The organism is Clostridium aceticum, from assembly GCF_001042715.1.
GTDB lineage: Bacteria > Bacillota > Clostridia > Peptostreptococcales > Natronincolaceae > Andreesenella > Andreesenella acetica.
Genome location: NZ_CP009687.1, coordinates 1,843,659 through 1,901,329, shown reverse-complemented (window position 1 = coordinate 1,901,329; position 57,671 = coordinate 1,843,659). Strand labels below are relative to the sequence as shown.

The window sequence follows — 57,671 nt, the reverse complement described above, 5'->3', positions numbered from 1 at the left end:
ATCATAGTCGATGAAGGTGATGCAAATTAAAATACTGAACAATAAAAGATAAAAAATCAAATCAATGTTCAAGTGGTACTTATAAAGTAGTAAGACAAAAACAATACCGGTCAGGAACTCTACCATGGGATATCGTAGGGAAATTTTATGACTACAATACCTGCAGCTTCCCTTTAATATCAAGTAACTGAAAATAGGAATTAAATCCGTAGGCTTCAAAGGTTTATGGCAGTTTGAGCAGTGGGATGAAGGATAAACAATGGATTGATTTTCAGGTATTCTATAGATACATACATTTAAAAAGGAGCCAATGACTATTCCCACCAAAAAAATAATGCTATATATGTACAAATAAATCCAACCTTTCAATTATAGTATCTATTTCAAGAACAAATAGTAGTGCTATGAATAGCCTTATCTTTCCCGCCTGATATCGCCATCCACCTGTGGTATGCTAATTGAGTTCTTTCCAATCTCTTACCTCCCAACCAGAGTTAACTGGCTCCAAAATATGGGGAGGATAATGATAAAACATACGTGGGTCATGAACATATTGTTTTCCATAGCCACTAGAGCCCTGTCTTACTGCATAACGTTCATACTGAGTGATATTTCCCCATAAATAAATCATATTTTTCCCTGGTGTCCGGGTATATTCTTCAAATCCAAAACCTTGATTTAGAGCAAATACTGTAGCATGGATATGTATGTTGGTAGGAGCCACATCATATCTTCTATCATCATGATTATACCTTTCCCATCTTCCAGGATTCCAAGTTTGCCACAAAAAACCACTCCACCATCCATTTCTCCACCGCCACTGATACCTCCAATAATGACCATTTCCATCAGATCCATCCCTTGGCCACCCATAGTGCATAATATATATGTAGTTATTTGCAATCAATCCTAACATATCTTTTCCTTTGCCTGAAATCGTCACATTCCCTGTCGTAGGATTTAAAGTAAATGCAGTATTTTGATAGTAAATTCCACCGTTAGCAGGAAAGGAAGGTGGAGATGGAGGGCTCACACTTTGATTATAATAATATATCCCGTCAGAATTCCAATCATGGTCATCATACCATTCAGTGGGATTACTATGAGTAATATAAATATTATTTTTAGCAGCAATCGTCAGTTCTCCAGATAAAGTACCTGCAATAAATAAATTTCCTGTGCGGGGTTCCCATTTGCTTCCTATAGGTCGCCCTTGACTATCTTCCGCACCATCAATGTAGATCACGCCATTTGGTGGGATATCGATTACCTTCTCAATATATCCAGTGTTATTATTAGGATAACTTGCTGGTTGATAGTCGTCTGGATTTGGATATTTCACTCGAATTTTATCACCTTCTAAATGAATGCAAGTTCTTCCCATAAACACTGTACCATCTAATTCAGCCCACGCCTTTAATTCAGAGTTGGTTTTTTGCATTACCAGTTCATCAACTTGTTGGGGGGGACCTCGATGAAACTTTGGATTAGCACCACTTTGCTGTTGATAACCAATGGTATATGTTACGGTGTTAAAAAATTCTGGCCCTGGATTACTCATGGTTTTTAGGATGCCATTTGTATGGACAGGACCATATAACTTATCCGATCCACCAAAGTAGATATTGGTTCCCTCCTCTTGACTGACATATACCTGATGAACAAATTGCTTTTTTTGCAGTTGTACCTGTATAGTACGTTTTGTTTCAGAGGAATCTTTTGACCAGCCTGTTGATATAATAGTAACATAACGATCCTGATCAGAAGGCCAAGTAACATCAAGCTGATAATAGCCATTTTCATAAGGAATTGGAACCCCTAGCATATCCTGACTTTCTTGTGTTAAGTAAAAATTTACATGATCATTCAATTTCCATAAATATGCACTATACCCAGCCTCTGCATATTGAAGAGCTTTCTCCTGAGCAATAAGACCTCCTTTGGTCTTGGTTTGTGTGTTGACCAATGATCCAGTTAAAACACCTTGGTTGTTTACCAATCTTAAAATTGATAAAGAAAAAATAACTAAAACAAGAAAAATAATCATAGTTAAAGGTAAAATGAACCCTTTATTACTTCTTAGTATTTTCATAACAAACCCTTCCTCCTTCCAAATAAATCCCTCAGTTTATCAGTCAGCTTCTACCCGACTTCTTGACATTAAAAACTTCTGGATTTCAAGATTCCCACCTCGCACTGTTGAATCATCAATAACAAATCTTATATTCAGCTTTCTTCTATGGTCAGGAGGGCTATAGTCATGTTCAGGTTCAGTAACTTTCTCTTTACGCTCTTTATCATGAATGGCAGGGTTAAAAGGATCTGGATCATAAGGCATAGGAAAAACATCATTGTTGATAATGTTCCTTATCAATACCTTTTCATTACTATAATTACCTGAATAGCTATAGGGATATTGACTTCCTTGTGGAAGACGATAGCTTCTTTTTAATTCACCAGATTCTATCTTGTATCGAATCTGTTCAGGTTTTCCATCCCCAGTGATATCTGTATGTACAATTAATTCATGACCATCAATACGTACAACTGAGTTTTGTGTATCATTGGGCTTTCTTGCCTGTCTAACGTCTCTTTCAATCTGGGCAATGACTGGTTGTATTTCTACAGATACGAGACTACTTTCGCTTACACTTTCATAGGTGAAGATGCCGAAAAACAACATGTTATAGGCAGCTACCAAAATCACTGTAATAAGTGCTGTTGCCAATATCACTTCAAGTAAAGTAAATCCCGCTATTTTTTGTTTTTCTTTTGATATTGGTTCCTTGTAGTTTAGAAGCATCCCATCACCTCACAAATTTCTTGAGTAGTGTTAGTAGTTTAGTCCTATTAACACCCTAAATCATAAAATACAAATTGAACATACGTTTATGGTTGATATTTTTTCACTATATCTATTTCTTTACTTTCTTTAATCATTAGGAAGCCATATGATTTGCTATTGGACACATCTATTGTCCCATCACTTAGTGTATAACCCCATAAAGGTACTCCAAAACTAGATTTTACAGTTTTATCAAAGTCATCACTTTCAGGATTTGGTATGTTAATATACAACTGATTCGACGAAATCTCATTAATAAAAGAATAGAAACCGTTAGAATCGCTAGTATTAAATTCAGTATCCAAAATAGTAATAATCAGTTTGTTATGATTACCTTCTATAGAATAATCCACTCTTCTAGGATCTGATTCCTGTCTGTTAATATAATGGTTCTTTATATAACCTAAATCATCCCAGTTTTCTAGATCCGCTAAACTTTCGTTTCTAAATATAGTTACTTGATTATCTTCAAGATTGTATTCCCAAACATTTCCTTCCAAACCCTCTTCATCGCTAAATTGGAGTCGAATTGAATCAGTTGTACTTAATGCATCAGTAAAAGATAACTCCATCTTAATGTATGGTAATTCATGTCTTTCCACTTCATTACCAGCATCATCTTCTTCAATAATTATTATGTCACCACGCTTTACTTTTTCAGACTCAATTAAACTACTTACACTTTTATCTACATACTTAAAGCCCATATGTAGAAGTACATCCTTTGTTACTACATTATTTGTAGGTGCATTGAAAGAAAATTTTTGCTGCAATTCCTGCCAAAACCCATCTTCTTTTGTTGCTAAATAATAACTATTAAGTGGGCTGCCAGTAGGACTAATGAGTTCATACTCGTATTGCCAATGAGGCCATAGCTCTACGATCTTTTCCTTCAATTTCTCCAAGGAAGTTGTCAACCCTACTCTTCTCGGTGGCGTTGGAGCTGGATTTGGCTCACGAATACCATCAGCTTCGGTACCATAGGGATTCAGCCAAATTAAGATGTTGGGTACTGTATTATTTAAAAATTGAAGGTATCCAGGAAAATCTACACAAAATGAAACATCACTTGGAACACCTACTGCCTTACGACTATAAATCCAACGTTGGTCATTATAGTTAGATAGATCTTCTACATTGTGGGGCCTCACCATCATCTTTGCGGGATAATCCCAAGATAATGGTTTGATAAAATAATTACCAACACCTTGAGGCAAATTAGGAAAAACAGCCCTACCGTTAACATCAGTAAATGCCAAATTACCCGCATCCCCTGTCATCTCAATAAGCGCTCGATGTACTCCAGCTCCTGGAGCATCTCCTAAGGATACATACACTCTAATCCCTGGGGTAGTAGGACTCCCCTGTCCCTCAAAGGTGAACATGGTTCCTAGAAGCGAATATTCACTCTCTGCTTTTGTAAAGGGATTATAGGCATATACAACAACATCAACTTTTTTTCGAGCATCGTCCACCTGACGCCCTGTTATGCTAACATCATCTTCCCAAGATATTCTGGTCCTAACACGATATTCAACCCCATCCACTACATAGGGATCAGTATTGGGTTTATTTTGAAACAAGTTTTCATTAACAATTCCACTAGGGGTGTAGCCCCCCACCAATCCAAGGTCATCATCATAATCCAAGGTTCTTAGCCATTCTAACTGGTTACTGGCGATTTGTGCGGCTGACATGGTAGTACGATGAAAAACACTGCTTTTTATTCCGAAAACAAAGATTGGCAAAATCATAACTGCAATCATTCCCAACAAAGCTAAAGAAACGATTATTTCAACCAGTGTAAAGCCTTTTTTATTACAAAAATATTGGTTTTTACCCATAATTGATATCTCCTCGTTTAATCACTTCAATTTATATAATAATTTTAACCCAAATCTAACTGCAAGAAATTTACTGGGTATAATTTTGTGATCATAGTCAGTAAAGTAATGATAGTTAACATAGTGTGAGCTCTATGTTGATATACAGGAAATAGTTACACTGTACTTTTTAGCAGTAATATCTTCTAATCATTCTATCGTTGGATACCTATAAAAATCTTTTGACGCTAATACCTTTTAATATCTAAAAAAACATCTCAGTACATTTCACTAAATCTAATTTTTAAAATATGGAGGAAATATATTTCCTCCATATTTTATTTGTCATTCATAGTTTCTAAAAAACTACCAGTACTGTTTCCCTGATTACCTCCAGGGACTATTGATTCATAAAGTAAATTAAGTATTTGGTAGGGAAGTCTATGATTATTTATTGACTTCCTACTTTAAGTAAGTCAAGTAAATATACTTTGTTGCTAACATTTTTGCTCAAAAGAACCATCCCTTGGTTACCTATAAATAAGTTAATAAATTAAGTGCCTTAATAAATTAAGTGCCTGGCTCCATTCCTTCTGTTTTAAACTGTGGAAGTTTACTCTACTCAAGAGAATACTTCCTAAGTGTATTCAACCACAGGAACCATCCCTTGGTTGTTCTTCAAGCTTTAATTAGCATATTTACCAGCTGGTGTTGGATATACTACATCTGCTGCTGTACCATTATGTATTGAGAATGTACTGCCTGAAGGAACAATAACAAAAGCAGTTCCTGCTAATTTAGGAGTGGGTAAAGTAGAACCACCAAAATATCGTGTTTGTAAAATAGTACCTAATTCAGCAACAGAAACTGCAGCTCCAGCAGTCTTAGTTACTCCATCAGCAGCAGCAGTTAGAGCAGATGCTGCGGTAATATCACCTCCAGAAATACCAATTTTTCCTTCTGCAATTGCGACTTCAATATTATTTGCTATTAGCCTACCATTATTGATATCAGCATTAATTTTTGCAGTTTCTTGAAAACCTGATAATCTTGGAACAGCAATTGCAGCAATAATACCTAAAATCGCAATAACAACAATCAATTCAATTAGAGTGAAGCCTTTCCTATTTCTAATCTTCTTACCAAAAAATTGTAACATTTTTCTTCCTCCCTTTAATATAATATTATTCAATTTTTTTACTTAGCCAATCGTCTTCATCATATCAAACATCGGCAACATCATAGCAATAACAATAAAGCCAATAATCACCGCCATGACAACAATCATCAGCGGCTCCAGCATGGAGACCATTTGTTGTATGGCTGCCTCCAGTTCCTGATCGTAGAAGTCTGCTGTTTTTGAAAGCATAGTATCTAAGGAACCGGATTCTTCACCAATGCTGACCATAGAGATCATCATAGGTGGAAAAACATTCATTTTTTTCAACAGTGCTGCTAAGCTAACCCCCTTTCTTATGTCCTCCACCACCATCTCTATACCATCTGTCACCACTTTATTGTTGGTGACATTGGCTGAAGCCTCTAGGGCTGAAATGATGGGGATACCACTGGACAATAAAGATGATAGTGTTCTAGTAAATCTAGAGGTGACTATTTTTATTATAGAGCCTTTTACAATAGGAATTCTAAACTTCAATCTGTCGTAGGCTCTTTTTCCATTGTCGGTACTAAGGATTCTATGTAGAAGAAAAACTATACCGACAATTGCAAACAGAAATACATACCAAAATGTAGTTAAGATATTACTGAAGGCTAGGAGTATTCTTGTAGGCAGCGGTAATGTTACGCCAGAGGATGTAAACATCCCAATAAAGGTTGGCATAATAAATACCAAAAGAAAGATCACAACCCCAATAGCTACAATGCTTAAAATCATAGGATACATCATGGCTCCTTTGATTTTGGCATTGATTTTGCCCTCTTTTTCAAAATGTTCTGACATTCTGCCCAAAACCTCGTCAAGGGTTCCTGTCATTTCCCCCGCCTCCACCATGTTGATTAATATGGGTGGAAATATTTTTTTGTATTTCTTCATAGCTTCTGATAATACAGTACCTTTTTGGACTTGAGTAAAAAGATCTTCCACTATAGTCCTTAGGGTTTTGTTTTCTGTCTGGTCCATCAAAACCTCCAAACAGTTACTTAAGGACATCCCTGCCTGTAGCATAGTATGAAATTGCTTACAAAAAACTGTAAGATCCTTTAGCTTTACTTTTGGCTGAAAGAGATTAAGTTCTCTTACCTCTTTTGATTTGCCCTTAGATTCCTCTATTTTCACAGGAATTTGTTGGTTTTGACGAATCATTCGGACAGCTTCCTCCTTAGTTTTAGCATCCAAGGTTCCTTCTACAGTCTCTCCAGTACTAGTCACTGCTTTATACTTAAAAGCACTTGCCAAGCAACCACCACCCTTCTTGATATTTAATACAAAACCCTATCCTTTAGATCCCCATTTGACGAGTCAGCATATCTATATCCACTGCATATTTTTGTAGGGTTTCTCTAGTAATTGTACGACTACGATACAGCTCCATTAGAGAAGCATCCATTGTCTTCATCCCCAGCTTTGAACCTGTTTGTATCACTGTTTGCATCTGGTGGGTCTTTCCTTCTCGAATAAGGTTCCTAACCGCTGGATTGGTAACCATGATTTCGAAGGCGGCTGCCCTGCCGGATTCATCAGCTTTGGGCAAAAGCTGTTGGGAAATTACCCCCTCTAGTACAGAGGAAAGCTGTACTTTTATCTGCTGCTGCTGATGGGGTGGAAATACATCAATGATCCTGTCTATGGTTTTTGCAGCACCGATTGTATGTAAAGTAGATAATACAAGGTGTCCCGTTTCAGCGGCTGTAACAGCAATACTGATGGTTTCTAAATCCCGCATCTCCCCTACTAAGATGACATCAGGGTCCTGCCTCAGGGCAGATCGCAGTGCGTTAGCAAAACTATAGGAGTCGTTCCCTATCTCTCTTTGATTGACAACACTCTTGTTGTGCTTATGTAAATACTCTATAGGGTCTTCGAGGGTTAAGATATGGTCATTTCTACTTTCATTCATATAATTAATCATCGCCGCTAGTGTAGTGGATTTTCCACTGCCGGTGGGGCCTGTCACTAAAATCAATCCCCTTTGTTTTTTAGATAGTTCAGTGATTACTGGAGGCAGATTTAATTCTTCAATCGTTGGCACCTTAAAGGTCACCACTCTAATAGCCATACTATAACTTCCTCTTTGTTTGTAAGCATTTACCCTAAACCTGCCTAAACCGGCATTAGAGTAGGAAAAATCTAGTTCGCCTTTCTCTTTAAAGGATAGTACTTGATCAGGAGTCATCATTTGCTGCACAATATTCTTTGTATCTTCTGGGGTAAGCTTATTGTCTTCCATTTTTATCAACTTACCGTTTACTCTGATCATAGGAGGAGAAGCCACTGTTATATGTATATCTGATGCTTTTGCCTTTACTGCCTTTGTTAGTAGCTGAATGATATCCAATTCTTGCACCTCACTTATTCAATGTCTACACTATAAGTTACCCTTAGTAATTCATCTATGGTAGTAATCCCCTTGAATACCAATAGTCTACAGGATTCAAAAAGGGTCAGCATTCCTGCTTCCAACGCCTTATCCTTAATTAAGTCACTTTCACCATTTCTATTGATTAAATTTCTTATTTCTCTGTTTACTGGCATGATCTCATGAATGGCGGTTCTTCCTAGGTAACCCGTATTGTTACAAGCATTACATCCTTTTCCTTTATAAAGTAGCAGTTCTCCCTCTTGATGTAGCATGAGTTTTTCTTCTTCTGTAGGCTGATAAGGGGTTTTACAATGTACGCAAACTTTCTTTATAAGTCGCTGGGCTATTACCCCTACTACAGCAGACGACACCAAATAAGTATCAACTCCCATGTCAATCAATCTTGCAATAGAACTGGCGGTATCATTGGTATGCAGTGTACTCAGAACCAAATGTCCTGTTATGGCTGCCCTTACCGCTATTTGCGCTGTTTCAACGTCTCTGATTTCTCCTACCATAATGATATCAGGGTCCTGACGAAGGATGGATCTTAAACCTGCTGCAAAGGTCATTCCTGCTTTTGTATTTACCTGTACTTGATTGATACCATCTAGCCTATATTCTACGGGGTCCTCCACCGTGATGATATTTTTATCAATTTGGTTTAGTTCTTGTAGCATGGTATACAAAGTGGTAGTTTTGCCACTTCCTGTAGGGCCAGTAACTAAAACAATACCCTCAGGACTTTTCATGATACTATTAAAAAGTTTTAAGTTTTGTTCTGTAAATCCAAGTTGTTCTTTTTTTATAACAATACTACCTCTATCTAGTAAACGAATAACAACTTTTTCTCCATAAACCGTAGGTAGGACAGATATCCTCATATCTATAGGTCGTTTTTCTATCGTAACCTCTACTCTTCCATCCTGAGGTATTCTTTTCTCCGAGATATCCAGCTTACTGATGATCTTTATTCTAGTGACAATAGCAGAATGAGTTGACTTGGCTGGCGTCATGATTTCTTTTAAATCTCCATCAATACGATAACGTATACGGACATTTTTCTCAAAGGGTTCGATATGAATATCGCTGGCTTTATTTTTTACTGCCTGAGAGATAATGGTATTGACTAGCTTTACAACAGGTGCGTTGTTGATATCATTTTCAAGTTGACTGTCTTTGTCATCTATTTCTTGAGGTTTTTGTTGTGTAGTAAACTCTTCTATGGCTTGCTCTGCTACTTCTCTATTATCAAAATATTTATTGATAGCATTTAGTATATCGTTTGTGGTAGCGATGACAATATCTACATCTAGTCCAGTGGCCAACTTCACATCATCTATCGCCAGTAGATTCAAGGGATCTGCCATGGCAACAATCAGCTTTTCACCAATGATATTAATAGGAATTATGAGATGTTTCCGGGCCAGGTTTTCACTGATTTTCTTGGGGGCAGTTGGGCTAATATAGTATTTATTTAGATTCATGTGGGGTACACCTAATTGAAATTCAAGGACTTCAATAATCTGATTCTCTGTTACAAAGCCTTCTTCTATCAGTAGTTCTCCCAGCTTTTTCCCTCTTTTTTTCTGGAGATCAAGGACGATTTTCAACTGCTCCTCGGTAATCAATCCAGAACTAACGAGAATATCTCCTAATCGCATATTTTTAGTGATCATGATTAGTCCAGCCCCTTTATTATTGAATGTGTTCAAACATAGCTATTAAGAATTTTCTTGAATTTTTTAAAAAAAGAAAAAATAAAGGCTAACAATTGTATACTATTGTTAGCCGGTTACGCCACTACATCCCTACAGCTTAAGCGTCCAAATATAACTGTAGTTCATCTGTTCTAATTTTTAAAATTCAAACTTAAATATCGTTATTAAATATCGTTAAGCAAAAGTCTATCACCTTGTATTTCTATAATACATAATATATTCTATCAAAGATGGGAAATTCCTCCTATATTTACATATTTTTTTATTTTTCTCTTAAATTTTTTCTACGCTATTCACGACTAAACATAGCGGTTAAGTTGATTTCCTTCTATTGAGAATAGTCTAAAAGTTTGTATTGGTAAGTTCTACCACTTATTATTTAGGATATAATTCTACAATTTTTTTAAAACTCCTGCTAATTTTTCATTTTTTCTTGTTTTTTTAAAAAATTTTTTCCAATTTTATTTTTTATTTAAAATATAAAAATTGCCCCTCTTCAAAGGAGCAATTAATAAAAAGAATTTTCCATTCTTTATTGACTTTATCAACTATTTTTTATAAAGAATTTCCCACAATAAATTTTTAAGGCTTTCAAACTCCAGTTTCTCTCCTGTCCAAATCTCAAAAGCCAATATCCCTTGATCGATTAACATATCCAATCCATGATGAACTCCACAACCAAAACTTTTTGCTTTTTTCAGAAGTGCTGTTTCAAAGGGATGGTATATCAAATCACTTACCATCAAATTTTCATGAAATGTTATATTTTCTCCAAAGGGTATTACCTCTTTGTTCGGTGCCATTCCTACTGGTGTACAGTTGATAAGGATGTCTACTGTAGATGTATCCAACTCTGCAGGAGTCACATACTGATGTCTTCCTTCATGCCCTTTCTTAATGTTATTGATAACATCAAGAATTTTTTTAGGATTTTCAAAACTCCTATTACAGATCTCTATCCTACAGTCAAAGTGAATAGCTAGAGCTACCGCTATACTTTTAGCAGCCCCTCCAGCCCCTAGCATACATATTTTTTTTCCATTTAGATCGATACCTTTTCTCAATAGTCCTTTTACAAAACCCATTCCATCAGTGTTATAACCGATTAATTTTCCATCTTGGTTTTTGACGGTATTTACAGCCCCTATCAGCCTAGCTTCCTCTGAAAGTTCATCCAAATACTCCATGATCCTCACCTTATGAGGATAAGTTACATTACATCCCAAATAGCCAAGTACCTTCAATCCTTCTACCGCTGCCTTTAAGTGTTCATCCTCCACCTTATGATTTACATAAACACAATTGATACTCAGTTTATCAAAACCATAATTATGAATATAAGGTGAAAAGCTGTGTTCTACTGGATTTCCCAGAAGGCATATGGCCTTGGTCTTTCCATTGATACTCCCCTTCATACTACTCGTCCCCCCTGTGCTCCTTTAATACCACCTTCAAAACATGTCTTTCAACTTTTCTTACCAAGGTTGTCCACCAGAATTCCTTGCTTTCTATCGGTACAACTAAAACTGTAAACAAGCCCATTCTATTACCGCCTAAAACATCTGTAAATATTTGATCTCCAATCACTGCTGTATTATGTACAGTTGTCCCCATGTTTTCCATTGCTTTTTTAAAAGCACCCCGTCTAGGTTTTGTGGCACGATGAATGGCTGGTAGCTGTAATTTTTCATTGAAGGTAACTACTCTGTCCTCGGTATTATTAGATACAAGACATACCTCAAAGCCCTCTTCTTTTAAACTCAGTAACCACTGTTTAGCTTCTTCACTGGCATACTTGATATCCCATGCCACCAGTGTATTATCAATATCAATGATAAGTCCTTTTATGTTTCTTGCTTTTAATTTTTCTAAGTCTAAATGCAGTATAGATTCTACATACAAGTCTGGCGTCAAAAATTTCATTTAATCACCTCTACATCATCTGTAACATATTTATAGTTTTTTGGATTAGAACCCACTTCTGGGTAACAGTTAATTGTTTATACCAAATTATCATTAGTATTGACTTAATCCACAATTTGTCATCCTGAAGGGAGCAAAGGGAACAAGATCCTTCGCTATGCTCAGGATGACAAATTGAGAAGGATAGCAGCCCTTTAATCACCCTTAGTAGTTTCTGATTTTACCTTTTCTTTATGGTTTTTATTATTAGAAAAAACTATAGAATTTAAACCATTGTTATAGTTTTTTTTAATCATTCTTTCTTATATGGGTCTTGTATCGCATTTTTGCCCCAGCTGCCTCGTTGTTTTCCACGCCTATCCTCAAAGACTCTTTCGCCTTCTCTAAATCTCTTTTTATAGCCTCCTCACAAGTGGGGCAATATTTATGATGGGCAGAAATCAAGAGACAGCCACAGCGAAGACACTCCATATTTAGATAGGCATTAGGTATTTCTACCAGTCTACCATCTTTGACAAAGTTGTTGATGACATGTATAGGAATATCTAACCTCTGTTCCATTTCAAAGGCGGTTGCACCAGGGTATTTCCTTAAATATTCCCGAATACGATTAAAAATATCCTCGACTTTTTTGTAACACGCTGGACAATAATCATGTAAAGATTTTTCATGTATCATTTTTTTGCATTTTCTACAGATTCTTTCACCTAAGTAAGCTTTGCGCTGATCCATGGCACTCCCTACCTTATATAATAGATTTAATTAAACTACTACATTAAAATAAATGGTTTATTATAGCAGTTGATTAACTCTATTATATCATAGATTATGTGGTAAACATTGTAGGAAATGACGCTTATATTCTCTCTACGAAGTAAATTTATTCTCTTTTCATTTCCTCGGAAATAAGTATTTTTCAACATTTTCCTAGATTTTTCTCGTAGTTTTTACAGAATATTCTTTTTCTTCTTTTATTCGACACTAAGCTACGTTTCTACTTCAAAATCAATTTTTTTAAAATAAACTCCCAATAGTTAGTATATACTTTTATTCCCTCATATCAAAAGATTTGTATAATTTTTTTATGGCTCTTTTTTCTATTCTGGAAACATAAGATCTAGAAATCCCTAAGAGTTTAGCTATTTCCCTCTGGGTTTTTCTTCCACCATTGGACATACCGTATCTTAATTCTAAGACCAATAGTTCTCTTTTTTTCAATACACTGGACATTTTTTTGTATAGTTTTTTTACCTGCATTTTTAACTCTACTTCATTTAGTACCTCATCTGGTTCTGTGCCTAAAATATCTATTAAAGATATTTCATTCCCCTCCCGATCTACACCAATAGGGTCCTGTAGAGATACTTCTGTTTTTATTTTTTTGCTGGCACGGATTGTCATTAGAATCTCATTTTCTATGCATCTTGCTGCATAGGTAGCTAGTCTTGTACCTTTGCTTCTATCAAAGGTGGTAATCCCTTTAATTAGTCCAATGGTTCCAATAGAAATTAAGTCATCCACATCACAACTTATATTTCCATACTTCTTAACAATATGTGCTACTAATCGAAGGTTCCTCTCTACCAGTATGTTCCTAGCTTCTTCATCCCCTTGTTCATAGCGCTCTAGATACAACTCTTCTTCTTCAGATGTAAGTGGCTGTGGAAAAGAAATGTTACTGGATATATAAGATAGACTAAATAAAAATGGCTTTGCCATTGTAGCAAATAATTCTGCTAAAAAAAATAACATATCTATCATCCCCCCTTAAAACCTATAAAATAGGTCCCATTAAATAATATGTAGGGGGAGATGTATATGTGCACGTACTCTTTTAATTCAGATTGTCAGTCTTGGTCTTTTTTCACTCACTACAAGTTACTGATAACCCAGTGCTGTCATTTCTTCTAAAATTTCTTTAAATATGGGAACCGCTACTCTGCCTCCTGCCCCTCCTTCTTGAATTAGTATGGTTATTACATACCTTGGGTAATCTACTGGATAATATCCTGTAAACCAAGCATGTAAAACGCTTTTTCCTCTTTGAGAAGATTGGGCTGTACCTGTTTTTCCTGCAGTAATGCTGCCATATTCTCCTATGTTAGCCCCTGTTCCTTCTGTCATAACAGCCTGCATCATTTTTTGCAGTTCTTTAGTAGTTTCTTCCGATAGTACTCTACTGCTCTTTTGCACATCGAAACTTTGAACAGGAGTATAATTATCTAAAATATCCCTTAATAAAAACAAAGGCTGCTTGATACCATGGTTAGCAATAATTTGTGTCACTTGATTGATTTGCAAGGGGGTAACCTCAATCGTTCCCTGCCCAATTGAGATATTTCCTATAGCAGGCCCTAACAAATGCTCATCACTAGGCAGGTTTCCCTTTTCCTCTTCTAATAGTCCTATTCCCACTGTCTCACCTAAGCCAAGTTTTTTAGCCATCTTCATAAGATTTTCTGCACCTAGTTTTTGTCCTATTTGAATAAATGTAGAATTACAGGATTCTGCAAAGGCCCTTTTAAAGGTAATTTCTCTACCTTCCTCTTCATCATGAGCACTGCACTTTATCTCAACACTACCAATTTTTTCTGAGCCACTACAGTAGAATACATCCTCTAAAGTAACGATACCTTTTTCTATAGCTTCAGCTGCTACAATGATTTTAAATATAGATCCAGGAGGAAAAGTCATTTGTATAGCTTTATTATAAAGTTCGTCTCCGCTGCTATTTATATGCTGCAATATCGTATTAGGATTATAGTTAGGCCTGCTGGCAAGAGCCAGTATTTCCCCTGTTTTTACATCTGAAAGAATAACCGCACCGTTTTTTTGATGCCGATCCATTACTTCTTCTATTATTTTTTGAAGATGGTAGTCAATAGTTAGTCGGAGATCATTTTGTTTCATAGAGTTACTTACAACGGTAAATCCCTCTCCTGGCAAAAAGCGTTTTCTGCCATCTAATGTTGCAGCTAAGCTATCATTCAAGTTGCCCATCAACAGACCATCTAATGACCTTTCCAGACCTGCCATGCCTTTTCTATCTACCTGATTAATATATCCGATTACATGGGTTAAAAGAGGAAAGTTTTCATATCGTTGTGTTTTGCCAATAACAAATAGTCCTCTTGTATTGAAAACTCTTTTATCCCTCCAATCGATTTCCACAGCGATAGGAACTTCTATAGGATAGTTGGCATGTTGAATTCTATTGCTTAATTGATCTTTTGTTTGTTTGGTAATTTCACTTAAGAAATCTAAACTTTCTTCGTTGAGGATAAATAGTTGAGGGAAAATAACAGCTACTTTTTCTTCCTCACGATCTGTCAAGGGAATAAGATTACGATCAAAAATCATTCCTCTCCCACTATTAACAGGAATGTTAATTTGTCTCTGCTTATTTACCTCTCTTACATAAAAATCATGCTGTATTACTTGAATATAAAAAAGTCGTGCCATTAATAGTACCATCATCATTGTACTAACAGCACCGATAAACCATAATCTTTTTATGTGAACTTTTTCTTCTTTTTCCTTTTGTTTTTGTAATCTACTCATAAAAAAACTCCCCTGTATTTTCTGTTAGTATCACCAAATATACAGGAGATTAAACTGCTTATCTTTGCTTACTTGTTTTCTTCAGATTCTTCTTCTCTTTCCTTTCTGAGAATGTAGTAGTGCTCTACTTTATGATTTATTTTAAACTTTACAATTTGCTTAGGATGAGGTGCCACTTCTATTTCCTGTCCTGCTTCGTCCCACATTTTTTCGATTTTTGTTTTAATGACTTCTTTGTTTGGCCCTATAATTTCTATAGAATCTCCTGAAAAAAAGCGGTTTCTTTGCTGCACTGTAGCGATTTGGGTTGTTTCATCATAGGCTTTTATAATACCTATAAAGCTATAGCCTCTAATATAGGACTTATCTCCATAGATATGCTCATTGTGATCAGGCTTATCTAAATAAAATCCAGTGGTAAAATCTCTATGGCTTGCTTTTTTGATCTCCTGCAACCATTGTGGAGAACATTTCCAACCTGTAGGATTTTCATAATAAGCATCAATCGCCATACGATAGGCTCTAATAATGGTGGCTACATAATAGGCGGTTTTCATTCTGCCTTCGATTTTCAAACTATTTATTCCAGAAGCTATCAACTCTGGAATATATTCAATCATACAAAGATCTTTGGAGTTCATAATGTAGGTACCCTTCTCATCTTCTATGATGGGCATATATTCTCCTGGTCTTTTTTCTTCTACAAGATAATAATTCCAACGACATGGGTGGGCACACTCTCCACGATTTGCATCCCTTCCAGCCATATAATTACTAAGAAGGCACCTTCCTGAATAGGAAATGCACATGGCTCCATGAACAAATGCCTCTAGTTCTATTTCATCAGAAATATGATTTCTAATTTCCTTAATTTCACCAAAGGACAATTCCCTAGCCAATACAACCCTCTTAGCCCCTAAATTGTGCCAGAAGGTTACTGTACTGTGATTGGTATTATTAGCTTGAGTACTTATATGCACTTCCATAGTGGGTACAGTTTCTCTGACAATAGAGAAGGTTCCTGGGTCTGATACAATCACTGCATCTACCCCTACTTTTTCTATTTCCTTTAGATATTGGGGCAATGCCTTTAAATCTTCATTGTGAGGGATAATATTGGCAGTAACAAAAACCTTTACCCCTCTCTCATGGGCAAATTTTATTCCTTCTTGTAATTCCTCCAAGGTAAAGTTTTTAGCTGCTGCCCTTAATCCAAAAATCTCTCCTCCTAAATATATGGCATCAGCACCGTAGATCACTGCTACTTTTAATCTTTCTAAGTCTCCTGCAGGCGCCAGTAGTTCAACTCTTTTCATGACTTATTCCTCCAACCTTTTATAACTTATGGCTACACCATCACCTATTGGAATAATAGATGTATCTAGCTGAGGGTGATTACAAATATATTGAAGATACTCCCTCATGCGATTTACAATGGTTCTTTTTCTTCTTACTACTAAGTCATCGTTAGCCACCATTCCTTTAAAAAGGATATTATCTGATACTAATATCCCACCAATTTTAAGCAAATTGGTACACTGCTCTAACATTTCCTTATAGTGGCCCTTTGCACCGTCTAAAAAAATCAAATCATAGGTTCCCTCTAAAAAGTTCAACACTTCTTGAGCATCACCTTCGATGACTTGAATGCTGTTGCTAAGCTGCAATGTTTCGATATTTATTCTCGCTTCTTCAGCTCTTTTCTCGTTTCTTTCTATGGTAGTGACCTTTGCCCCATCTCCTGCCGCTTGGCAAAGCAAAATACTGGAGTAACCTACAGCCGTACCAACTTCTAGAATCTTTTTACTACTAGATGCCTTTGTAATGACTTTTAATAAAGCTGCTACTTCTTTATGTACAATGGGCACTTGGTTTTCTAACGCACTTTCTTCAATCACCTTTAGCTGACCTTGATGATCTGGCAACAATTCTCTTATATATTCTTCTACATATTCCTCTGTAATATTACTCAATATACCACATCTCCTATTCCATGAAGAATTTGTTTCATTTACTATTAGTTTCGTCCTCTTACAAGATTTTTATATGCTTGTATATTCTAAAATTGGTTGATTTTATCAGAATTTAATTTTCATTATATTATGAAGAACAAAAAATTACAAGGTAGTCCAAAAAACCACCTTGTAAGCACTTTAAAAAATCCTATAGTCATTTCATAGGCGTTAACTTAGTACAATTATTACCAAGATTCTCTTGAACTGTCGTCCTGAATTTCTCTTGAACTGTCATCCTGAGCGTAGCGAAGGATCTTAGAGTAGCCAAGAATTTTACTAACACTAAGATCCTTCGACTCCGCTTTGCTCCACTCAGGATGACAAATTATGGCTTAAGTTAACATTAATGATAGTCATTTAGAAAACGAAGTCGTGAGAATGGCAGACTTGGGTGGAGTATCTAAAAAACATTAAACTTATTTCTATACTCCAAGGGTGCTATACCATAAGCCTTCTTAAACATCCTGCTGAAATAATGCTGTGATGTATAGCCTACTTTTATAGAAACATGATAAATTGTCAACCTAGAATCGCCACTTTCTAGAATTTCCTTTGCCTTATCTAATCTTACCTCCGTGAGATACTCTACAAAAGACCTTCCAAGTTCCTGTTTCATCCGTTTGCTGATGTAGGATTTATTTATATTAAATAAGTCTGCTATATAGGACAACTCCAACTGGCTATCGCTATAGTGATCATCTATATACTCTTTAACACCTCTAACAATACATGAATATTGGGTATTTTCATCTTCCATACTTTCTTTGCCGATGGGTTGAAATTTTTCTACAATCTTTTTTAAAAGATGGTCAAAGTCGCTTTTTGAAACAGGCTTTAACAAATAATCAAACACCTGAAGTTTTATAGCTCTGTGGGCATACTGAAAATCATCATAGCCAGTAATAATCACAATGATGCTGTTAGGGGAAATCTTTTTTAGCTGGTTGATGAAGTCAAAGCCATTCAGGAGGGGCATATTAATATCTACCAAAAACACTTCTGGAGAGGTTTTTATGGTTAATTCTAAAGCCTCCCTGCCATTCTTTGCCTCTCCCACCACTTCAAATTGGTAGGAGCTTTCATCCATCCATTGTTTGAGGCCTTTTCTAATTTTAGGCTCATCATCTGCTATAAGAACTTTAAACATTTTTCCCCTCCCCTCTTATTTTGGGTATTCTAATGGTAGCAGTGGTCCATCCCTTCTGGGATTGAAGTTCCAAACCGTATTCTTCCCCATGCTCTAGTTTTATTCTATGGTTCACACTATAAAGACCATACCCTTTGACGGTTTCTGTTGGTCTATCTAATTTTAAAGCATGATTTATTACCGCTAATCTATCTAGTGGCATCTCTGAATTGTTCATGATCTTTATAAGGATAGCAGAGTCATCCTGGGTAATAAAAATAGAAATCTTCCCTCCGCTTTCTCTATTATTCACCCCATGTACTACAGCATTTTCTACAATCGGTTGTAAAAGAACCCGCATCACCCTATAATCCAGCAGAGCATCTTCATAATGAATACTATAGGTCAAACGATTCTCATACCTTGTCTTTTGAATATTGAGGTAGCTATCGATATGTTCTAGCTCTTCATCTAAAGTAATAAAGGTTTTTCCATTGCTAAGTCCGATTCTAAAGTAAGTACTTAAAGCATCAATCAAGCTCAATACTTCCTCAGTGTTCTCCTCCATCGCAACCCATTTAATGGTATCAAGAGTATTATAGAGAAAATGTGGTTTGATCTGCTCCTGCATAATTTTTAATCTCATTTCCTTCTCTTGATAACTGAGGTTTTCAAGTTTTTGTGTCATATTATTAAAACTAGTAATCAGGCTGCCGATTTCATCCTGCCTATTGCTTTTTAACCGTACAGATAAATCCCCCTCTTCTACTTTCTTCATTAATTTTTTCAGCTGATCAATAGGCTTCACAATAGAGGTATAACTGATGATGAGTAAAGCTAGTATAGTCATCAGTAGGATGCTTCCAAAAATTAATATAGACTTACGGATATGATGGTTAATTTCATTTATATTTCTTTTAGGGATATAATAGTTCAGGGACCAGCCTCGAGCAGCTCCAATGTCCGTTTCGAAAATAATCGGGCTTTCCTTCATAAAATCTTGATAGAAGATTTTATCATTGGTATGGATACTATTATTACTAATCAAGATTTCTCCAATGCCATCATACACATTAATTCTGGAAGCTATTCTCATCAAGTTTTCAAGAGAAATCTCTGCATAGATAAACTCAATTTCTCTATTTACTCCACCTACTTTATAAAGCATGGCCACAGTGTTTTCACCATTTTTTTCTACCGGGCCGCTTACTTTAAAAGTAGCATTTTCCTTCAACGCATCCCTATAATATTTTTCCTGACTGATCCACTCTCTAATACCATCATTGCTTATTTTATAACCTCCAAATTTTACAATCCCCATATCAAGATAAACATTGCTTTTTTTCTTATATACCGCTCCAACATAGGCCCTAGCTTCTACTTCATCCATGCCAAAGCTTATGATACAATCAGACATCATCTCTAATTCTATTTTCCTCTGTTGAAGCCAATAAGATATTTGATATGCTCTAGCGTCAACAATTTCTTTTGTAAGGTTTCTATTCAGCACTGTGACGTTTTCCTTCACCTGACCATCTATAATATAAAGATATATAGAAAATAATATGGAAAAGACAATAAGTATAGCTATGATAATTTTCGTTTTAATAGATTTTCTCATTCTATCTCCTACTTTTATAAAGGGTCTTATTCATGATCCATAGGCGTTAACTTAATACAATTATTACCACAATCCTCTCCAAATGTCATTTTACTAACACTAAGATCCTTCGACTCCGCTTTACTCCCCTGAGGATGATAAGTTATAGCTTAAGCTAACGCTAATGATTCATGATCTTCTTTCTAAGAAAGTATATCATACCCCCTATGATATTTGCCAGTATACATAATTTTCCTCCCTAATATTCATTGCCTTAGCAGCATGCAAAAGTGCCTTAGAATATGGATCTTTTACATTGCTTAGTTGATGCATACAGTCAACCTTCTCAATAACTTTGCCTTCTTTTAAAAATATCACCCGATCACATATGTAGGTAACTGCTGCTAAATCATGGGTAATAAAGACATAAGAGATGCCCATCTCTTTTTTTAGTTGAATCAGCAAGTCTAGAATTTGCACCTGAATCGATACATCTAAAGAACTTATGGCCTCATCCAGCAGGATAAACTTTGGATTGGTGGCAATGGCTCTAGCAATACAAACCCTCTGTAACTGTCCCCCGCTAAGCTGGTGGGGATAACGGTATAAGTATTCCTTTGATAAACCTACTTTTTCTAACAAACCTATTATTTTATTCAAGCTGTCTTTTTGGCTTAACCCCTCAAACACTTTTATCGGTTCCCAAAGAATATCTATAATTTTAAACCTCGGGTTCACAGAAGAACTATAGTCCTGAAAAACAACACTTACCTTTTCTTTTATAGATTTATCAGTAGTTTTATTGATCTCTGTGCCATCTATTCGTATGCTGCCAGCATCTGCCTTTTCAACACCGATCATTAACCTACCTAAGGTGCTTTTTCCACTGCCGCTTTCTCCAATAATCCCAAGACACTCTCCCTCGTAAAGGCATAGGGACACATCCTTTAAAACTTGAAGTTTTTCTTTTTTCATGATACCAAAAGATTTTTTATAGCTTTTATCGATATTTTCTACTTCTAATAACACAAACCTTCCCCCTATCCTACCACCTGATAAAACTTCTCCACCAAAGCATTTCTTGTATCGATTAAATACTTGGTATATTCATTGCTTGGACGATTTAACACATGCTGTGTTTCTCCTGCTTCTACAATTTCCCCCTCCTTCATCACTAGAAGATGATCCGCTATTTTTGATACTACGCCTAAATCATGGGAGACAAAAATCATAGATGTATGATGTTTTTCTCTAATTCTCATAAACTCCTCCATTACCTTCACTACATTGATGGCATCCACCGCAGTTGTGGGTTCATCTGCGATAATCATACTTGGTTTTAAGGCAAGGGCAATCCCGATCATCACTCTTTGCAGCATGCCCCCACTCAGTTGATGGGGGTGTTTTTTTAGTACATCTTTAGGATAAAGGATATGCATCTCCTCAAGAGCTTTTAGGGAAAGTCCTAAGGCTTCCTTTTTAGTTATATCAAGGTTTTCAATAAAAGTTTCTGTCATTTGTTCTTGTATCGTAAAAAGAGGGTCAAAAGAGGTCATAGGATTTTGCAGAATCATAGAAATTTCTTTTCCTCGTATATGTCTAATTTTCCTTTTATCCTGCTTCAGTAGATGTATATCATTAAAGACCACATCCCCCTTCACATCAAAATTCTTCTCCAAAAGTCCCAATATGGCCTTACAGGTGATGCTCTTGCCGCTTCCACTTTCCCCAATAATACCGAGACAATGGTTTTTCTTTAGGCTAAAGGAAATATCTGAAATAATATCTTTTGATATTTTATGGTCTCTGTACTGCACCTTTAAATGATTCACCTTTAATAATTCTGTCTTCACCTTATCCCTCCTTGGTATCTAATACATCTCTTAAACTATCCCCCAACATATTAAAGGAAGCTACAATTACTAGAATAGCAATACCCGGTGCAAGCATTTGAGTGGGACGAGAAGTGATAACATTTTTTGCTTCACTCAACATCCCTCCCCACTCAGGTGTCGGTGCTTGAACCCCCAGCCCAAGGAAAGAAAGAGTAGAAATACTTAAAATGACCCAGCCCATATCCAATGTAGCTAAGACAATAATCTCCGACAAAATATTTAAAAGCATATGTCTGAAGACAATAAAACTTTTACTTGTACCTATGGTTTTAGAATATAAAATGTAATTTTTATTGTTATACTGAATCACACTGGACCGAATCATTCTAGCGTACCATGCCCATTTGATGGCTATGCTGGCGATAATGACATTTCGTATTCCTACCCCCATCATACCAACCACTGCAAGGATCATCACCTGACTGGGAAAGGACAACATAATGTCTACAATCCGCATCATTACTTCATCAACCATACCTCGAGCATAGCCTGCTATGGCCCCTATGCTGGTACCAAGAGCAATGGTGCACAGCATGGTAAACATAGATAAAAACAAGGTAGGTCTTATACCATAAATTAACCTTGATAATATACAACGTCCAAGATGGTCGGTTCCTAAAGGAAAGGCCTGACTTCTTTGGGCGTATTTATTTATAATACTTGTAGCAATTGGATCATTTGGGGCTATTATATCAGCAAAAATACCTAGAATCATAGTCAGTAATATAATCAATAGGGTTATCAGTGCAATTTTATCTTTCATGAGTTTTTTTATCATACTACACCACCTTATGCAATCTTGGATCTAATTTATGATGTATAATATCTACAATAAGATTACAGACAATAAACAGCGTCCCCATCATAAGAATATAAGCTTGAATGATAGGATAATCTCTGTTAAAAATAGCAGTGATACATAATCTCCCTATACCTGGCCATGAAAAAATATTTTCCACCACAACCGTTCCAGCAAGAAGGTGAACAACACTCATTCCCAAAGCGGTAATAGAGGACTGAAGAGAGTTTTTAAGAACGTGTTTTAACAAAATTGTTCTGTCCTTTAATCCTCTAACTTTAGCATAAAAAACATAGTTCTCTATCATGTTTTCTAATATGCTATTTCTGATGAGTCTGACATAGGTAGAAATATAAGTGAGGCTTAAGGTAATGGCTGGCAGAATAATTGCCCCCTCCTGATTATTCCCTCCTGTTGGCAAAACCCCTAGTTTTACTGCAAATAGCCATATCAACAATATGCCTATCCAATAATTAGGCATAGCCGTTCCAATAAATATAAAGATTCTCACCACACGATCGAAAATACTATCCTTCCACACAGCACATAAAAGGCCTACAGGAATACTGACAAAGATTACAATAAACAAGGAAACTGCTGCAAGTTCAAAGGTGGCAGGTAAACTCCTGGTAATCTCGCCAGCAACGGTTCTATTTTTATTCACATAGGAATTGCCAAGATTGAGATGCAGAACATCCCATAACCAGTCAAAATATCTCTGTAAATAAGGTTTATTCAATCCCAGCTCCTCCCGCATCCCCTCGATCGCTTCTTCTGTGGGAATAATCTCATTGACTCTTAATACTACTTCGGCAGGGTCTGCTGGGATAAGATTGATCAGCACGAAGGCGATAAAGGATACTGCCAGCATCATCGGCAAAGCCATTAGAATTCTTTTTATGATATATTTTCCCATGAGGAACCTCCTTATGATTTTGAAGCACGGAAACTGGTCATAGATAACTTGCTCCATGACCAGTTTTGTAGGCATCATTTTTATTTAATATACATTCTGTCAAGGGGCACTTCATATTGTGAAGGATTAAAGGTTACATTCTTCACTTTTTCATTGTATACTGCCCTATTTCTTTCAAAAGTCAATGGAACATAGATAGCTTCATCATGTAAATATGTAAGAATATAATCGTAATATTCCTGTCTTTGAATTTCATCTGTAGCAATAAATGCCTTTAAGATTGTATCATGAAGTTTTTGAACCTCTTCAAGCCCCTGTTGTGCTGCATAATCTCCATAAACAGCAGGCATTCTCATAGCACCAAGGAAAGAATGTGGATCATAAGGTGTTCCCCATGGCATATTAAAGGTAATACTAAAACCTCCATTTTTCATCCTATCTCTATAAGCCTGCTCCTCTTCTCCAGTAATACTGAGGTTGATGCCGACTTTTCTCATTTCATCCTGTAGATATTCAGCAATGGTTCTTTCTGTTACATTATCTGCATTATAGTGCATTTCAATTTGTAAAGGCATACCGTCTTTTTCACGTATGTTTGTGGCCTCATTCATGTTCCACCCTGCTTCCTCAAGAAGGTTTTTTGCCTTATCTAGGGAATAGACATAATCTTCGAAATCTACATCGCAGTAAGGAACCGTTCTTGCTAGCATTCTACTTGCAGGAGCTTCCAGTCCATAAAAAATTCCTTCTGATATTTCTTCTCTATTGACTGCTGCATTTATAGCCTGTCTTACATTAACATCAGATAAAATTTTATCTGTTGAATTCATAATCAACATTCTTGTAGCCAAAGGGTCTGATAGACTTGCTCCAAAGCCCTCCATTTCTGAAAACTTAAGATAAGTTGCTGCATCAATCATACCAATGCCAAAGATAATATCAATTTCACCTTTCTCTAAAGCAAGTACTCTTATTTGATTATCTGGAATTACTTTAGCAATGATCCTACTGATTTCTGGCTTTTCACCCCAATAGGTTTCATTTACATCAAACACAGCATATTGATCAATGTGGTTTTCTGTAAGTACATATTTTCCTGTCCCGATTACCCCATTCACCCCGTTTTTCGTAGTTCCATCGATAAAACAATTAGGAGATATGAACCTAAAGGGTCTCGTTACCGCCAGCTCTATCAGCAGTGGATAGTAGGGTTCTTTTAGCTTCATTTCAAAGGTATAATCATCCACAGCACCAAAGCTGTCTAATAATCTCACACTTTCCAGCCATCCATGTCTGTCATAGTTGTCATAAATAGCTTGAATATTGGCTTCTACCGCATGGGCATCAAACTTATAGCCATCTGAAAAGGTTACGCCTTGTCTTATATGGAAGGTATAGGTTCGTCCATCCTCAGAAATATCCCAATCTTTTGCAAGCCAAGGTTGAATACCTTCATCAGTAACCATCACAAGACCTTCAAATAATAAATTTTGTGCAAAAAGTTCTCCACTGTACGTATGAGGGTTTAAATCTCTTATGTCCCTAAAGTTAACATAGATCAGTTCATCTGTGTTAAGGGCTACATTCCCCTCTTCATCAGAACTACTGGGTGTATTCCCCCCTGAAGAACAAGCAGCCATCAAACTTAGGGTTAAAAGCAATATACATATAACCAACGATTTCCCCATTTTTTTCTTCAACATTCCCCAAAACACTCCTTTAATCTTAAATTTTCTTCCAAGCTGCAAACCTCCCATCCCTTATGAAGAGGAGATTTTTACTTAGATGATTGATTCAGCGCATTATACTGATTCCATGTATTAAATGATAATAATTATCGTATTCATTATATAAAAATTATCAACTACTGTCTATGCACAATTAAGACATTTTTTGCACTTTTAAGTGTACTTTTCAAAAAAATCTAAAGACACCAAATATTTTTATTTACATAATGTTTTTATAGTCACCAAAAGGCTTATCCCGCAGTTCTTTGTTTACGGAATAAGCCTTTTGATTATTTTTTCCTTATTAGATATCTAACCGAATTATTTCTGCCTCTACAGAAACTGTATCTACATATAATCTTGCTACACTAAGCGGCAACTTAAATCGACGAGGTCCTGCACTACCAGGGTTTAGATAAAGAATACCGTTAGAATAAGTCACCAATGGTTTATGGGAGTGACCACTTATAACTGCTTTGAATCCTGCTACACTAGGATCAAGGTCCATGTTCTTTACATCATGAAGTACATATAAATGAATGTTTTGGATTTCTACAATTTTTGTTTCGGCAAACTCCTTCGCCCAGCTGCCTTTATCACAATTTCCACGGACTGCAACTACTTGTGCAATTTTTTGTAGTCCCTCAAGGATCTGTACATTGCCAATATCTCCTGCATGTATAATCATCTCTGAATTTTTAAGAATTTTTACCGCTTCGGGTCGTAAAAGTCCGTGGGTATCTGAGATAACCCCAATTGTTTTTCTTTTCATACAGTATCCTCCAAAATCAGTCCTAAAGTTCTAAACTCCACCAACTAGCATCAGGTTCTCCACTTGTCATGAGACCTTCTACATACCAGCCCAACTCACCCTTTACAAGCCATAACCATCGAGGAAAAATCCCTATCTCAAAAGCAGAATTTCCTCCATCCTTAATATCTAGTTCTAACTCATAGCAAGCTTTATTTTCACGTATATCCTCACTAACCACTTTTACACTGTTGATTTTTATCGTATCCCAGATTTCCTGTCCTATAGGATCAAAATTCGCTGTATGAACAAGGGAAAGAATTGTAAGATAATCGCTTTCAAGAAGTGCTTTCCTATAAACCTCCATGGCCTGCTTTGCAGTTGGTGCAAAGTAGCGGACTTTTTCCCACTGGGCAAATTTTTCCCTTGCGTCTATTATTACAAGCTGATTGTTTTCTTTACCAAAAGTAATTATCTCGATTTTCTCATATATTTCTCCAGTGCTATCAGTTAAATGATACGTGATGTTTGCAGTATCTCCTTCCACATCAATCTCATAATTGACAACCCACGGACTGGAATAGCCAATACTATAATTCCATTCGTCGCTGTCAGAACCTTCTTTTTGCTCTGTAACAAATTTTTCTTTCATACTTTCAGACATAATTTCGTAGCGTAATTTGCCATTTCTTATATTCAAAGCCTCTGCCCAAGTTTCAGCCATATGAATTTTTTCTTTATTATAGTAGGTAGAAGCGGTAGGGTTCGAAGCCAGCCCAATACCCGTGATTATTACTACGATAACTGCCATAATAATTACCCAAAAGGTAGAGCGTTTATAGTTTAATACGTTTTTAATGCGCCCCTTTGCCCCTATTTCTCCAAAGGCAAGAGGGCTTCCATTTATCATCTTTTTGTTTACTGCCAAAGATAGTATAGATGTGCTATAATCTGTCTTGATATCTGTACCAAGTTCCTTGATGACCTGTTCATCGCAAGCCATTTCCATATCGTGGCTCATCAACACGAAGCTAAGCCATACAAAAGGATTAAACCAATGAACACAAAGTGCTAAAAATGCAAAAGGCTTGATCAAATAATCAAATCGTTTGATATGAATTTGTTCATGTTTTAAAATATAACTTTTTTCCGCTTCCGAAAGTCCTATGGGTAAATAAATCTTAGGATTTACGATGCCTAATACAAAAGGCGAAGAAATATTTTCACACTCAAAAACATTGTCTTGCAGAAGTACCGCCATGCCAACTTTGTGTTTTAATATTAAGTAAGATATAAGGCTGTAGGTCATCAGTCCTAATACACCAAGTATCCATATAATTGAAAGACTCAATAGGATTATCTGGGTAGGGTTTATACTAGCATATGGTGTTGCTGCAGGTAAAGAATTACTGATAATAGTATTTAAACCACTTATCCCAAGATCTATTTGGGGTTCTGCCATCATGCCAATATTGGAAGGGATATACTCCATTTTCCCAAAACTTGAGGTGCCCACTTTTAAAAGACTAAAAGCAGAGGAAAAAGAAAACGGAGATATAAGCCTAAACAGCACAACTGCCCATGAAGCATAGGAAAAAATCTTAGGTGCTTTTTTTAGAAATAGTCTCCCAACTATAACAAATAAAATAACATAGCTTGCAGTAATGCTCATATTAAGTATGCTTAAAAATAATTCTTGCAAAAAGGAAGCCATAGGTTACTCCTCCTTATAACTGTCTATTAACTTTTTAAGCACATCTGCCTCAGTCTTTGACAGTTTTTTTCCACTCATAAAACTAGCAATAAATCGAGGCAATGAGCCATTAAAGGTTTTGTCTAAAAATTTTTGGCTTTCAAACTTCTGTACCTGCTCCTGTTTAACAATAGCACTAACAATGGCATTTTCATTTTTAAATATTTCCCTGTCACATAGCTTTTTTAAAACGGTGTAGGTTGTAGACTTTTTCCAGCCAAGCTTCTCATTGCAAAGTCCTACAAGTTCTCCAGAGCTGACTGGCTCATTTTCCCAAACAATGCTTGCAAAACGGTATTCGCTTTCGCAAAGGCTAAATTTATCCATAGTATTCCTCCTCTAGTCTATTAACATAGACCTTATATTTTTTAGTCTATCATCATAGACCACCTTTGTCAATGACTCGTTTAGCTGCTCAACTTATATAATAGTCATTGGCGTTAACTTAAGGCATAAGGGGAATAGTCATAAAGCCTTCAAAAAAAGCTGATACAAGATAGTAAATCCCATTAATATTGGACTTTACTAGTCCAATAGAATCAGAATATAGAAGTGCACTTCTTGAAATACCAAATCCTTTACAAACTTGTCCAACGGTATACATAATAGTTACTCCAAACCACTAATATCCAAATCTAAAGCTTCCCCTAATATTTTATAAACATCTGACATCATCTGAGACAGTTTGAATTCAGCATGCATAAATTCCGCAACAAGTGGGTTTTGCATCAAAACATGATGAAGACTTTGTAATTCCTTTAGGGTATTTTCGTCTACCTGTTGCTTCATCATTTGTTGCCCTTGAACCTGTAACTGGCGTTTTCTAAAGTCATCTACCATAGCTTTACACTGAGGAGTTGTCTTCACTTTTCTTTCTAAATCTTTATATTCTTGATACTCCCTGCTTTCCTTTAATCCCCTTGCCAATTGATGAGCACAATCATATACATTCATGACTTTAACCTCCTATAATTTTCTTGCTTAAGTTATACAGACATTTGATACATATGATTTAAATGAACTTTGCATTTGCCAAAGTTCTTCCGGTTCCCCTATAGACGCTTTACTTAAAGAAGTTCTTTATTTCAGCACCATCATAAACGTAGGCACAAGAATAGGCACCAAAGCAGATAATACCACGCCCGTAAGAAAGGAGATCATTGCAACATTGCCGTCAGTAGATTTTGCTATGATAGGCAGCGTTGTATCCATCGCTGTAGCCCCTGCTGGTGCGATGGCCTCTAGTTTACCAATATACTTTGCAATAAAAGGTATACTGATAATAGCAATGACTTCCCTAGAAACATTTGTAATGAAGGCCAAAGCCCCTAATTCTGCACTATGCTTAGATAATTCTATGGCGGATAAAGAATACCAGCCAAATCCTGCACCAATTGCTGCTGCTTGATTGATGGGTATTTTTAGGAGTATTCCACCAAAGATGGTTCCTGTAATACTGCCAATGGCTACCATAAAGGGCACCCATAGCACCTTGAAGCCTATTTTCTTGATCTTCTTAAAAAGATCTCCCTGTTTCCCTATATCTATACCTACAAAAAAAAGCAGTAGGCATAATCCTATATCAATCATTGTTCCCATGTAGATTTCCATATTTTGTGGAAAAACCGAGACTCCCAACGCAATTCCCAGTACTACAGACAGCATGATTTTAAACGTCATCCTTTACACCTTCTTCCTGCTATAGTACTTTCTTTGCTATAAGCTTTACCGCTAGGATACTACCCACGATTGAAAAAACCGCCAAGATAACAGATTGGTATCCAATCACACCAAAATATCGTATAACATTTTCATCAATCCCTATACTAATCCCCATAATAAACAATAAAAAAAGTAAAGCATAATTCTGAATGATTCCTATTTTTTCAGATATAAAATCACCTAATATATTTTTATATCCTATTATTGCCCCTAATATTAATATTGCTAGGTAAAGTAAAATATTCATACCGCTCCCCCTGTCCTTTATCTTTATAGCAAAATCCATCATCTCTTTATAAGATGATGGATTTTTTTTATACTTCCATAATGACTGGTAAAATCATTGGTCTACGTTTTGTTTTCTCGTATAGGAAATCCTTTAGTGCATCTCTTATAGAGCTTTTGAGCACTGCCCATTCCTTTATATTTTGCTGCTCACATTGTTCTAAAGCAGCCTTTACAATTTGTCGTGCTTCATCCATAAGAACTTCAGATTCTCTTACATAGACAAAGCCTCTTGATATAATATCGGGGCCTGCAACAATTTTTCCATTTTCTTTAGAAATTGTAACCACCACTACCATTAATCCGTCTTCAGCCAAGTGTTTACGATCCCTTAGAACAATGTTTCCTACATCTCCAACCCCTAAACCATCTACTAATACAGGTCCTGCCGGCACATTTCCAGCCAACTTAGCATAATCCTTTGTAATTTCAACGATATTACCATTTTGTAGCGTAAATATGTTTTCTCTATCCATCCCTAAGTTTTCTGCCAGTTTCGCATGTTGTTTCAAATGTCTAAACTCCCCATGTACCGGTATGAAGTATTTAGGATTGGCCAGTCGATGCATTAGTTTTAACTCCTCTTGACAAGCATGTCCTGAAACATGGACATCTGCCAAGCTCTCATAAATAACATCTGCTCCCTTTTCAAACAGTTGGTTGATCACTCTGCTTACTAACTTCTCATTTCCTGGTATAGGAGTAGCAGAGATAATGACCGTATCTCCTGCTCGAATATCTAATTTTCTATGCTCAGAGGTAGCCATCCTTGATAATCCTGCCATTGTTTCCCCTTGACTTCCAGTAGTAATAATAACAATCTCATGATCATCATACTGGTCAATATGATTAACATCAATGATTAAGCCCTCTGGAATCACTAACGTACCCAACTCTTGTGCTACTGAAACAACGTTTACCATGCTTCTGCCAGATATAACAATTTTTCTGTTATACTTATAAGCAGCATTTACAATCTGTTGTACTCTATGAACATTTGAGGCGAAGGTAGCTACGATGATCCTATTTTTTGTACTACTAAAAATATTTTCAAAGGTAATACCTACATTTCTTTCTGACATCGTCGTCCCTGGTCGCTCTACATTGGTACTGTCCGCCATCATTAGAAGGATGCCTTTTTTTCCCAGTTCAGCAATTCTCTGTAGATCAATCAATTGTCCATCAATAGGGGTATAATCTATTTTAAAGTCTCCAGTATGCAAAATCACCCCTAGAGAGGTATGAATGGCTAAAGCACAAGCATCTGGTATACTATGACTACTGCGAATGAATTCTACTTCAAAACTTTCAAGTTGTGTAGTTGTACCAGCTTCCACCCTCTGCAAATGAACATCTGTAATCTTATGTTCCTTTAATTTTGTTTCCACTAAACCCAAAGTTAACTGTGTTCCATATACAGGTACATTGATTCTTTTTAATACATAAGGTAAGGCTCCAATATGATCTTCATGGCCATGGGTCAAAAAGATTCCCTTTACTTTGTCTTTATTTTTCATGACATATGTTATATCAGGAATTACAATATCTATTCCCAACATTTCATCTTCAGGAAAACTCAAGCCACAATCCACAATAATCATTTCATCTTTGTATTCAATTACTGTCATATTTTTCCCAATTTCCTTTAGACCGCCTAAAGGAATTATTCTAATCTTTGTAGGTTTTCTTCCCAACATTCATCACTCCTTTGTTATCCCTTTGTATATTTCTATTTACTTATTATTGAGCTTTACCCGTACCTATATCCTGTAACATAATGGTGCTCTATGCAAAAATACCCTAACGTATTATTGACCCTGATTAATAATAGATATATGTATTTTAACCTAAAAGCAAAACTTTTAAAAGTTTGTTATCTATAAAATATTGCACATAGATAAAGTCTTGCAGAATATGCAAGACTACCTACACTTAGAACAAATACCGAAAAACTTAACTTTATGATCTGTGATTTCAAAATCATGATTTTTTTCTATTTCTTCTTCCAATTGCTCCAATAGGTCTATTTCTACTTCTATTACATTACCACAATTTTGACAAATAAGGTGATGATGCTGATGGTCATCCTCATGGGTGTTAAATTCATATCGACTGCATCCATCATCTAAATTGATTTTAGATATAATTTGCATTTCATCTAATAGTTGTAATGTTCTATAGACAGTAGCTAAGCCAATTTCTGGACACTTATCCTTTACCAGTCCATAAATTTCTTCTGTATTTAAATGTTTGCCTTGATTATCAAGGATAACGTCCAGTGTAGCCCTTCTCTGAGGTGTCAGCTTATATCCTTTTTCCTTCAGCTTATCTTTTAGCCCCTCTATTAGGTTGTCCATTATGTCACCTTCATTTCTCAAATAATAACACTTATCAAGAATAGTATAGTATATAATTCTTCTTTTGTCAACGATTTCTAGTGGAATTTCCATTTATCAATTAAAAAAAACTTTTATTTCTTCTTTTAAGGCTATAGAATGGGTTGTCACAGCACAGTTATATGCATAAAATTCTACACCAGCTTTTTGTGCTAGTAAAACTGCCTCACAGAAGGCTTCATCCATTTCCTTATTTGGAGTAAACCTATTGGCATCCTCCCGTTGAACAATAAAAAAAACTGCTGATCGAAAACCTTGTTTTTTTCCTTCTATTAGTTCTAAAATATGCTTTCGACCTCGATCAGTGGGGGCATCTGGAAAAGAGGCGAGATCATCCTCCTTCACTAATGTTACGCACTTTGCTTCAATCAACACAGATTCTCTTTCATTGGAGATATAAAAATCCAACTTGCTCTTACCAAAATTCACTTCTCTTCTTATATCATTATATTGTTTGAAATAAGGGATACTCTTATGCATAAAAGCTTGTTGAAGCAATTGATTCGGGAGTCTGGAATCAATAGAAACCAGTGTAGTGTCTTTATACGCCATAAGTAGGTCGTACTGGGTTTTTCTATGGGATTCATTTACTTTTCTTAATATTACCTTAGCTCCAGGAATTAATAACTCCTTCATTCTTCCAGTATTAGCTACATGGGCAATTTCTATTTTGTCATTAATATAAATTTCTGCAATAAATCTATTTATACGCTTGTGAAACGTACCCTCTATTTTATTTCCCTCAATATTTATTTTCATAATTTTCACCTTCTTTAGTTATACTAAAGCTATGTAATATTGTTACCATATTTACAAATATTCATATTTCAGGGGGTAATTACTTTGAGGTCAACCTATAACCTTTTTTTAAACTTAGTTCATGGCATGTTTCTGGGTTTTGTTCTTGGTATAACAATATCTATTATAACCCTTGAATTTTTGCCAGAAATCAGAGAATTTATTCATCCTGCTTATATATATCCAATTCTTTCAGTATTAGGTGGCATCATCGGATATATTAAAGGAGTAAACAACTATAGTAGACTGCTATATCCTCTGTTTTCCACTACAGGCACCGTGTTATTACCTATTTTGGCGATTATTTTGTTATACTTTTTATTAGGATTTGATCGTTTATTAGCTTTGCCTCCAATTGTTTTTAAGTCTGGAATAGGACTGAGGGCAATGGATTCTGTGTTAAGTAACTATATTTTTACTTTTTTAGCTACCTCAGGTTTTATCGGTGCCATCATTTCCAGCTTTTCTATTAATAAAAAGAATAGATGGACCTTTTAAGTAGTCCATCTATTACTTATTACTCTATACCTTCTTCATCTAAAATCGCTTCATAAGCTGCAACAACATTTTCATACTCTTCATCATTTTCAATAGCCACCAAAGTATACTCATCGTTCGCTTCATGAATTATTTTAAAGATATATGCATCTTCCTCTTCTCCTGCATCAAGAGGTAATAGGATTGCATACTCTTGCCCTTCTACATCAAGTGTCATAATTATTTCAAAATCCTGCTCCTTACCTTCTTCATCTACTAATGTTACAATATTTTCATTTTCTGCCATTTTTTAAAAACCTCCTTTTATTTTTACAGCACATAAATGTATTATATACTAAACCTTGGGAAAAAAACCATCTTTTTAATGAAATATTTTATGAAAAACGCTTATTTACTTACACTATCAAGGTAATTTTGCAAAATATATGTAGCCGCCACTTTATCAATAACAGTTTTTCTTTTTTTCCTACTCATATCTGCTTCTATTAAAGACCTCTCAGCAGCTACAGTGGTAAGTCTTTCATCCCAAAAAACACACTCTATATTGATTCGCTTTTTTAATCTTTCCGTAAATTCTATCACTTTTTCACTCTGGGGTCCTAAAGTACCATTCATGTTTTTTGGTAAACCGATTACAACTTTCCCTACTTGATGCTGATTGATAATCTCCTCAATTCTCTGTAAATCTTTTTTTATATTGCTTCGTTCAATGGTCTCTAAGCCTTGGGCTGTCCACCCCATGAGGTCACTTAGTGCTACACCTATTCTTTTGTCACCTACATCTAATGCCATAATTCTAACCATACGATCCACCTCCTAAACTACTTTGATACAAAACTGAGGACAGCTTTTTGAACAGTATCCACATAAAACACACTTTTTATCTTCTACCACTAATCCTTCATCAGTTATTTTTAGTGCATTATGGCTACAAGTTTCAACACACTTTCCACATACTTCACACCAAAAATCGATTTTTAGTTTTCTTTTTTTATTTTTTACCTTATTGATTAGTTCCTCATCAATTTCTTTGCCCTCAAAAACTGCTGTATTGTCATCAATTTCTTCTATCGTTTGCATCCCTACTGCAATGGCATCTAGACAGGATAAATTTAGTACAAAGTTTAAACAGTCTTTATAGTTTTTTAAAAGATTTCCTCCACCTAAAGGCTTCATACCATAGATCCCTTTACCCATTTCCTTAGCCTTCTCTAAAAAATATAGCATCTCTTCTATCGTGCCATCTTGAATTCCTAAACCCGCCATATTCACAATAGGATGGAGAACCTCTATTTCTTTGATCTTTAAGGAAGCCTCCACCGCCGCAACTGTATGGGTAGAGATGCCTAGTGCTTTGATATATCCCTGCTCCTTCATCTTCATAAAGTAAGTAAAGGCCTCCCAATGTCCTTTAAGGGTATGTTGGCTTTCTTGTTCATGGAGCAAAAATATGTCAATATACTCCGTATCCATTTCCTTCAACGCTTTATCTAAACTTTTTTCTGCTGTTTCCTGCGAATATGCATAGGATTTGGTTGCAATCACTAATTCTTCTCTATGACAATGCTTCAGTGCATTTTTAATATGAGGATATGTTTCATAAAGTTCCGCTGTATCAATAAAATTAATACCTCTTCTTAATCCATGTAAAAGCAATCTTCCCCCCTCTTCAGGCGATTTATCCGCTTGCAAGGGTCCCATGGTTAAGCTTCCAAAACAGAGTTTCGATACCCATAAAGAAGTATTTCCAAGTAATTTTTTCTCCAATATTTGCCTCCTAATTCGATAAATTCATCACCAAATATAGCATGGTGGTGGTTAAAAATATAATGGCAGTAGCTGCAGATACTACACCAGAGTCATTCACCGCAAAGGCGACGATACCTGCTACAATAATACCACTCCAACCTATAGCTAGACTAGGATAGGTGGTAGTAACTTTTTTAATAACGCCTACAGGCCTATAAAATAATATCCCAAGGATTACGATGGCACTTAATAGAACTTTACTCCATACAGTTACCCCCATCACCCTTATATTCATGGCAATTTTTCTGGCAATAATTTGATAAATTATAATAGGACCAGTGGAAAAAATCTGCTCTACTGCTGAAGCTAAATGACTTTGATTTTCAATAAAAAATAAGTCAATTGTGGCCATAGCAGCAACTACTATAATAACAGCAGTAAATATATAAAGCAACTTTTTAAAGCTTATTTTTTTATTTAACAATCTAACGGAAGTAAATAAAAAGGCGAAAACAGCAGTAATTGTCCCACCAACATTTGCGCCAAAGGTTGGGAAAGCTATAATGATGGTTGTTATTAAATAAAATATCATCACAAAGTATCTGTTGACAGAATATCGTTCTATCAAAGTTGCGGTGAAAATTAAAATACCACCAATAAATACCCCCATATATTCATTGCCAACGCCATAATAACGTGCTCCGATGATTGGATCATATCCTAAAACTGAGTTTTTAATGAGGTTTTGCCCTGTGACAATATCTAACATCAATCCCATAACCAACAATAGAGAAGCCCAGAGTATTATATTTAGAGGCTTCTTTCTCCCCAAAAAGTATAGTATACAAGTAAAAAAAGCAGTACAGAGGACGAATAAGATATAATTATTAACAATACTCAATGGGCCAAATATCGGAAGTATTAGCAAAGTAAAAGGTGCTACAATATTACTTAATAGTCCTAATGATATAGGAATATACCACTTAGAAGCTATTTTTTTTGTAAAAATAATCGCCAATAGTGCAATAGCAGAAGTAATCATTTCATAAATAGCAAAGCTATAGAGGATTCTATATCTTTGTTGGGAAGTATTTACTACTCGGTTATTTAATTTCAAAATATAATCCAGGGTATCTGTAGCTTCCACTGTTGACATTCCTCTACCAACCATGTTAGATGGAGGTATATGGAAATAAGACAGAATTGTAGGTGCAATGTCCACATTACCAACAATTCCTTCTCTGCGAGTAGTTCCCGACCATAAAAGTCCTTTATTCACCCCATCATAAATCACCACTGGTGTTAGTCTTTCTCCCCGCAGTACTGCAGCATCCGATGGAAATGGCGTTACCAACATAAATACAGTAGGTTTTCCATCTATATGATTAAAAACTTTACTGACAAAGGCATCTATCTCAGTCAAAATATTCTTTTTATGTTCTTGATACATTGTACTACTTAAGTAGTTTTTGTATCGTTCTAGCCTGTGGATGTCACCGGTTTCTATAACGATAAAATCTCCTTTAACATATACTTCTATAAAGCTTTCTAACAACTGATCATAGTTGGTTTTCATCCCAAAGGGGCGATGTGTATCCTCTATGATTAGTTCTCTATCAAGATTTCCATAGTCAATATAGCCTCTGCTATCCATAGGAATAAATCCTGCTGGTCTTGAGACATCATTATCTATATCGCTATTACCTATCAATGCTGTTTTATAACTATGTTGTTTTAATAAATCTCCTAAAATACCAGGGGAAGCACCATACTCCCCCCTTATATTCTGTTGAATCAACATATTAATATTAATATTGATAATTCCTTCATCTTCATCGATCTTTCCTATTCTTCTTTCGTATACAGCAAGGTTGTCCTCCTCTAGGTGGTGAAAGGTAGAAGTGTTTTGCCCAGCTTCTGCCCTTGTTCCCCAGCCCAAAGTCCCATAGGATTTAAAATCATTTTGGCTGCCAGAAGCCCTTGTATTCATCAACCCTATACTGCCCTCTTCGATAAGCACTCTCATGTTGGGCATGTTGTATAAATCCTGAAAATCCACACGATTTATCACCAACATGACCACTTTAGGGGTTTTTTGAGAATCTAATCCATGGACTGTAGAATAGTAGGTATGTATTGTTATAAGTGATGTCAATAACATAAAAAGCCATACTTTTTTGATTTTCAAACTTATTCGCTCCTATTTTTTTCTAAATATGTTTTTAGCAGTTCCTCCAATAACTCATCACGCTCAATTTTTCTAATAATACTACGGGCATTACTATGATTCGTAATATAGGTTGGATCTCCTGATAAAATATAGCCTATAAACTGATTAATGGGATTATACCCTTTTTCTTCTAAAGCTTCATATACGCTTATAATAATTTCCTGAACCTGTTTTTCCTTCTCTTTATCTAAATTAAATTTCATTGTTAGATTAAACTTTTCTCCCATTTATATTCCCCTCTCTTTCCTAATTTAATTCTATTTTATCATACTCTATCCTTTCCTCCAATGAGATTTGGAAAATGTTGAAAAGTGGTTTATGTAAAATAATAGAGCATGGGAACCATGCTCTATTATTTTATCCATTTAATTGCTTTTTTAATAATTCTTCTACTGCTTCTAATGCTTCTTTTATTTTTTCTGGATTCTTACCGCCAGCTTGAGCCATATCAGGTCTTCCACCACCACCACCACCGGTGATTTTTGCCGCCTCCTTCACAAGGTTTCCTGCATGTACCCCTTTACCTAAAAGATCCTTTGTAGCAGTAGCTACAAAGCTTACCTTACCTTCTGCTTCAGAAGCTAGTAAAACAACCCCTGACTGTATTTTTTCTTTTAAGGTATCTCCTAACTTTCTTAAATCTTCTACGCCTTCAACATCTACCTTAGTAACAATTACTTTTGTATCTTGGATAATTTTTACCTTTTCCAACAGCTCATCTACAGCTCCTGTAGCTAATTGTGCCTTTAACCTACTGATTTCACGATCTTTTTCTTTGGTCTCTACAACAAAGGTCTCTAGACGGCTAACCATATTACTTGGTGAGGTTTTCAACAACTCAGCAGCTTTTTGTAGGGTGTTTTGCTGGTTTTTAACAAATCTATATGCCTCTGCACCAGTAACTGCCTCTATTCTTCTTACACCAGAGGCCACGCCCCCCTCACTGAGGATGAAGAACATGCCTATCTCACTGCTGTTTTTTATGTGGGTACCTCCACATAATTCGATGCTGTAGTCTCCTACCTTCACAACCCTTACGGTTTCACCATATTTTTCTCCAAACAAAGCTTCTGCTCCCATTGCTTTTGCTTCTTTAGGAGTGGTTTCTAAAACGCCGACTTGTAATCCAGCCATGATTTGTTGGTTGATTTTTTCTTCTATTTCTTTTATTTCCTCAGTTTTTAGACCTTCAAAGTGAGTAAAGTCAAACCTTAGTCTTTCTGATGTCACAAAGGACCCTGCCTGTTGTACATGTTCCCCCACTACTTCCTTTAGTGCCTTATGTAACAAATGGGTTGCGGTATGATTTCTAGCGGTATTTTTTCTGGTTTTTTCTTCTACTTCTGTAGTGATCACATCCCCCACCTTCAAGGTTCCTGCCTTGATGGTGACTGCTTGATGAATTCTATTATTGATTCCTTTTTTTGTGTCGGTTACGATGCCTTGAAACACCTCATTATAGATGACACCTACGTCCCCTATTTGTCCTCCACCTTCTCCGTAAAAAGTGGTTTCATCTAGGATGACAATAATTTCCTCTCCCTCTTTTGCAGTATCTACAATAGCATTTTCCTTAACGATCGCTAACACTTTCCCTGTATTTTTGGTTTCTTCATAGCCTTTGAAGTTTGTAGTAATATCCATGCTAAGGCTTGAAAAAACATCTTCCTTCCAGCCCTCTGTATCTCCTGTGCCTCTAGCTTGTCTAGCTCGTTCTCTTTGTTTTGTCATTTCTTCTTCAAAGCCCTGAAGGTCTACCTGTAATCCTTTTTCTTCTAAAATTTCTTTGGTCAAGTCTAGCGGAAATCCATAAGTGTCATAGAGTTTGAAGGCCAGTTCCCCTGTTAATGTACTTTCTTTTGCCGTTTGTAGATTTTTGATATATTCATTTAAAATATCTAAACCTTGATCAATCGTTTCCTGAAAACGTTCTTCCTCTACTTGGATTACTCTCTTAATATAATCTTCTTTTTCTTGTAGTTCTGTGTACATTTCACCATACATCTTTATTACAGCATCCACTAATTGATATAAGAAACTTTTTTGTACACCAAGTATTTTTCCATGTCGTGCTGCTCTTCTTAATAACCTTCTTAAAACATAACCTCTACCTTCATTGCTTGGCAAAATACCATCACTCACCATAAAGGTAACAGAACGGATATGGTCTGTAATAATACGAAGAGATATGTTTGTTGCTTCGTCTTTATTGTATGTTGATGATGTAATTTGGCAAGCCTGATCTAGTATATATTTCATGGTATCTACTTCAAAGATAGAATCCACATCCTGCATAATACAAGCTACTCTCTCCAGCCCCATACCTGTATCGATATTTGGATTAGGTAGAAGATTATAGTTGCCTGCCTCGTCTTTATCAAACTGTGTAAATACATGATTCCAAAATTCAACGTAACGGTCACAGTCGCAACCCGGTTTACAGTCTGCTTTACCACAGCCATACTTTTCCCCACGATCAAAATAAATTTCTGAGCATGGACCACAGGGACCTACGCCGATTTCCCAAAAGTTATCTTCTTTTCCTAGTCTAACAATTTTATCTTCTGAAACTCCTACTTTTTTACTCCATATCTCATAAGCTTCATCATCATCCAAGTAGACAGAAGCCCATAGTTTGTCTTCTGGCATTTTTAGATGCTGGATAACAAATTCCCAACCCCATAAGATAGATTCCTCTTTAAAGTAATCTCCAAAGGAAAAGTTTCCTAACATTTCAAAAAAGGTAGCATGTCGTGCTGTATGTCCCACATTTTCTATGTCTCCTGTACGAATACACTTTTGACAAGTTGCCATTCTTTTATTAGGAGGGACCTCTGTTCCAGCAAAATATGGTTTTAAAGGTGCCATTCCTGCATTAATTAATAACAAACTTTTATCATTCTGAGGTACTAATGGATAACTAGATCTTACTAGATGATCCTTTGATTTAAAAAAATCTAAAAACAGTTGTCTAATTTCGTTTAAACCTTTTTTTTCCACATGAATTCCTCCTTAAATCTGTACAATAAAAAACCCCCATCCTTACTTTTCAATATCATAGTAGGGACGAGAGTATTCTCGCGGTACCACCCTAATTACCGTATAAACGGTCGCTCATAGGAAAAAGATAACGGATTTACCGATAATCTCTAATTTAACTATAGTTATTTCAAGATTATAGCTCAGAGACTGCTTCATATACTCTATCTAGAGGTTTTCCAGCCAAGAACCTCCTCTCTAGTAAGCATCAAGTAATATTACTCCTTCTCATCATCGCTGTTTATAGATAATCAACTACAAAGTTTAACAAAATGCAGACCGTATGCATTTCCGAAACCGCAGGAGGGCTTATTTTGTTAAGGTATAAGATTGGTTATCTATATAATTTTTAATTTACTTGCATTATATAGAATAACCCGTTTTTTGTCAATATATCCCTAAAACTTAACAACATAATTCAGCAAATGTCTTCCTAAGACTTTTATTATAGCAGCGGTGGGAACAGCTATTAATAAGCCTAGCACCCCAAAAAACCTCCCCCCTATGATCAGGGCTAAAATGACAAAAACAGGATGTATCCCTACGCTTTTTCCTACGATTTTTGGTGCGATGATGCCACTTTCAATCTGCTGAATGATGGTAAAAGCAACAATTACCCAAAGAGCCTTCATTGGTCCGTCCATTAAAGCAAATATCACTCCCGGTACGATTCCTATGACAGGTCCAAAATAAGGAATAATATTAGCGACTCCTGCTATCAATCCCACTAATACTGCAAACTCTACTCTTAAAGCCAGTAGAGCACCTGTAGTTAAAATGCCTACAAAGGCTGCTACAGTCAGTTGTCCTCTTATAAATCCCCCCAAGACCTCATCAATATCTCTAGCTATATTAAGCACCTCATGTCTGAAGGATTTAGGAATAAGCAAAATCATGGTTTTTTTAAAGCCATCAGCATCTTTTAAAAAGTAGAAAGTTAAAATCGGTATGAGAACTAATCCAATCACTTTAGAAAATATATTCAATAATGTATCGGTGATAGAAGTAAATAGCCCAAAGACAAAACCTTGAATTCTATCTATATTTAATCTTAATAAATTTTTTATCCCATCTAATTCTGCTGGCAAACTTTCTACGTTGTGATTATATTTCAAATATAGGTCGTATAAATGGTCATAAGTAGTATTACTATACTTTGGCATCACTTCAATCAGATTTTTTATTTCTTCAGAAATTCGTGGTATTAAAGTGATGGAAAATAAAAATAAGACAAGAAAAATAGTTAAATACACCAACAATACGCCCCATAATCGTTCTATTCCTTTTCTCTGCAAATAATGTACAATAGGGTTTAATATATAGGCTAGGACTATGGCAAAAAGAAATGGTCCAAATATTTCAAACAATAATCCTCTTATTCTAAATAAAAAAATTATTAATAACAATATAATGAACATAAATATAAATTTGTAAATCTGCTTTTTACCCACGTTTACCTTATTTTTTCCTTCTACATATTGATTTCCAATATGAATAAGGTAATAGGTAATGAAACTCAATAGTATTAGTACTGTGAGTTGTATCAAAAATAGAAAGAAATCAGTAAAGCCAGCTCCTTCTGCCATCATTTTTACATTTCTAGAAATTATTTCAATAGCACTATTTTCCATACGAAATCCCCCGTCATTTTATCTATGTATCATAGGTGTTAACTTAATACAATTATTACCAAAATTTCCTCGATCTGTCATCCTGAGCGTGGCGAAGGATCTTGGAGTAACGATAACAAATTATGGTTTAAGTTAACGCTAATGATCTATGTATTATAGTATATTCACACAACCCTGTATGTTAAAACATCGACTTTATTTTTTGCAGATCAGTTATATGATAAAAGCAGCTAAATAGCTGCTTTTATATTAAAACATATTCATTCCACTCATTAAATGAGCTGCTGTACTAATCATTTTTCTGCTACGTTTCATCATTCTTTTTTGTTCTCTTGGATTCATGTGGGATACGGCATAAATTCCTACCGTTGCTCCTATAATTCCTCCAGTTACTAGGCTAAGCATTGTATCTCTTCTCATACAATCCCTCCTTTATATTTAGGAAGAGTTTTCCCATTAACATTTCTTTATTATTTTTTGTTATTATAATTATTCTATACCAAGCAATTTTTTCAAGCCTCCCCCTTCGAGAAAAAGGGTGCTTAATTCCTGATCTCCAAGAAGTATACTTTCCTGTTGAAATTCTACATAAGGTACTAATGGTAAGATAGAATACCCTTCTACAAAGTCATCTATCACGCCTTTGCTAATCACTAGGGCGAGTACTCTTCCACTTGTTTTTTCTATAACTGTATCTTTTACAACACCAAATAATTCTCCATAATGATTGTAAATATGAAATCCTACTGTTTTTATAGGCTTTATTAAGGCTTCCTGTATTTCTGGAACTTGATGAGAAAATACAATATCCTTTTCTGAAGAAATAACAAGACCTTCTGACCGAATCTCTTTTATTTTCTTAAAAGGTAGTACCTTTATATCCTTATCAGCGACTTTTTTTGATTTTAGTATAAATCCCAATAGCTTAGATCCTTTGTTTGTGTATATTAGATCTTTGATCTTATATTCCATAATCTCTTTATTTTTATTTTTTATACATAATCCAATAAACTCACTTCCTTTAATCATAAAAATCCCTCATTTTTGTAGAAACTATTATTGTCTACTATATATTTTTGCTCTAATTCGTTAAAAAAACCTCCCCAATACCTGTATAATCAGTTATAGTTTTCTAATAAAGAAAAAAACCATAAAATCTTATCGGAATCAACATTGTTTCCTAATAAGACTTTATGGTTATCTATAAGACATAGCACCTTATATTTTTTTTATGATTGTACCTCCACCTACAACAATATCTTCCTCGTAAAATACCACTGCTTGCCCAGGAGTAATTGCTCTTTGGGCTTCATCAAAAACTACTCGTACTTCTTCACCACAGGGATATAGTGTAGCTGCTGCTGCCTTACTATTATACCTAACCTTGGCTTTTACTCTACGAGGACCTTCTAGAGTTTCAAAGGGTATAAAATTCACTTCATTAGCAATGAGTTCTTTACCAAACACAGCTTCAGCATCACCTAGTACAACTTGATTCGTTGCTGGTATAATTTCAGTGACATAGACAGGCTTTCCTAAGGCAATTCCTAGCCCTTTTCTTTGACCTATTGTGTAGTAAATAATTCCTTTATGTCTGCCTAAAACATTACCTTCTTGATCTACAAAATCCCCTTCAAGAACTTTTTTAGAGCTATTTTCCTCTACAAAATTACCATAATCGTTATCTGGAACAAAACAAATCTCTTGACTATCTGGCTTTGTTGCTACTGATAGTTCTAATTCTTCTGCTATTTTTCTTATTTCATCCTTATTATAATAACCTAAAGGCATCAAAGTATGCTGTAATTGTTCCTGTGTCATATTGTATAAAGCATAGGTTTGATCTTTTTCATCAGTAGCTGATTCTTTAAGCAGATACTTTTTTGTGTCTTCATCATATTCTATCTTTGCATAATGACCAGTGGCCACATAGTAGCAATCTAATTGAAGAGCCCTTCTTAAAAACTCTTCAAATTTAATATATTTGTTACATGCGATACATGGATTTGGCGTCCTACCTTTTGTATATTCGTCTATAAAGTATTGAATTACCTTTTCCTTAAAAACATCCTTAAAATTCATAACATAGAAAGGTATATCTAATTTATGCGCTACCCTTCTAGCATCCTCAACGGCAGATAAAGAACAACATCCAACGTCTGATTTGTTGACTTCTTCATCATCTTGCCATATCTGCATTGTAACACCAATTACTTCATAACCCTGTTTTTTCAATAGATAGGCAGCTACAGAACTATCTACGCCGCCACTCATTCCTAAAAGAACTTTCTTGTTTTTTTGCAACCTTCTCACCTCACATACACTTTAACAAGAATAAACCCGAGAAAACTCTCGGGTCTTTTACTTTAGCAATGTTGTTCTTCTTCATCATGATGATGATCATGCTCTTCGTTAGGATCAAAACCTTCTAGTTCTTCAAAATGCAGATCATGCTTAGTAGCATAATCGTAAATAGCAGATTTCACTGCCTGCTCTGCTAAAACAGAACAGTGCATTTTTACAGCTGGCAACCCGTCTAGTGCCTCTGCCACAGCACTATTTGTTAGTCGAAGAGCTTCTTTGATGCTTTTTCCTTTTATCATTTCTGTAGCTATACTAGAGGTAGCTATTGCAGAACCACAGCCAAAGGTTTTAAACTTGACATCTGTAATAACGCCATCTTCTATTTTTAAATATATTTTCATAATATCTCCACATTTCGGGTTTCCCACCTGACCTACTGCATCTGGATTCTCTATCTCTCCTACATTTCTAGGATTCATAAAATGTTCCATTACTTTATCACTATACACTTTTCGCTTCCCCCTTTACTTTTTCATATAGCGGTGACATTTCTCTTAATCTTGCTACAACTGGCGGTAACTTTTCAACAACATAATCAATTTCTTCCTGTGTGGTAAGATACCCTAAAGATAATCTTAATGAACCATGGGCGATCTCATGAGAAAGTCCTATAGCCATTAAAACATGAGAAGGATCTAAAGAACCCGATGTACAGGCAGAACCACTAGAACCAGCAATTCCAAGCATATCAAGACTTAACAGTAGTGATTCTCCTTCAATAAATTCAAAGGATACATTTACATTGCCAGGAAGTCTTTTTGTCGGATGACCATTTAATCGGGTATAAGGTATTTTACCAGTTAGTTTGCGAATTAATTGGTCCCTTAGCTGTGTCAAGTGCTCATTATGTTCTTTTATATTTTCATGGGCCAATTCTGCTGCTTTACCAAATCCAACGATGCCCGGCAGATTTTCGGTGCCAGCTCTTCTTTTCTTTTCTTGGCCACCCCCATGCATTAATTGATGAAGCCTTATGCCTTTTTTAATATATAAAGCGCCTACTCCTTTTGGGCCGTAAATTTTATGGGCAGAAATAGATATTAAGTCGGCTCCTAACTCTTCTACATTCATTTCGATAGTCCCATATGCTTGTACGGCGTCTGTATGAAAAATGATAGATTTTTCTTTGGCTATACTGGCCATTTCTTTGATTGGTTGTATTGTTCCAATTTCATTGTTGGCATACATAATAGTTATCAGTATAGTATTCTCTTTGATGGCATTTTTTAAATCTTGTAGACTAACAAGGCCATCCTGATCAACATCTAAGTAGGTAACCTCAAATCCTTCTTTTTCTAAGTATTCGCAGGTGTGTAATACCGCATGATGTTCAATTTTAGAAGTAATGATATGGTTTCCTTTGTTTTTTAAAGCATAGGCAACCCCTTTAACTGCCCAATTATCTGCTTCAGATCCACTACCTGTAAAGTATATTTCTTCAGGCTTTGCACCTAGGGATTTGGCAACTTTATCTCTAGCTGAATCTACAGCTTTTTTACTTTCTCTTCCAAAAGAATGAATGCTTGATGGATTGCCAAAGTGTTGATTAAAATAAGGTAACATTTCTTCTAAAACTTCTTTTTTTACTGGTGTTGTAGCAGCATAGTCTAAGTAAACCTTCATGTGATCCTCTCCTTAAATATATAATAATTTACTTATATAATTCACTTTATTTTTTTATATATAAAACATATAATTGTCTTTATTTTTAATTTTATTATGATCTTCTAACATATCCTCCAGTGAGATAGAATCGATCACTTCATTTACACTATCTCTAATTCTTTCCCACACCATTTTTGTAGCACAGTAATTAGCTTTTTCACAGTTTTTTGGTTCCTCCTCCATCACACAGTCAGAAGGAGCTAAAGGACCCTCCAATGTTCTAATGATATCCCCTACAGTAATATTTCTAGGCTCACTAGCTAACATATATCCACCTTGTGCCCCACGTACACTTTTCACTAGACCAGCTTTCCTTAAAATAGCCACCAACTGCTCTAAATAGTGGTCAGATATTTCTTGTCTTTCTGCAATATGTTTTAACGCAATAGGACCATCACCATAGTGAAGCGCTAAGTCAAACATTGCCTTTAATCCGTATCTTCCTTTCGTTGAAAGCTTCAAACTAACTACCTCCCTGAATTCCAAGTAAAATGATTGGAGTTTAATTTGATTATAGTATATCCTAGTAATTTTGTCAAGATTACAAAAATAAAATCGCCAAATTTATGAAAAAAAATATTTTTTTTTACTTTTTGTCTAATAATATGCCACATTTCTGCACCTTTTATATTCTTATAAATAAAATATTTTATAGGAGGTGAATTTTCTAATGATTGATTTAATACTTTTTATTATGATTACTTTTCTTACAGTCATATTTATCTTTGTTGTAGCTCCAGTCCTTACTAAAACCATCAATAACAAAGATGTGGAAAAAGTTGAAATTCTTGTCAATAGAGTTGTTCTATTTATAGAGCAAACAGAAAAAACCATCTCAAATGAAGAAAAAAAACATCTGGCAATAAGCTATACAAAAACTATTTTAGAATATTTAGACATAGAATTCAATGTATTATTACTAGAAATTTTAATTGAGGCTCAGGTTTATCTATTAAAAAATAAAAAAGCTAATTATTGACTCATCTTACAACAAAAAAACCTCTTTTTCAGAGGTTCATTTTTTATATTTAGAGATGGTCTTTTTATTAAACTAGGTTAAAAATATTTTCTCTTAATAATCAAGTCCGCCGCATGACCAAAATCCAATGCAATGACATTATATTCTTTAGCAATTCTTTCGCTTATAATCACCGCAGGAATCCCCGCTGAAACCAACACAACATCAAAGCGGTCACGATACAAGGAAGTGAGCTTTACTATTTTAGAACAGTCCTTCAAACCTCTCACAGCTTTAAGTAAGCCCACTACTCTTACACCCTCTTTCGTTAAAAAAGGCAATAATCTATCTACCTTATTTCCTATAAGAAAAACCCTCGGCTTAGGATTTTGCAATAAAAACTTTTTGAACCTTTGGTTTTCCATTAAAAAATAATTAATACATGCATTTGTCAGTGTCATTTGCTTAATATCTATATGATGCGCCTCAAAACCTTTTAGCAATAGGGGGGTAAAGTCTGGTAATTGATTCATTGCTACTCCAACAATATCTGCTCTCTTCACTGAAGCAGCAAGTTCATCTCTAGACTTTAGATCTGGTACAGTTAACCCAGCGTAAGGCAGCCATTTCCTCTTTTTTATTTCATCACAACTCAATACTACTTCTTGAGCTAAAGCTAAAGCTTCACCATCTCCAAGTCTAACAATAGACAATCCTTGTTTTTTTCTATAAGCTGTATACATCTTTTCAGTGACTTCATCTGCTGATAACAAGCTTTCTTCTTTTATCATTTCCTATCACATCCTGATTATCGCTTTTTTTAATAAGTGTGCTATTGTCCTCCTAAATACCTAATCCAAATATCTTCCATACTCATTTACAAAAACTTTTCTATATTTATCATAGTTTTTATGTCTTTCCTTTTCACTTTTAGGACAATCATGTATACACCATATCGTTTCCATTTTGGGGACTGCTACCTTATAGCCAGCCTTAGTAAACTCCAAACTCTGTGAGACATCATAAAAATGCCATCCAGTAAAAATATCTTCTCTCCAAGATATATCATGCTGGGTAATCATCATTAATCCATCTATTGCCTTCACAGTTTCATATCTATCCCTGAAGTTTCCAAACTTCCAAGGCAGCTGCTTACCATCAAGATGTGGTATATGAATTAAATTTCCATACTTATGCTTTGATTGATGCAGCAAACCATTGGAGGGAATAGTTTTTGCTCCAGCAACCCCCAACATGCCTATTTTATTATTTTTTTCAAAAACACTGATGACATCATAGATAAAATTCGGATTAGTGATATACACGTCTTGATGCATATATACTTTATATTTTGCGTTTGTTTTTTTCATAGCTCGGTTATATGCTTCTGTAAGATACTTAGCATCACTTATTGTGATTTTTTCTATTTTATATCCGTCAGGAACTTTTAGTGCGTTTATATGTTCTAATGCCTTCTCATATTTTCTTTTATCGTTAACACATATTATAAAGCATATTTTTTGTCTGTCTTTGGTATTTTTTTTTGTATTCGTATGAATAGCTTTACTCATAGTACTATGAATACACTTTTTTTGGTTAGTATGAGTAACTTTTTTTACATTCGTATAAGTAAACTTTTTATCTCCTGGTTTGCCAGTTTTTCTAATTTCATATAAACCACCATTTATTTTTAATTTCATAAATATATTTCGCTCCTTTACTTCTTTAAATTGTAACTAATCATAATGCTAATTTATTATATTCAGCTTAAAATATAATGTTAACAGAAGCTGTTAACGCACTGCGTTGCAACACCTTGGCTCAACAGAAGTTTTCATCCAAAAGAAAACCTCACATAAAAGTGAGGTTTTCTAGTTTTATGGGGCTGCTATTACCTCTGGTACATCAGGAGTAAAAGTAAGTCCAGCTGGTAAATCTGATAACTCTAACAAATACTGAATAGCAGCTGGGTTGGTTTCAGGGGTACCATCAGTTTGTGCATAGTTCATTGCTGTAATATTTAGATCAAATCTTATCGTAGTACCAATGGGAAGTACTACAGGAGCGACTACCTCATCAGAAAACTGGTAAATGATTCTCCAGTCATCATTTGGCGATAATCCTGTGTTTATATCAAAAGTACCACCACTAATTGGAATTTCATCTTCAAAAATTACGACACCTAGCAGATCTAGCCCTTGAACTCTTAATGTTCCTTCAAAAGCATTGTCAGCAAAAACAGTTAAATAGACTGGTATAGTAAAATCTAGATCTAAGGCTACGGCTAATCCATCCGATTCTGCTGCTTGGCCAAAATCTACTATCTCACCAAGTTCAGCACTTGCAGGGCTTACCGGGTCCTCTGACCAAACATATTCAGGTTGATCTGCTAGGGCTGGATTGGTGATTTGAGGCCAAAGATTAAAAGGATTTGTCACTTCTACTGCTGTATCCCCTGGATCAAATGCTGGATCTGCTGGATCTTTAAAATAAGTGTCTGTATCATTACTGATAAATCTATAAATTGCCATTTTATTTTCCTCCTTCTTAAATTTATTTTTCTGATTTGAAAAGAGACCATTGTCCTCCCCTCTTTTCACTACAATCTATTCAGGAGATAAAAATATGTTACTAACTCACTAGTTTTTTTTTCTTTTTCTCCCTGTAACTGTCCGTGTAAAATATTCATTATGAAAAATATTTTTTTGAATAATTTTATAACTGGCTTTATTCTTCCACGCAACATAATTGAAACTTATTTGGTCTCTTATGCTGAAGGAAGCTACTTCATTCCACCAAGCCTTCATTAACTTTTTTACTTCAGCCTCATTATGCTTCCTCATGATTACGCCACTTGCAATTAAACCTTGGTTTTTTTTATAACCAGCTAATTTATATCTTTCTATTTGTTTTGAAATTATTTTTGGATTATCTTTTTTTCTAGAGCATACTCTTGCTTCATCATAGAGGCAGTCTCTTGTTGGATGTTTGAAAAAAGCCATTTTTTCATTATCTAATTCTTTTTTTAGCAATTTGTTGAGATCTCCTATAATCAACATACTTCCATCCACCCAAATACTATATTCATAATCTGGCAGATATAAGTGTGGCAATATTTTATATCTTCTTGCTGTTTTAATTAGATGATCAGAAGGATTTTTTATTTTTCGTATCTCCCATATGTTTGATTTCATACTTTTATCGTCAGTAAAACAAATATAATCACATTTTTTTGACACAAATCTTGGTTCCTTTAATTTTTCATATTTTCCAGTAATAGCCGTATAAACTGCAATTTTATTTTTAGCCATAGTTATAATCACTCCGAAAAATCATTTTATACCTTCTATCTACTTGTTTTTATCTAATTTCAATTTTATCCTTTGACGAAGCGTTGAAATATCTTTATTATTTCTAGTTTTCTGTACATACTCTGCTACAACACTAGCTCCATGTTTCTCCCTCAGTATATGTCCAGCCCTTCTACTAATTTGTTTTCGTCTTTCTAAGGTAAAACTTTTTGATTTTTTGTGGTAAATATAACAATGATCTGCAATTCTTAATTCGTACCCAACCGTCCCTGCCCTAATACAATAATCATCTTCTTCACCATATCCTATAGGAAATCTAGCCTCATCTAGATATCCTATTTTATGAATGACTTCCCGTTTAATCATAAAACAGAAGCCATTGACAAGGGGAACTTTCGGAAATTTTTTAAGAGATACCGATTGAACAATTGAACTCATTGTTTCTAAATCAATTCCTTTGGGCAGTTTATTTGTCAACCAATCTTTCATATCAGGAACCGTCTGCCATCCGGCTGAATTTGATAAAGGTCCAACAATTCCTGTTTTTGGCGTTGTTGTGATACATTCTATTAACTTTTCTAACCATCCCTTCGTTACAATCGTGTCACTATTTAATAACAGTAAAAACTCCCCTGTAGCAGCCTTTAACCCTTCGTTTGCAGATACAGTATATCCTTTGCTTTCTTTATGGGTAATCAGCCTCACCGGCTTATTTTTAATAAATTGAGATAAAAATTTCTTCGTCTCTTTATTACTCCCATCATCTACTATAATTAAATCAAAATTAATTGTTTTCTTTGCATAAAGCGAGCTTAAACATTCTTTAACATCCTCTAAAGCATTATGAATACAAATAATTATACTTATTTGAGGATACTTTACCTTATTATTCAAAACTATTTCGCCTCCCTTCCTTTGAAATAGCATCTCCTTGTATCCCATATTTTTACTATAATATATGTTTGAATCTATAGGATGTGCCTTTGCCTTATTGATCCCTAATAGGTTTGTATTTTAAAAAGTAACATTAATAATTTTCTGACATACTTTTGTATTAGCAATAAAGTTAGATCAGCAAAACTACAAATAAGGTCTTTTAAGGAGCGTGATTATTTTGAATAGGTTTTGGGATAAAATTATCCAGCCAATTGTTGAAAAAAGTAGTGCTAAGCACATTGTAGAAATAGGATGTGCTCGTGGTGTAAATACAAAAAAAATTTTAAGGTTTGGAGCAAAAAAAAATATACAGCTTTCAGCAATAGACCCTAAACCTTTGTTTAGTACAGATGATCTCAAAGCACACTATAAGGATCGTTTTGACTTTTACAAGGATATCAGCTTAAATGCTTTACCCCTCCTTAAGGATTACGATATTGTTCTTATCGATGGGGATCATAATTGGTACACCGTTTATAATGAGCTTAAACTCATAGAAAAATCTAGTATAAATAAAGCTTTTCCAATTGTTTTTTTACATGATGTGGCTTGGCCCTATGCCAGAAGAGATTTATATTATAGTCCAGAAAACATCCCAAAAAAATTTCGCCATCCCTATAAAAAGGCAGGCATGAAAGAAGGTCAAAGTGATTTATTAAAAGAAGGAGGATTGAATGCAAAGCTCAACAATGCGATTTATGAAGGGAAGCAACGGAATGGGGTCTTAACTGCTGTTGAAGACTTCCTAAAAGAAACAAACTGTGGTCTTTCTTTTCAAATGACAAAAAAATGTCGCGGCCTAGGGATCATCTACCCTAAAAATAAAAATTTAGATGTATTAATCAAAAATTTACTGTCAAAGGTTTAAAAAAATTAATGTACTAAGCTACCTGTTTAAAATGTTTTTGTGTAGCTTAGTACATTTTGTTATCCATTATTTTTTTATCAAATTTTACTGTTGCTTATTATTATCTTAAATAATTCTGAAGTGTTCCCCAGTTCTTATCCTTATCAGATTGTATTACCTCATGAATTTTATCTAAAGGCCATTCAATCTTTATATCTGCATCATTCCAGATAATCCCCTCTTCATCTTCAGGATGATAAAACTCCGTACATTTATAGGCAAATTCTGCCGTCTCTGAAAGTACTAAAAAACCATGAGCGAAGCCTTCTGGTATATAAAACTGCCTTTTATTTTCTTCATTTAATATACATCCATACCACTGACCAAGGGTTTTTGAAGTTTTTCTTAAATCCACGGCAACATCGAAAACCTCACCTTTTATCACCCTAACTAACTTACCCTGAGGATATTTTTTTTGAAAATGAAGTCCTCTAAGAACACCATTTTGAGATTTTGATTGGTTATCCTGTACAAATATCCTATCTATTCCAGCTTTTGTGAATTCTTTATGATTATAAGTCTCCATAAAATAGCCTCGGCTATCTTCAAACAACCTTTGTTCTATGATATATAACCCTTCAATAGGTGTTTCAATAAATATAAAGTTTCCCATACTGTCCCCCCTAAGAATCTTCATACATCTTTTTAAAATAATTAGCATATTCTCCAGAAACCACACCATCAAGCCATGCTTTATTTTTTGTATACCAATGAATTGTTTTTTTAATTCCTTCTTCAAATAAAGTTGTCGGTTCCCAGCCTAACGCTTCTTTTATCTTAGTAGGATCAATACCATATCTTCTATCGTGTCCTTTTCTATCTTCTACATATCTTATTAAGTCTTCACTTATGCTTTTATCAAGGTTCTCAGACATATAGTTTATGATAGTTTTTACGATTTGGATATTTGTTCTTTCATTGTGACCTCCTACATTATACACTTCTCCTATTAAGCCTTTGTTAATTACTTTATCTATTGCCCTACAATGATCCTCAACATAAAGCCAGTCTCTAATATTCAGTCCATCTCCATATATAGGCAATGTTTTTTTGTTAAGACAGTTGTTTATAATAAGGGGTATCAACTTTTCTGGAAATTGATACGGTCCGTAGTTGTTTGAGCATCTAGTAATATTTACAGGCATTCTATAGGTATCATAATATGACTTAACAAGTAAATCTGCCGCTGCTTTACTTGCTGCATAGGGACTATGGGGGTCTAAGGCGGTATTTTCTATAAAGTACCCTGTGTCCCCTAATGAGCCATATACCTCATCTGTTGAAATCTGTATAAATTTCTTTCGCCTATCAAAACCAGCTCTTGTCTCCCAAGCTTTTTTAGCTGCATCTAGTAAATTTTGTGTTCCTAAAACATTGGTTTTTATAAATACTTCTGGGTCATGAATACTTCTGTCTACATGACTTTCTGCAGCAAAATTTACAACATAGTCAATCCTGTATTCTTCAAATATTTTCATCAGTGCTTCTTTATCACAAATGTCAACTTTCGCAAATATATGATTTGCATTGTTTTCTACTTCCTTCAGATTTTCAAGATTTCCAGCGTAGGTTAATTTATCTATATTAATTATTTTTATAGCATCATACATTTTTAGCATATATAAAATAAAGTTTGAGCCAATAAAACCGGCTCCTCCAGTTACTAAATAGGTCTTCACTATTTAACCCCCAATAATTAAAAGTCAGCTTCCTTTTTTACATTTTCTCTACCCAATAAAATATCCAAATCCATTTCACTAGCTAAGCTACTGGCATTTAGAAGGGAATGAAAGGTTCCTGCATCTGTCCACCAGCCCTTTAAGATGTCATAGGTCAAAGTACCTTCCTTTACATACCAATTATTAACATCAGTAATTTCAAGTTCCCCTCTATTTGAAGGCTTCAAAGTTTTTATTGCTTCAAACACCCTATGGTCGTACATATATATTCCTGTTACACAATAATTACTTTTGGGATTTTGAGGTTTCTCTTCTATACCAATGATTGTATTTCCTTTAATTTCAGCTATTCCATATCTTTCTGGATCTTTAACTTGTTTTAATAATATCTTAGCTCCCCTCTTCTGCTGCTGAAACTTCTTGACATTGTCATAAATGCTGTCTTGGAAAATATTATCCCCCAATATAACTGTACAACTGTCTTTACCAACAAATTCTTCACATAGTCCCAGAGCTTCAGCTATACCTCCTGGCTGATCCTGAACTTTAAATGTAAATCTAACACCATATTCAGTACCACTACCAAGTAAACTTATCATTGATCCCATATGCTCTTTTCCAGAAACAATCATAATATCTTTAATTTCTGCTTCTTTCATTTTAGCGATCAAATAATAAATCATTGGATATTTGCCTACCGGCAAAAGATGCTTGTTTATAACTTTTGTCAGAGGAAAAAGCCTAGAGCCGGTTCCCCCTGCTAAAATAATTCCCTTCAAAGTATCTACCTCCTAAAATGATCAATTTTCTATTTGTAAGTGTTAGCGTTAACTTAAAGCATAATTTGTCATTCTTCGTTATTCCAATATCCTTCGCTACCCTCAGGATGACAGTTCAAGAGAATTTTGGTAATAATTGTGTTAAGTTAATGCCTATGATTTATAAATTAGTATCTGAGCCTTGTCATATTGTATTATATTAAAGTTTCAAAAATTTGGTTACTTGTGGCTTTATAAGAAAAGACGTACATCTATAGTCACAAATCTTGGTAATGGCATAGATTATAATGTACGGAAGTAATCAACGATATTGAAAGAGGTGTTAAAATGCCAAACAGAAAAAAAATCATTGTGGATATGGAATTTAACTCTAGAGCTACTAAATGTAGAGCCAGTAAACTTAGTCGCACCAAAGCTTGGATCGACTATAGAATATCAATCTTCAATAAATTTACTCTCAAAAGCCTAAAAAAACAAACAAACCAAAATTTCTTGACTTTGGTTAGATACGATAAAAACACTAGAAATTTCATTAAAGCTGCTTTATCAAACTACGCCCCCTTACCTTCTAATGTTAAGTTTATTGCTAGCGATGAATATGAAAATATCATAAAAAAAACCATTGTAGGTTATGATGACCTATACTTGGTGCAATTAGACTGTGACGATATGTATCATAAAACCTTCATAGATCAACTGCATGCTTATGAACCGAAGAAAAGTACTCAGGTGCTGATTAATCAAAAGGGATATGTATATGATTCCATCAACAATCGATTAGGTCATTGGTATTATCTGTCTCCTCCTTTCTACACTACAATTAACAAAGTAAAGGATTATTTGAAGGGCAAAAGAATTTCTATCGGTAGTCACCATGCTATAGCAATAAAATATCCTCATGAAATTATTCACAAAACCAACTATATGGTCCTAATTCATAATAAAAATACTATGAACAAATTTGATAGTCACCGGGTAGGCGATGTTATTACTAATAAAGGTGAGATGCAAAATATTCTTAAAAATTTTATGTAGTTAGCTATATAAGTTGTAGTAAATATGTTGCATTCGCTACGCTGTAAAAATTTTATTGCAACCCATATATCTTGTTTTAATTTTGAGAAGTTATATAAGGAGTGGCTGAGATGTCAGGTAAGAAATTAAAAATAATTGTTGGAATTGAATTTAATTCTAGAGCAAATGGTATTAGTCGTACAAAAGATTGGATTGATTATAGAATGGATATTTTTAATAAGTTCACCTTGCAAAGTCTTAAAAAACAAACAAACCAAGACTTTCTAGTGTTAGTTAGGTATGCTGAAAAAACCACCGATTTAATCAAGGGTGCATTATCTCATTATCCAACTTTACCAAACAATATTAGATTTATTGAAAATGAGAAGTATGAAAGTATTATTGAGAAAAGTATTAAAGGCTACGAGTTTTTATACCTAGTACGTCTAGACTGTGACGATGTTTATCATAAAACCTTTATTAATCAACTGCATGAATATAAACCTAAGAAAAACACCCGAGCCTTAATTAACCAGAAAGGATATGTATATGATTCTGTAAATCATCGGTTGGGAAACTGGTACTATGTTTCACCCCCCTTCTATACTTTAATTTATAAAGTGAAAGATTATTTAGCTGGTGAAAGAGTACCGATACCTAAGGGACACTGTACAGTTATAAAAAATCCTCACGAAATTATTCATAAAAAAAACTATGCTGTTATCGTTCATGGAAACAATACTTTAAATGCATTTAATAATCATAGGACTGGAAAAATAATAACAAATAAGAAAGAAATACAAAATATTCTTAAGCATTTTATCTAGCAAAAATTTTGAATTGTGATTAATAAAGTCAGATACCTAATGTCTGTAAAAATTCCTTAGTAGCATAAGCAACTAAAGTATAGACGGGTAGATATCTGACTTTTATTTAATTACATTGTTGTTTTTATCAATACACCCTTATCATAAGCGTTAACTTAATACAATTATTTCCAAAATCCTATTGAACTGTCATCCTTATAAAAATTATACTGTGACATGGCCTTTATAATCAGAAACTTTTCCAATAATTTTACAGGTTTTTAGCCACTCTTTATCAGCAATTTTCCAAGTATGTTCCTGTGCATTTGGGCGTCTATGTGCAACATAATTAAATCGATCTGCCGTATAGATTTTAAAATGATTTGCTATACAGTCCTTTTTAAATTGTGTATCTGAACCCCCTACTCTATCTGTTACAAACTTAACCTTTTCAAAAACTTCTTTTTTGGCAGTTATTGTAGATCCTGCTATAAAGTTTGTATAACAGTTCTCTCTACTTAAAGAGTTTACTGCTAAAGTCTTACTTTCTTCAAAGTAAATATAAAAACTTCCCTTTCCTACTATATCTGCATCTGTATATTTAAAACAATCCATAATATCTCCTAAATATTCTGGAGCGTAATAATCATCATCATCAAACTTAGAAATATAACTATACTTTGCCTCCGATATCGCAAAATTTAAACATGCTCCTAAAGGTTGGCTTTCATCTAGTCTAAGAATTTTAATATTATTATATTGACTGGCCTTTTTTTTCCATTCACTTATATCAATATCGTTCTTATTTAATACAATAATTAACTCTTTTATATCATATTTCTGGTTGTGAAAATTTCCGAAAATATTTTCTTTAAATTGGTGGCGATTGGTACAGGTGATTATAGAT

General features: G+C 34.9%; 59 protein-coding genes, 1 riboswitch and 1 other annotated feature (2 of these 61 cut by a window edge). Of the genes, 5 read left to right on the top strand and 54 right to left on the bottom strand.

Going from position 1 to position 57,671, the window contains the following annotated elements; translation table 11 throughout:
• From CACET_RS08915 to sfsA, 32 genes are all read right to left on the bottom strand, one after another.
• Positions 1-324, bottom strand: partial view of a prepilin peptidase gene (locus CACET_RS08915; RefSeq protein WP_242849933.1) — the start only. It extends 414 nt beyond the left edge of the window; the window shows 324 of its 738 coding nt (coding positions 1-324); it begins with the start codon at positions 322-324; its stop codon lies off the left edge, out of view.
• Between the two features lie 130 nt (positions 325-454).
• On the bottom strand, positions 455-2,092 hold the full coding sequence (locus CACET_RS08910) for a hypothetical protein (RefSeq protein WP_044823975.1): 1,638 nt from the start codon (positions 2,090-2,092) through the stop codon (positions 455-457).
• Between the two features lie 39 nt (positions 2,093-2,131).
• On the bottom strand, positions 2,132-2,803 hold the full coding sequence (locus tag CACET_RS08905; protein ID WP_044823974.1) for a PulJ/GspJ family protein: 672 nt from the start codon (positions 2,801-2,803) through the stop codon (positions 2,132-2,134).
• 86 nt (positions 2,804-2,889) lie between these two features.
• Positions 2,890-4,689: a type II secretion system protein gene (locus tag CACET_RS08900; RefSeq protein WP_044823973.1), complete on the bottom strand. Its 1,800-nt coding sequence runs from the start codon at positions 4,687-4,689 to the stop codon at positions 2,890-2,892.
• Positions 4,690-5,353: 664 nt separating this feature from the next.
• Entirely contained in the window at positions 5,354-5,827 is a 474-nt protein-coding gene (locus CACET_RS21110) for a type II secretion system protein (protein ID WP_052661282.1), read from the bottom strand.
• 42 nt (positions 5,828-5,869) lie between these two features.
• A complete protein-coding gene (locus CACET_RS08890; protein ID WP_044823972.1) occupies positions 5,870-7,087 on the bottom strand; it encodes a type II secretion system F family protein in 1,218 nt (405 codons plus the stop codon).
• 43 nt (positions 7,088-7,130) lie between these two features.
• Positions 7,131-8,186, bottom strand: a complete 1,056-nt coding sequence (locus tag CACET_RS08885) for a type IV pilus twitching motility protein PilT (RefSeq protein WP_044823971.1) — start codon at positions 8,184-8,186, stop codon at positions 7,131-7,133.
• 14 nt (positions 8,187-8,200) lie between these two features.
• Positions 8,201-9,889: a GspE/PulE family protein gene (locus CACET_RS08880; protein WP_048407534.1), complete on the bottom strand. Its 1,689-nt coding sequence runs from the start codon at positions 9,887-9,889 to the stop codon at positions 8,201-8,203.
• Positions 9,890-9,990: 101 nt separating this feature from the next.
• Positions 9,991-10,073, bottom strand: a riboswitch (cyclic di-GMP riboswitch).
• A 406-nt stretch (positions 10,074-10,479) separates the two neighbouring features.
• Positions 10,480-11,346 carry a shikimate dehydrogenase gene (gene aroE / locus CACET_RS08875; protein ID WP_044823970.1) on the bottom strand — a complete coding sequence of 289 codons (867 nt, stop codon included), beginning with the start codon at positions 11,344-11,346 and terminating at the stop codon, positions 10,480-10,482.
• A 1-nt stretch (position 11,347) separates the two neighbouring features.
• The gene (locus tag CACET_RS08870) at positions 11,348-11,854 is read right to left on the bottom strand and encodes a YqeG family HAD IIIA-type phosphatase (protein ID WP_044823969.1); all 507 of its coding nucleotides are present in this window, start codon (positions 11,852-11,854) and stop codon (positions 11,348-11,350) included.
• A gap of 288 nt (positions 11,855-12,142) precedes the next feature.
• On the bottom strand, positions 12,143-12,586 hold the full coding sequence (locus CACET_RS08865; RefSeq protein WP_044823968.1) for a hypothetical protein: 444 nt from the start codon (positions 12,584-12,586) through the stop codon (positions 12,143-12,145).
• Positions 12,587-12,901: 315 nt separating this feature from the next.
• Positions 12,902-13,606, bottom strand: coding sequence for an RNA polymerase sporulation sigma factor SigK (gene sigK / locus CACET_RS08860; protein ID WP_044823967.1), 705 nt, complete (start codon positions 13,604-13,606; stop codon positions 12,902-12,904).
• 126 nt (positions 13,607-13,732) lie between these two features.
• A complete protein-coding gene (locus tag CACET_RS08855; protein ID WP_044823966.1) occupies positions 13,733-15,415 on the bottom strand; it encodes a peptidoglycan D,D-transpeptidase FtsI family protein in 1,683 nt (560 codons plus the stop codon).
• Between the two features lie 68 nt (positions 15,416-15,483).
• Positions 15,484-16,731, bottom strand: a complete 1,248-nt coding sequence (locus tag CACET_RS08850) for a peptidase U32 family protein (RefSeq protein ID WP_044823965.1) — start codon at positions 16,729-16,731, stop codon at positions 15,484-15,486.
• 3 nt (positions 16,732-16,734) lie between these two features.
• Positions 16,735-17,388 (bottom strand): O-methyltransferase, encoded by a 654-nt coding sequence (locus tag CACET_RS08845; RefSeq protein ID WP_044823964.1) that lies wholly within the window; start codon positions 17,386-17,388, stop codon positions 16,735-16,737.
• A 442-nt stretch (positions 17,389-17,830) separates the two neighbouring features.
• Positions 17,831-18,577 (bottom strand): response regulator transcription factor, encoded by a 747-nt coding sequence (locus CACET_RS08840; protein WP_044823963.1) that lies wholly within the window; start codon positions 18,575-18,577, stop codon positions 17,831-17,833.
• Positions 18,570-20,177 (bottom strand): sensor histidine kinase, encoded by a 1,608-nt coding sequence (locus CACET_RS19455; RefSeq protein WP_052661281.1) that lies wholly within the window; start codon positions 20,175-20,177, stop codon positions 18,570-18,572. The genes CACET_RS08840 and CACET_RS19455 overlap by 8 nt, the downstream gene beginning before the upstream one ends.
• A gap of 204 nt (positions 20,178-20,381) precedes the next feature.
• Complete coding sequence (locus CACET_RS08830; RefSeq protein ID WP_044823962.1) at positions 20,382-21,185, bottom strand: ABC transporter ATP-binding protein; 804 nt, start codon at positions 21,183-21,185, stop codon at positions 20,382-20,384.
• An 11-nt stretch (positions 21,186-21,196) separates the two neighbouring features.
• Positions 21,197-22,009, bottom strand: coding sequence for an ABC transporter ATP-binding protein (locus CACET_RS08825; protein ID WP_044823961.1), 813 nt, complete (start codon positions 22,007-22,009; stop codon positions 21,197-21,199).
• Between the two features lies 1 nt (position 22,010).
• Positions 22,011-22,829 carry a nickel/cobalt ABC transporter permease gene (opp1C, locus tag CACET_RS08820; RefSeq protein ID WP_044823960.1) on the bottom strand — a complete coding sequence of 273 codons (819 nt, stop codon included), beginning with the start codon at positions 22,827-22,829 and terminating at the stop codon, positions 22,011-22,013.
• 1 nt (position 22,830) lies between these two features.
• Entirely contained in the window at positions 22,831-23,766 is a 936-nt protein-coding gene (opp1B, locus tag CACET_RS08815; RefSeq protein ID WP_044823959.1) for a nickel/cobalt ABC transporter permease, read from the bottom strand.
• A gap of 80 nt (positions 23,767-23,846) precedes the next feature.
• Positions 23,847-25,469 (bottom strand): nickel ABC transporter substrate-binding protein, encoded by a 1,623-nt coding sequence (nikA, locus tag CACET_RS08810; protein ID WP_082058138.1) that lies wholly within the window; start codon positions 25,467-25,469, stop codon positions 23,847-23,849.
• A 328-nt stretch (positions 25,470-25,797) separates the two neighbouring features.
• Positions 25,798-26,265, bottom strand: coding sequence for a metallophosphoesterase family protein (locus CACET_RS08805; protein ID WP_044823958.1), 468 nt, complete (start codon positions 26,263-26,265; stop codon positions 25,798-25,800).
• Positions 26,266-26,287: 22 nt separating this feature from the next.
• The gene (locus CACET_RS19450; protein WP_052661280.1) at positions 26,288-27,958 is read right to left on the bottom strand and encodes a M56 family metallopeptidase; all 1,671 of its coding nucleotides are present in this window, start codon (positions 27,956-27,958) and stop codon (positions 26,288-26,290) included.
• A gap of 3 nt (positions 27,959-27,961) precedes the next feature.
• The gene (locus tag CACET_RS08795; protein WP_044823957.1) at positions 27,962-28,324 is read right to left on the bottom strand and encodes a BlaI/MecI/CopY family transcriptional regulator; all 363 of its coding nucleotides are present in this window, start codon (positions 28,322-28,324) and stop codon (positions 27,962-27,964) included.
• Between the two features lie 118 nt (positions 28,325-28,442).
• Positions 28,443-28,601 (bottom strand): MerR family transcriptional regulator, encoded by a 159-nt coding sequence (locus tag CACET_RS20470; protein ID WP_158386027.1) that lies wholly within the window; start codon positions 28,599-28,601, stop codon positions 28,443-28,445.
• 5 nt (positions 28,602-28,606) lie between these two features.
• Positions 28,607-28,951, bottom strand: a complete 345-nt coding sequence (locus CACET_RS08790; RefSeq protein WP_044823956.1) for a YlbF/YmcA family competence regulator — start codon at positions 28,949-28,951, stop codon at positions 28,607-28,609.
• A 126-nt stretch (positions 28,952-29,077) separates the two neighbouring features.
• A complete protein-coding gene (locus CACET_RS08785; protein WP_044823955.1) occupies positions 29,078-29,677 on the bottom strand; it encodes a LysO family transporter in 600 nt (199 codons plus the stop codon).
• A 19-nt stretch (positions 29,678-29,696) separates the two neighbouring features.
• The gene (locus tag CACET_RS08780) at positions 29,697-29,966 is read right to left on the bottom strand and encodes a LysO family transporter (protein WP_044823954.1); all 270 of its coding nucleotides are present in this window, start codon (positions 29,964-29,966) and stop codon (positions 29,697-29,699) included.
• Positions 29,967-30,033: 67 nt separating this feature from the next.
• Positions 30,034-31,701, bottom strand: coding sequence for a ribonuclease J (locus CACET_RS08775; protein ID WP_044823953.1), 1,668 nt, complete (start codon positions 31,699-31,701; stop codon positions 30,034-30,036).
• 225 nt (positions 31,702-31,926) lie between these two features.
• The gene (locus CACET_RS08770) at positions 31,927-32,361 is read right to left on the bottom strand and encodes a Fur family transcriptional regulator (RefSeq protein WP_044824103.1); all 435 of its coding nucleotides are present in this window, start codon (positions 32,359-32,361) and stop codon (positions 31,927-31,929) included.
• 96 nt (positions 32,362-32,457) lie between these two features.
• Positions 32,458-33,159 carry a DNA/RNA nuclease SfsA gene (gene sfsA, locus CACET_RS08765; RefSeq protein ID WP_052661279.1) on the bottom strand — a complete coding sequence of 234 codons (702 nt, stop codon included), beginning with the start codon at positions 33,157-33,159 and terminating at the stop codon, positions 32,458-32,460.
• An 84-nt stretch (positions 33,160-33,243) separates the two neighbouring features.
• On the opposite strand from sfsA, the gene CACET_RS08760 reads away from it, so the two are divergent.
• Entirely contained in the window at positions 33,244-33,696 is a 453-nt protein-coding gene (locus CACET_RS08760; RefSeq protein ID WP_044823952.1) for a hypothetical protein, read from the top strand.
• 19 nt (positions 33,697-33,715) lie between these two features.
• Here CACET_RS08760 and CACET_RS08755 read toward each other — a convergent pair whose 3' ends face one another.
• The 13 genes from CACET_RS08755 to CACET_RS08700 form a co-directional block, all read right to left on the bottom strand.
• Positions 33,716-33,982, bottom strand: a complete 267-nt coding sequence (locus tag CACET_RS08755) for a DUF1292 domain-containing protein (protein ID WP_044823951.1) — start codon at positions 33,980-33,982, stop codon at positions 33,716-33,718.
• A 101-nt stretch (positions 33,983-34,083) separates the two neighbouring features.
• A complete protein-coding gene (gene ruvX / locus CACET_RS08750) occupies positions 34,084-34,500 on the bottom strand; it encodes a Holliday junction resolvase RuvX (protein ID WP_044823950.1) in 417 nt (138 codons plus the stop codon).
• A gap of 12 nt (positions 34,501-34,512) precedes the next feature.
• Positions 34,513-35,463 carry an aldo/keto reductase gene (locus tag CACET_RS08745; RefSeq protein WP_044823949.1) on the bottom strand — a complete coding sequence of 317 codons (951 nt, stop codon included), beginning with the start codon at positions 35,461-35,463 and terminating at the stop codon, positions 34,513-34,515.
• A gap of 10 nt (positions 35,464-35,473) precedes the next feature.
• Positions 35,474-37,633 (bottom strand): alkaline phosphatase family protein, encoded by a 2,160-nt coding sequence (locus CACET_RS08740; protein WP_052661278.1) that lies wholly within the window; start codon positions 37,631-37,633, stop codon positions 35,474-35,476.
• A 2-nt stretch (positions 37,634-37,635) separates the two neighbouring features.
• Positions 37,636-37,902, bottom strand: a complete 267-nt coding sequence (locus CACET_RS08735; RefSeq protein ID WP_044823948.1) for an IreB family regulatory phosphoprotein — start codon at positions 37,900-37,902, stop codon at positions 37,636-37,638.
• Between the two features lie 130 nt (positions 37,903-38,032).
• On the bottom strand, positions 38,033-40,675 hold the full coding sequence (gene alaS / locus CACET_RS08730; RefSeq protein WP_044823947.1) for an alanine--tRNA ligase: 2,643 nt from the start codon (positions 40,673-40,675) through the stop codon (positions 38,033-38,035).
• 59 nt (positions 40,676-40,734) lie between these two features.
• Positions 40,735-40,958 (bottom strand) — a binding site (T-box leader).
• A 154-nt stretch (positions 40,959-41,112) separates the two neighbouring features.
• The gene (locus tag CACET_RS08725; RefSeq protein WP_052661277.1) at positions 41,113-42,345 is read right to left on the bottom strand and encodes an AI-2E family transporter; all 1,233 of its coding nucleotides are present in this window, start codon (positions 42,343-42,345) and stop codon (positions 41,113-41,115) included.
• 249 nt (positions 42,346-42,594) lie between these two features.
• On the bottom strand, positions 42,595-42,765 hold the full coding sequence (locus tag CACET_RS20465) for a hypothetical protein (protein ID WP_158386025.1): 171 nt from the start codon (positions 42,763-42,765) through the stop codon (positions 42,595-42,597).
• A 69-nt stretch (positions 42,766-42,834) separates the two neighbouring features.
• Positions 42,835-43,374 carry a PRC-barrel domain-containing protein gene (locus CACET_RS08720; protein ID WP_044823946.1) on the bottom strand — a complete coding sequence of 180 codons (540 nt, stop codon included), beginning with the start codon at positions 43,372-43,374 and terminating at the stop codon, positions 42,835-42,837.
• Between the two features lie 189 nt (positions 43,375-43,563).
• Complete coding sequence (gene mnmA / locus CACET_RS08715) at positions 43,564-44,649, bottom strand: tRNA 2-thiouridine(34) synthase MnmA (protein ID WP_044823945.1); 1,086 nt, start codon at positions 44,647-44,649, stop codon at positions 43,564-43,566.
• A 62-nt stretch (positions 44,650-44,711) separates the two neighbouring features.
• Entirely contained in the window at positions 44,712-45,140 is a 429-nt protein-coding gene (gene nifU / locus CACET_RS08710; protein ID WP_044824099.1) for a Fe-S cluster assembly scaffold protein NifU, read from the bottom strand.
• A 10-nt stretch (positions 45,141-45,150) separates the two neighbouring features.
• A complete protein-coding gene (nifS, locus tag CACET_RS08705) occupies positions 45,151-46,332 on the bottom strand; it encodes a cysteine desulfurase NifS (protein ID WP_044823944.1) in 1,182 nt (393 codons plus the stop codon).
• A 54-nt stretch (positions 46,333-46,386) separates the two neighbouring features.
• On the bottom strand, positions 46,387-46,836 hold the full coding sequence (locus CACET_RS08700) for an RrF2 family transcriptional regulator (protein ID WP_044823943.1): 450 nt from the start codon (positions 46,834-46,836) through the stop codon (positions 46,387-46,389).
• A 208-nt stretch (positions 46,837-47,044) separates the two neighbouring features.
• Here CACET_RS08700 and CACET_RS08695 point away from each other — a divergent pair, with 208 nt between their 5' ends.
• Positions 47,045-47,353: a phage holin, LLH family gene (locus CACET_RS08695; RefSeq protein ID WP_044823942.1), complete on the top strand. Its 309-nt coding sequence runs from the start codon at positions 47,045-47,047 to the stop codon at positions 47,351-47,353.
• 77 nt (positions 47,354-47,430) lie between these two features.
• Here the strand turns inward: CACET_RS08695 and CACET_RS08690 are convergent, their stop codons facing one another.
• The 5 genes from CACET_RS08690 to CACET_RS19440 all read right to left on the bottom strand — a co-directional run bounded on the left by CACET_RS08690 (position 47,431) and on the right by CACET_RS19440 (position 51,537).
• Entirely contained in the window at positions 47,431-48,123 is a 693-nt protein-coding gene (locus tag CACET_RS08690; protein WP_052661276.1) for a GT-D fold domain-containing protein, read from the bottom strand.
• Positions 48,124-48,183: 60 nt separating this feature from the next.
• Positions 48,184-49,032: a glycosyltransferase family protein gene (locus CACET_RS08685; RefSeq protein WP_052661275.1), complete on the bottom strand. Its 849-nt coding sequence runs from the start codon at positions 49,030-49,032 to the stop codon at positions 48,184-48,186.
• Between the two features lie 177 nt (positions 49,033-49,209).
• Complete coding sequence (locus CACET_RS08680; protein WP_044823941.1) at positions 49,210-49,863, bottom strand: hypothetical protein; 654 nt, start codon at positions 49,861-49,863, stop codon at positions 49,210-49,212.
• 108 nt (positions 49,864-49,971) lie between these two features.
• Positions 49,972-50,643 (bottom strand): glycosyltransferase domain-containing protein, encoded by a 672-nt coding sequence (locus tag CACET_RS19445; RefSeq protein ID WP_052661274.1) that lies wholly within the window; start codon positions 50,641-50,643, stop codon positions 49,972-49,974.
• Positions 50,644-50,682: 39 nt separating this feature from the next.
• Positions 50,683-51,537: a glycosyltransferase family 2 protein gene (locus tag CACET_RS19440; RefSeq protein WP_052661273.1), complete on the bottom strand. Its 855-nt coding sequence runs from the start codon at positions 51,535-51,537 to the stop codon at positions 50,683-50,685.
• 220 nt (positions 51,538-51,757) lie between these two features.
• On the opposite strand from CACET_RS19440, the gene CACET_RS08670 reads away from it, so the two are divergent.
• Positions 51,758-52,447: a class I SAM-dependent methyltransferase gene (locus CACET_RS08670; protein ID WP_044823940.1), complete on the top strand. Its 690-nt coding sequence runs from the start codon at positions 51,758-51,760 to the stop codon at positions 52,445-52,447.
• Between the two features lie 100 nt (positions 52,448-52,547).
• On the opposite strand, the gene rfbC is transcribed toward CACET_RS08670, so the two are convergent.
• Genes rfbC through CACET_RS08655 form a run of 3 tightly spaced genes read right to left on the bottom strand, consistent with a single transcriptional unit; the run spans position 52,548 to position 54,944 of the window.
• On the bottom strand, positions 52,548-53,099 hold the full coding sequence (gene rfbC / locus CACET_RS08665) for a dTDP-4-dehydrorhamnose 3,5-epimerase (protein ID WP_044823939.1): 552 nt from the start codon (positions 53,097-53,099) through the stop codon (positions 52,548-52,550).
• A 10-nt stretch (positions 53,100-53,109) separates the two neighbouring features.
• Positions 53,110-54,165, bottom strand: a complete 1,056-nt coding sequence (gene rfbB / locus CACET_RS08660; RefSeq protein ID WP_044823938.1) for a dTDP-glucose 4,6-dehydratase — start codon at positions 54,163-54,165, stop codon at positions 53,110-53,112.
• A gap of 17 nt (positions 54,166-54,182) precedes the next feature.
• A complete protein-coding gene (locus tag CACET_RS08655; RefSeq protein ID WP_044823937.1) occupies positions 54,183-54,944 on the bottom strand; it encodes a sugar phosphate nucleotidyltransferase in 762 nt (253 codons plus the stop codon).
• Positions 54,945-55,271: 327 nt separating this feature from the next.
• Here CACET_RS08655 and CACET_RS08650 point away from each other — a divergent pair, with 327 nt between their 5' ends.
• Positions 55,272-55,979 carry a glycosyltransferase gene (locus tag CACET_RS08650; protein ID WP_044823936.1) on the top strand — a complete coding sequence of 236 codons (708 nt, stop codon included), beginning with the start codon at positions 55,272-55,274 and terminating at the stop codon, positions 55,977-55,979.
• Between the two features lie 110 nt (positions 55,980-56,089).
• On the top strand, positions 56,090-56,785 hold the full coding sequence (locus CACET_RS08645) for a glycosyltransferase (RefSeq protein WP_052661272.1): 696 nt from the start codon (positions 56,090-56,092) through the stop codon (positions 56,783-56,785).
• Positions 56,786-56,989: 204 nt separating this feature from the next.
• Here the strand turns inward: CACET_RS08645 and CACET_RS08640 are convergent, their stop codons facing one another.
• Positions 56,990-57,671: the 3' portion of a glycosyltransferase family 2 protein gene (locus tag CACET_RS08640; protein ID WP_052661271.1), read on the bottom strand. 311 nt of this gene lie beyond the right edge of the window; 682 of the gene's 993 nt are visible here — the last part of the coding sequence; the start codon falls outside the window, past its right edge; its stop codon occupies positions 56,990-56,992.

Excerpts from the sequence above, each read along its gene's own strand:
- CACET_RS08910 (WP_044823975.1), bottom strand. The coding sequence starts at position 2,092 with ATGAAAATACTAAGAAGTAATAAAGGGTTCATTTTACCTTTAACTATG.
- CACET_RS08905 (WP_044823974.1), bottom strand. The coding sequence starts at position 2,803 with ATGCTTCTAAACTACAAGGAACCAATATCAAAAGAAAAACAAAAAATA.
- CACET_RS08900 (WP_044823973.1), bottom strand. The coding sequence starts at position 4,689 with ATGGGTAAAAACCAATATTTTTGTAATAAAAAAGGCTTTACACTGGTT.
- CACET_RS21110 (WP_052661282.1), bottom strand. The coding sequence starts at position 5,827 with ATGTTACAATTTTTTGGTAAGAAGATTAGAAATAGGAAAGGCTTCACT.
- CACET_RS08880 (WP_048407534.1), bottom strand. The coding sequence starts at position 9,889 with ATGATCACTAAAAATATGCGATTAGGAGATATTCTCGTTAGTTCTGGA.
- aroE (WP_044823970.1), bottom strand. The coding sequence starts at position 11,346 with ATGAAGGGGAGTATCAATGGAAAGACCAAGGCCATATGCCTTCTGGGA.
- CACET_RS08870 (WP_044823969.1), bottom strand. The coding sequence starts at position 11,854 with ATGAAATTTTTGACGCCAGACTTGTATGTAGAATCTATACTGCATTTA.
- CACET_RS08865 (WP_044823968.1), bottom strand. The coding sequence starts at position 12,586 with ATGGATCAGCGCAAAGCTTACTTAGGTGAAAGAATCTGTAGAAAATGC.
- sigK (WP_044823967.1), bottom strand. The coding sequence starts at position 13,606 with ATGTTATTTTTTTTAGCAGAATTATTTGCTACAATGGCAAAGCCATTT.
- CACET_RS08855 (WP_044823966.1), bottom strand. The coding sequence starts at position 15,415 with ATGAGTAGATTACAAAAACAAAAGGAAAAAGAAGAAAAAGTTCACATA.
- CACET_RS08850 (WP_044823965.1), bottom strand. The coding sequence starts at position 16,731 with ATGAAAAGAGTTGAACTACTGGCGCCTGCAGGAGACTTAGAAAGATTA.
- CACET_RS08840 (WP_044823963.1), bottom strand. The coding sequence starts at position 18,577 with ATGTTTAAAGTTCTTATAGCAGATGATGAGCCTAAAATTAGAAAAGGC.
- CACET_RS19455 (WP_052661281.1), bottom strand. The coding sequence starts at position 20,177 with ATGAGAAAATCTATTAAAACGAAAATTATCATAGCTATACTTATTGTC.
- opp1C (WP_044823960.1), bottom strand. The coding sequence starts at position 22,829 with ATGATAAAAAAACTCATGAAAGATAAAATTGCACTGATAACCCTATTG.
- opp1B (WP_044823959.1), bottom strand. The coding sequence starts at position 23,766 with ATGGGAAAATATATCATAAAAAGAATTCTAATGGCTTTGCCGATGATG.
- nikA (WP_082058138.1), bottom strand. The coding sequence starts at position 25,469 with ATGTTGAAGAAAAAAATGGGGAAATCGTTGGTTATATGTATATTGCTT.
- CACET_RS08805 (WP_044823958.1), bottom strand. The coding sequence starts at position 26,265 with ATGAAAAGAAAAACAATTGGGGTTATCTCAGATACCCACGGACTTTTA.
- CACET_RS19450 (WP_052661280.1), bottom strand. The coding sequence starts at position 27,958 with ATGGCTTCCTTTTTGCAAGAATTATTTTTAAGCATACTTAATATGAGC.
- CACET_RS08795 (WP_044823957.1), bottom strand. The coding sequence starts at position 28,324 with ATGGATAAATTTAGCCTTTGCGAAAGCGAATACCGTTTTGCAAGCATT.
- CACET_RS20470 (WP_158386027.1), bottom strand. The coding sequence starts at position 28,601 with ATGTATACCGTTGGACAAGTTTGTAAAGGATTTGGTATTTCAAGAAGT.
- CACET_RS08790 (WP_044823956.1), bottom strand. The coding sequence starts at position 28,951 with ATGAATGTATATGATTGTGCTCATCAATTGGCAAGGGGATTAAAGGAA.
- CACET_RS08785 (WP_044823955.1), bottom strand. The coding sequence starts at position 29,677 with ATGACGTTTAAAATCATGCTGTCTGTAGTACTGGGAATTGCGTTGGGA.
- CACET_RS08780 (WP_044823954.1), bottom strand. The coding sequence starts at position 29,966 with ATGAATATTTTACTTTACCTAGCAATATTAATATTAGGGGCAATAATA.
- CACET_RS08775 (WP_044823953.1), bottom strand. The coding sequence starts at position 31,701 with ATGTTGGGAAGAAAACCTACAAAGATTAGAATAATTCCTTTAGGCGGT.
- CACET_RS08770 (WP_044824103.1), bottom strand. The coding sequence starts at position 32,361 with ATGGACAACCTAATAGAGGGGCTAAAAGATAAGCTGAAGGAAAAAGGA.
- sfsA (WP_052661279.1), bottom strand. The coding sequence starts at position 33,159 with ATGAAAATAAATATTGAGGGAAATAAAATAGAGGGTACGTTTCACAAG.
- CACET_RS08755 (WP_044823951.1), bottom strand. The coding sequence starts at position 33,982 with ATGGCAGAAAATGAAAATATTGTAACATTAGTAGATGAAGAAGGTAAG.
- ruvX (WP_044823950.1), bottom strand. The coding sequence starts at position 34,500 with ATGGTTAGAATTATGGCATTAGATGTAGGTGACAAAAGAATAGGTGTA.
- CACET_RS08735 (WP_044823948.1), bottom strand. The coding sequence starts at position 37,902 with ATGGGAGAAAAGTTTAATCTAACAATGAAATTTAATTTAGATAAAGAG.
- CACET_RS08725 (WP_052661277.1), bottom strand. The coding sequence starts at position 42,345 with ATGGAAAATAGTGCTATTGAAATAATTTCTAGAAATGTAAAAATGATG.
- CACET_RS20465 (WP_158386025.1), bottom strand. The coding sequence starts at position 42,765 with ATGAGAAGAGATACAATGCTTAGCCTAGTAACTGGAGGAATTATAGGA.
- CACET_RS08720 (WP_044823946.1), bottom strand. The coding sequence starts at position 43,374 with ATGATTAAAGGAAGTGAGTTTATTGGATTATGTATAAAAAATAAAAAT.
- nifU (WP_044824099.1), bottom strand. The coding sequence starts at position 45,140 with ATGGAACATTTTATGAATCCTAGAAATGTAGGAGAGATAGAGAATCCA.
- nifS (WP_044823944.1), bottom strand. The coding sequence starts at position 46,332 with ATGAAGGTTTACTTAGACTATGCTGCTACAACACCAGTAAAAAAAGAA.
- CACET_RS08695 (WP_044823942.1), top strand. The coding sequence starts at position 47,045 with ATGATTGATTTAATACTTTTTATTATGATTACTTTTCTTACAGTCATA.
- CACET_RS08690 (WP_052661276.1), bottom strand. The coding sequence starts at position 48,123 with ATGATAAAAGAAGAAAGCTTGTTATCAGCAGATGAAGTCACTGAAAAG.
- CACET_RS08685 (WP_052661275.1), bottom strand. The coding sequence starts at position 49,032 with ATGAAATTAAAAATAAATGGTGGTTTATATGAAATTAGAAAAACTGGC.
- CACET_RS08680 (WP_044823941.1), bottom strand. The coding sequence starts at position 49,863 with ATGGCAATTTATAGATTTATCAGTAATGATACAGACACTTATTTTAAA.
- CACET_RS19445 (WP_052661274.1), bottom strand. The coding sequence starts at position 50,643 with ATGGCTAAAAATAAAATTGCAGTTTATACGGCTATTACTGGAAAATAT.
- rfbC (WP_044823939.1), bottom strand. The coding sequence starts at position 53,099 with ATGGGAAACTTTATATTTATTGAAACACCTATTGAAGGGTTATATATC.
- CACET_RS08650 (WP_044823936.1), top strand. The coding sequence starts at position 55,272 with ATGCCAAACAGAAAAAAAATCATTGTGGATATGGAATTTAACTCTAGA.
- CACET_RS08645 (WP_052661272.1), top strand. The coding sequence starts at position 56,090 with ATGTCAGGTAAGAAATTAAAAATAATTGTTGGAATTGAATTTAATTCT.